Below are 57,671 nucleotides of genomic sequence, written 5' to 3'. Positions count from 1 at the left end.
AGATGGGTTGGTCGATTTTGTGGGTTCGGATGTACATAATAGTAGGCAGCTTGGCTTATTGAAAGAAATTAAACTTTCCAAAAAAGTCCTGAACAACTTGCTTCCGGTAATTGAAAACACGATTCAAACCTTTTATTAATTAAGAAAAGCTCCACCATTTTTTCGTGGACTTTCCATATCCATAGCCATATTTTCCACCATAACCCAAATTGTTTTGCTTTACGTTGTTTACAACGAAAGACAAACCTTTAAGTTTTCCTTCGGCTTTAAGTTTAACGGGGAAGTCAATTACCTTCTTCTCTGTACTATTTGCCTTTACCACATAAAGAATTTGACTGGCATACTCACTAATCAATAGTGTGTCGGTCACAACCATTAATGGTGCTGTATCCACGATTACATAATCATATAGTTCGGATGCTCTTTCAAATAGGTCGCCCATTCTATCCTTCATTAATAACTCTGATGGGTTGGGTGGTATTTTCCCTGAAAAGATAATATCAATCGAATTTTCATTTACCTTGGCTGGAATCGTTATATCTTGAATTTTCAAGTTGGAACTTACTAGATATTCGGTCAATCCATCCTTTGTGCTTCTTCTTGGTTTCGTTTTATCAGTCTTAACCATGTCATCAGTAGTAAAGAAGTCATATAACTTAGGGTTTCTGATATCTGCACCGATAAGCAAGACTTTTTTGCCAGTATTGGCATAAATGGCAGCTAGGTTTGAAGAAAGCAAGGTTTTACCTTCTCCCGGCACACTGGATGTAATGAATATAATATTATTGAAGGTGGATTTATGAGACTTCTGTATGTAGTTCAGATTGGTCCGTAAAATCCTTAAGGATTCGGCTAAAACAGACCTGTCTTCTTTTTTGACCAACTTTGTATCCTTTTTTCCCAATTTGGGAATCTCCACAATTACAGGGATGTCTCCGACAATATGCTCCAAATCCAATTTGTTATGGACTTTGTTGTCCAACAGGTCTTGAGCATAAATTACTGAAAATGGAATCATTAATCCAAGGATCAGCGCCACTAGATAGGTTATCGTCGGTTTGGGTTCCACAGGAAATGGATTTGCCAAATAAGCATTGTCAACAATTTTTGCTTTTGGTGAAGCAGAGGCAAAAGCAATTTGTGCCTCTTCACGTTTTTGCAACAGATAAACATATAATGCCTCTGTAGTTTGCTGTTCTCTGGAAATATTCCTCAATGCCCTTTCAGCACCTGGGGTTGCATAAATTCTAGAGTTAATCTGAGATAATTGCTTGCTCAAACTATTGACCCGCAGATTCAAGTTGTTGGTAACATTGTTTAAGCTTGACTGCATTCCTCGTTTTAAACTTTCCAACTGCTGGTCTAGTTCCACTATCACCGGGTTTCTTTCATTGGAACTTTCCAACAAACGATTTCTTCTTGCGACCAATTCATTATAACGTGTAGCAATATTGTCTATACTGGCATCCGTAAGCCCGGCATTTGGAATAATCTCATAATTGTCCTGTTCACTCAACATATTTTGCATCGAAGAAGCAATATCCAGCTGAATATTTGCACTTTGTAATTCAGATTGACTAGCCGCACTTTGTTGAAAGTTTACACTAGATTGCGATGCCAAATCAGCTATTCCTCTACTTTCTTTAAAGGTTTCAGCCGTTTCCTCAACAGAGGAAAGATCAGAATAAATATCTGCAATTCGATCATTTATGAATTGACTGGTTCTATCTGCAATAGTTTTTTTATCTTGAACCTCGTTCTCATTATTTTGCCGTATCAAGGAGTTAAGGACGTCAATCCCGCGTTGAGGAATGGCATCTTGTAAAGAAATATTTAATATTCTAGAAAATTCGTCTACAGTAGACACCTCTACATTGGTTCTGTATATTTGGGCAACAAAAGGAACAGGTCTGATGGTTACCTGAATATTCTTGTTTAAAAAACCGTTTAAATAATCAATATTAGGTGTAAGTATTATATCTCCTATAACATTTGTTTTTATTTTTGATCCAAAAGGTATCTTTTTCTCGGCGGTATCTTCTTCAACTGCATATGTAAACTCATTTTCATTCAATATTTTAATGAAAAATGAAAATTCACTTTTGTTTTGAACGGAATCTACTGCCAAAAAATTAATAGCTACTGGGTAATTTGGATAAATTTCTGTATTTCGTACGTTACCCAATACTTGGTAAGAGATGTTTAATTTTAATTTCTGAATGACCTTAATAAAATTATCGCGAGATTTTAGTAGTTCTATTTCATCCGTCATTTCGGTACTTCCCTCACCAAAAACATTCAAATCTTGTAAAACACTGAGCTCTGAAACCGAATTACTTTCTTCAATCACTTGAATTTTAGAGTTTATCTGATACTTTGGCGTCGAATATCTTAATTTAAAAAAAGCAAGAGTCAATGCAATTATAGCTGTGATTGCAAACCAATGCCATTTTCTCAAATAGTTATTTAAAAGGGCTTTAAAATCAAATTCAGAATTGTTCATACAAATTGGAGCGTGTTAATTTAACCTGTTGAAATAAGGTATTTGAAATATTAATTTCTAGTTAACAAGATAATGGTAGAAGTAATCAACAATGAAGCTATGGAAAAGGCTAAGTTACTCCTCTGATCTAAAGTAGATTCAGCTTTTCCTGATTTGTTGGGCTCTACATAAACAACGTCGTTTTGCGTTAAATAGTATACTGGTGATCGAAGAGCGTCCTTACTATTGAGATTAATTCGATTATACACTTTCGTACCATCAAAATCCCTGATGACCATTACATTGTCTCGTCTACCTTTAATATTAATATCCCCTGCATAACCCAATGCTTCTAAAATAGTGATTTGCTCGCCATTGATTGGAAAGGTTCCTGGACGATTAACGGCTCCCAAAATTGTAACCGTAAAATTCCGTATTCTAACATTTATAATGGGATCTTTCAAATAATCTGACAATTTTCCCCTCAATAATGCCTTTGTTTCACTTGGGGAAAGACCTTCAATCTTTATTTTTCCGATTACAGGAAAGTCAATTTCACCATTTTCATCCACCAAATAGTTAACTTGTTCCGGACGCATTGACAAACCACCTTCTTCTGCCCCCCTTATAAGATTAAAAGGTGCACTGGCTTCCGGATCTAAGGTAGATATATGAATACTGACCAAGTCATCTACCTTAAATTTTGATGTGAAGGTGTTGTCATCCACCAATGTTTCAAACTGACTCGCATCTTGAAAATAAACAACATCTTTAGATGGTATACAAGAGAAAATTAATAACGGTAAGGCAATAATAAATGCCAATTTAATTTTTGGGTGCATGAAAATGTTCATTTTAGTTGTTGAGTTGCGTATATCCAATTTCAGATGTTTTTTTAACGTCCTTCGTTGGCATTTTTTTGTCCAATTTACAAAAATCAGAATTGTTGGAAATGTATTCTGGAACAATACTTTTCATAAGCTGCACCACATTTCCTTTAAAGAAAAGGTTCGAGATACAAAGCTCATCGATCATGGTCCGAATTTTATTATACTCGATTTCACGAATCTTGCTAATCATTATCTTATCATGATAGGTAGGAAGTGTGTTCTCGCCATTTGCTAAAAGTTCTTCATATAACTTTTCCCCGGGCCGAAGACCTGTGATCTTGATGTCAATATCGTCTGGGTAATGAAGTCCTGAAAGCCTGATCATATTCTTGGCCAAATCCATGATCTTAACGGATTCTCCCATATCGAATATAAAGATTTCGCCTCCTTTCCCCATGGCCCCGGCTTCCAATACTAATTGGGATGCTTCGGGAATGGTCATAAAATATCGCGTGATGTCCTTATGGGTAACCGTGAGCGGACCTCCTTTTTCTATTTGTTTTCTGAACAATGGTATCACTGACCCATTAGATCCAAGTACGTTTCCGAATCGAGTGGTCATAAATTTTGTTTTCCGATCCTGCTGTCTACAGCTTATGTACATTTCGGCAATCCGCTTGGTAGCCCCCATAATGTTGGTTGGGTTGACCGCCTTGTCGGTAGATACAAAAACAAACTTCTCCACTTCATATTCGCAAGCTAAATCTACAATAGTTTTGGTGCCTGCTACGTTAATTTTCACAGCTTCATATGGATTTTGTTCCATTAATGGAACGTGCTTGTAAGCAGCTGCATGAAATATCCTATTAGGTTGGTACTGCTCGAACAAGATACGCATTTTATTCTTGTCCCTGATATCACTGACAATAGGAACAAAATTGAAAAAACCAGCCTGTTTTAGCTCTTGCTGCAAATCATACAGAGCAGACTCTGCTTGATCTATAACAATTAAAGACCGATAATTGTATTTGCAAATTTGTCTTACCAATTCACTACCAATGGACCCTGCACCACCGGTAACCATTATTACCTTGTCCTCAAAGTCCTTCATCACTTTGCTGTTCTTAATCTCAATGGGCGGTCTATCCAATAAATCTTCAATCTGTACTCGTTTAATCTGAGATACTTTAAGTTCCCCATTGATCCAATCTTCCACAGGAGGAACAATTTTAACTTTTACCGGGAGTGCTACAATCTCATTCACCAATGTCCTCAACTGTGTTGGAGTAATTGTCTGAATGGAAAAAATAACCTCTGATATATTATGGAATTTAACGAACTCCTCTGTCAATATGGATTTATCATATACTTTGACCCCATTTATCTGCTTACCTACCTTTTGCAGGTTATTATCCACAAAGCCAACAACTTTTGCTCCCATTTTGGAATGGTTCGTCAAGGTATTGTATGTAATAATACCGGATTCACCTGCACCATAGATAATTAAGTTTTTTGAGGGAGCCTGACCACTTTTCATCAAACTTTCAAAGGCTATTTTAAACACATATCTAGAAACAGCAAGTATAATGAAGGTCAATAAACTATTAATAATGATAATGGACAATGGAATTGTAAACCCTTCTACGATGTCCATGTACCTATTAACCAAAACAACTGCTATAGCACCAATACTAGCTAAACATACAGCATTAAAAATGGCATAAACATCTTTAATACCTGTGTGCCTAACCACACCTTTATAACTTCCTGAGATTAAAAATGCCACTAAAAACAATAAAACAACTATTGGAAGCTGCGTCCATAAGCGTTGTACATCGAAATTAAAGCTTAAGTTAAACCTAATAAAATAAGCTAAAATGAATGAAAGCGAAACTATACAGAGATCGATAAAAAGTACCGTCCATTTTGAAGCATAGCGTTTACCTGTTCTAAAAAAGAATTCTTTGATCATATGAACAAGTTTTTAATGGTTTCACAAATTCTCTCCAAATCCTCAATTGCCAAACTAGATCCGCTAGGCAAGCACAGCCCTCGTTCAAACAAATCTTCACTTACCCCGTTCACAAAAGAAAGATTGTTTTTAAACACTGGTTGTAAGTGCATAGGCTTCCATAACGGTCTTGATTCTATGTTTTCGTTATCAAGAGCCATTCTAATTTTTTCTCGCAATTCAAAAGAAGGTGTCAATACGCAAGTTAGCCATCTGTTGGAATAACTTCCTTCAGGTTCAGTAACGAAGGATATTTCGGATATATTTGATAAATGTTCCTTGTAAAATTCGAAATTACGTCTTCTTGCTTCCACACGATCGTTTAGGACTTCCATTTGTCCACGGCCAATTCCCGCCAATACATTACTCATCCTATAATTATAACCAATACTAGAATGTTGGTAGTGCGGTGCATTATCTCTTGCCTGAGTGGCCAAAAAAATCGCTTTTTCTTTGGTGCTTTTATCTTTACAAAGCAAAGCTCCTCCACCAGAGGTGGTTATAATTTTATTTCCATTAAATGATAAAATCCCCAAGTCACCAAGACTTCCACAATTAAATCCACGATAGGAGCTACCTAAAGCCTCTGCACTATCCTCTATAACCGGAATTTCATATCTACTTGCAATTGCATTTACTTCGTCCACCTTATATGGCATGCCATATAAATGTACGGCAACAATGGCCTTTGGCTTCTTTCCTTGGGCCATTCTGTCCTTTATGGCTTCTTCCAAAAGTACCGGTGAAATATTCCAAGTTTCTTCCTCGCTATCAACAAATATGGGTGATGCTCCCAAGTAAGTAATTGGATTTGCTGATGCTGCAAAAGTGAAACTTTGGCAAATTACCTCGTCACCATGACCAACTCCCAGAATCTGAAGACCCAAATGTATGGCACCTGTTCCTGAACTTAAACAAGCCGCATGTATATCGCTGCCAATAAAATCTTCTATAGCGTGTTCGAATTGTTGGACATTGGGGCCCAAGGGGGCTATCCAGTTGGTATCAAAGGCTTCCTTGACGTAGGCTTCCTCGTTTCCTCCCATATGTGGTGGTGACAACCAAATTTTTTTTAATACGGTAGTTTTCATTATCAGTTTTGGGTTGATATAAGTAGGGTGAGAATTTTATTTCTCAACAGTAAAAGTAATAGGAAAATTCAGCTGTTGAGTCAATTCATTCGACTATTCGCCGAAGACAAAAAATAATCGATTAAGTGTTTGATTTAAACAAAAGTTGAAGGAAAGGGTATGTACATTAACCCATTTACAACGCAAAATATCAATACTTTTACAATGTAAGAATCTCACCCAATTTCTTCCCGTTAAAACAGACAGTTCAAACATAGAGTTATGCTAGCGAATAAGTATCATTCTAAAACGGTAGCTTTTTATGAAGCTATCCTGACAAGGTGACAAAGATTGCCCTCACTATCCTACAAACCGAAGTAAGTATTTTTAAAATTAAAGAATTACTGACCTAAATATTTTAAAGCAGTTTGTTTATGCAAATTTCTAACAAATATTGCAAACAATGTACTCAGAATCAATGTGCTTAAAATCAGTGTAAATTGATACATAATAGCATTCTGCTCCAAAAAACTAACATAATTCGTAATGAAATCCCGAATAAGACCGATAAATAACATATGTGACAAAAATATTCCGAAAGATATTTGACCTACAAAAGCCAAAAATTTTGGAATAGCTTCCTTTTTATTATTAAATAATGTTATTATCAAAAATATTGAATAGATAAAAGAGCTCAACTTTAGTGCCTTTACATTATCCGTCACATTACCATAATTCCAAAATAAAAAAGTATGTTTCCGCAACAGAAAGAAAAAGACCTAAAAATGTAAAAGTCACTAATTTAGCATTACTAATCCTAACTTTATGGTTCCTAATATACATTCCTAAAACAAAAAACACCCAAACAACCCACAAACTAATAATACCTGATAAGATCAATCTTTTTTTATTTGCCAGTTTCTGAATATACGGCAACAATATATAGAATTCCATAATTAGTAAAATGAAGTAAAATGGAGTAGTTGGTCTAAAGATGAATAACCTTTTGACTAACTCCATGATAGAAGCTCCATTACTATACATTATACCAAGATATAAAATGCTCCATATTAAATAAGGTATTAAACCCTAGGAATTTGTTTTTTAATAAAAAAGAAGTATTCATTCAAGGTATCCGTTTTTTGTTCACTAAAAAGAATCCAGAAATGGCAATAAACATAGGAACTGCAAAATTCATCATTTGCCTCCATATTAAGGTAATGTTGAAAAATAAACTTTTATCATCAAATGTATATCCAATAAAATCTGAGTGAATCGCAACTACAGCAGTAATAGCCACTCCCCTAAAAGTGTCATAATACCCTATTCTTTCTTTCATAGTTGGTGAATTTGGCCTGAAAGATACATGTTAGAATAAAATTCGCATTTCTTCTATCAATATTTACAATACAACAAGAAATACACGGTTCACAATGGAAATTTATGTGATAGTTGATTAATCATAAAATTAATATTATATCAATTTCATGCGAATCTATATAAATGTTTATCTGATAAAGTAGGTTTTCTAAGCTAACCCATTTAAACTTCTTATTATACAAACACTTTTGACCTTAATCGAAGTTTTTAGCAAATAAACTTGTCTTCTTGTGCCCCACCTTCCTTTTTACCATCTTTGTTGAAATAATTATACGAAATTTATAATAAGAAAAAAGTTTAAATTTTTTCTTATTATTCTTTTTTGCCAATCAAAGACAAACACTAACTATACACATTAAAATGAAAATTCTGGTCACTGGCGCCGCTGGTTTTATTGGATTCCACGTATCAAAAAAGTTAATCGACCTAGGGCACAATGTAATAGGTTTAGATAATATAAATGATTATTACGACACAAATCTCAAGTATGCTAGATTGGATGTCCTTGGCATTGATAAAGAAGATGCCTCAAAAGACAGATTACTGACCCAAAGTAGCAAGAATCCTAAATTTCATTTTGTCCGTATGGACCTTACTGATCGGGACAATTTATCTGAATTGTTTAAACGGGAAAGATTTGATATTGTTTGTAATCTTGCAGCACAAGCGGGTGTAAGATATAGTCTTGAAAACCCAGAAGCTTATGTGGACAGTAATATTGTAGGTTTTTTAAATATATTGGAAGGATGCCGACACAATAATGTAAAACACTTGGTATATGCCAGTAGTTCTAGTGTTTACGGTCTAAACAAAAAAATACCATTTGAGACCACAGATTCCGTGGACCACCCGGTAAGCCTGTATGCTGCTTCCAAGAAGAGCAACGAGTTAATGGCGCACACATATAGCCATCTTTATGGATTTAGCACCACTGGGCTCCGTTTTTTCACCGTGTATGGACCATGGGGAAGACCAGACATGGCACTGTTCCTATTTACAAAAGCAATTTTGAACGGCGAACCAATCAAGGTGTTCAATCATGGAGCACTGGAAAGGGATTTCACATATATTGACGATATTACCGAAGGTATTGTAAGAATAATTGAAAAAGATAGCTCAGAACGCAAAAAAAACAAAGAACTTTATAAACTGTACAATATTGGGAACAATAAATCAGTTAAGCTTTTGGATTTTATTCAACAAATAGAAAGTAGCCTTGACCTTAAAGCAATTAGGAACAACCTACCTATGCAACCAGGTGATGTAGAAAGAACTTGGGCCAACGTAGATGAGTTGATCAAAGATTACGATTATAGGCCAAATACTCCTATAGATGAAGGAATCGATAAATTTGTGACGTGGTACAAAGAATTTTACAACGTATAAGGATATTATCATAAACCTATGATATGAAAACTTATATCACGCGTTCATACAAAACCTTTAAAAACACTTTTTAAACTAAATTTAAGCATGAATTTAACAGTAATCGGAACCGGATATGTAGGCCTTGTGAGTGGTACCTGTTTTGCCGAAATGGGTAATACCGTCACGTGCATTGATGTTGATGAAAATAAGATAAAGGGACTAAAAAAGGGTGTCATTCCCATTTATGAGCCTGGTTTGGAACCAATGATCAAAAGAAATATTGATAACAGCACCCTTCTTTTCAGCACAAGTCTTAAGGACAATTTGAACCAGTGCGATGTTGCCTTTATAGCAGTGGGCACCCCAATGGGCGAAGACGGATCCGCAGACCTTAAATATGTTTTACAAGTTGCCAAAGAGATTGGTGAGCATATGACCACTCCTCTTATTGTCGTGGATAAATCCACAGTGCCCGTTGGAACGGCGGACAAGGTTCGGGAAACCATCAAAAATGAACTCAAGAAAAGAAATGCTGACATAGAATTCCATGTGGTTTCGAATCCAGAGTTTTTGAAGGAAGGTGATGCTATAAACGATTTTTTGAAACCCGACAGAGTTGTTGTCGGTTCCGATGATGAACATGCCACCAAAATAATGCGTTCCCTGTACTCTCCCTTTTTTAGGAGCAGTATGGATAGATTGATCACTATGGATGTAAGGTCTGCTGAGATGACCAAATATGTGGCCAATGCCATGTTGGCAACAAAGATTTCCTTTATGAACGAAATAGCCAATATCTGTGAACTTGTGGACGCCGATGTAAACAAGGTAAGAATCGGAATCGGTTCAGATAGTCGAATAGGCTATAGCTTTATATATCCCGGTAGCGGTTATGGAGGGTCTTGCTTTCCAAAAGACGTGAAAGCACTTAAAAGAACTGCCGAGGAACACGGATATACACCCGAGCTTATCAAGGCCGTAGAGGATGTAAATGACCGTCAAAAGTTCGTCATTGCAAAAAAGGTTACCGATAGATATGGAGAAGACCTCAAAGGTATGACGTTTGCCGTGTGGGGTCTTTCATTTAAACCTGGAACAGATGATATGCGAGAAGCCCCGGCAATCTATATTATTAAGGAATTAACAAAAAGAGGTGCGAAAATAAATGCCTATGATCCAAAAGCCATGGACGAAGCACAACATTTTTACCTTAAGGATGTACCAAATATCACCTATTTCACCTCAAAATACTCGGCACTTGAAGGCGCAGACACCATGATTTTGCTCACGGAATGGAAAGAGTTTAGGGCTCCCGATTTTGACGAATTAAAAAAATTGTTGAAGTCCCCAGTAATTTTTGATGGAAGAAACCAGTATGATAATGAAAAGTTAGGTTCCATGGGAATCGAATACTTTCAGATTGGAAAAAGAACGTAGTTCTATTCATACAATATAATTTCAGTTTGGGCCAAGATTAATCTTGGCCCATTTTTTTTACAACCAATATTTTATTAAAGGTGCCAATCCTAAATCCGCCAAACCTGAGTCGTTTTTAACTTTCACGTTTTTAAATGAATTCTGATTATGGCATAGTACTGGATTTCCTGAATATATACTACCCTAGGTTTTGCTGAAATACTCCCAATTATTGGCAAGATTTTTCTTTGAGGACACATATTGAATTTCGTATTCTTAAAATTCTTTCGATAATCGATATCTGTTATCAAAAATTCAATATTGTATCAGACTTCATAGTCTTAATAAAATCCGTCTTCCTATGAATTGCATAAAAATCATTTATGCACCTTCTTAGAATGTTAAAAATCAGTGTAGTTCATCGATTAAAAAATCGATTGACATCCAAAAATTAACCTTAGGCGTATGTAAATCTATCAATTACATGTATTTCATCGAAAAAAAACAGTGTTTTACCGATTTTATGAAGAAGAGTAGTATTTTAGTTTCCCAAATCGAAATGAGTATTAACCCCTTTACTTCTTGTTTAATGGCGCCTCACACAACCATTCTACATAAGCTTGTTATGTTATTGTTATATTTAATTCTAGTCCTTTCATGTAGCAAGGACAGTGATTTATTTGCAGAAGCTGTTGAAGAACAGATCATTAATGAAGAAACCGAAGTAAACTCTACTGGATTTCAACTTGTAGATGATGAGTATACCATGAATGCCGTAAATACAGCCTTCCTTCTGGAAGTATTAAAGAACGACAATATTCCCGAGAACGTAGTAGTTGATATTATACAGACCACTGCACCACAAAATGGCGAACTTACAATTAATGAAAACAATGTGCTCTCCTACACTCCCATCTTAGATGAAAATAAGGCTAGTGGAGAAGTTGTTACAGATACGTTTACCTATACGGTTAAAATCACCGGTAATGGACAAACAGAAGAGAAAGTGGCGACCGTTGTTGTGAACACCCAATACTCTGATACTGATTCGGTCAAGGATATAGGAGAATTAAAAGCATTTCCCTCTGCAGAAGGTGGCGGAAAGTATACAACTGGTGGACGTGGAGGCTCTGTTTATTTCGTGACAAACTTGAATGATAGTGGTGTGGGTAGCCTAAGAAAAGGGTTGTCATCAGGAAATAGAACCATTATTTTTAGGGTAGGTGGCACGATAGAATTGAACAGTAATATATATGTTTATTCAAGTAATATTACAATAGCAGGAGAAACAGCTCCCGGTGATGGTATTGCTCTTCATGGCGCAGGTTTTTATCTTATGGGTGAAAATTACATTATCCGTCACATTAGATTTAGAGGAGGTGATAGGCTTGCTGACGATAATGATACCTTTAGAATTCAAAGCCAATCAAACTATGGCTCTTGGGAAAACTATATAATAGACCATTGTTCAATAAGCTGGGGGCAAGATGAAAACTTCGCCATCGAAACAGGAAAAAGCGGAAATGTTTCGGTAAAGAATGTAACTGTTCAGAATTCTATCATCAGTGAAGGCTTCAAAGGTTATAATATGATTCTTTGGGGTCAGAACATCAATAATGTTTCGGTTATTCAAAATTATTTCGCCAATACTCCGGAACGTAGTATTGAATGTACCACAGCGCCCAACGTATCATTTGAAATGTTAAACAATATTGTTTATGGTTATTCCACAGCTGTAAGAGGAGTCGCTGGAGGAAACCAAATGGATATCGCTGGAAATTTGTTTTATGATGGTCATCGAACTCAATATTTAGAAACTATTAGAATGGAGAATTGTTCGTCATCTAATTGCCCTCCTAATGGTATTACAGATCCATCAGGTACACTATTATACCATGATGACAATGTTTGGAATGGAAATGCCGCAACGGTTCATAATAGGTTTAATGGTTACATTTCGAATTCGAAGATTTTAAATAATAGCTATAAAGTATTACCTTCTTCAGATGTAGAAAACATTGTCTTGTACAATGTAGGAGCAAGATCTGGACTTAGTGGGGTCGATAGTTTAGATCAAAATATGATTGAAGACTTTAAAAATGGAAATTCTGGCGGATTTGTATACAACGAAACTGACACCACAGGTTTACCATTCTTATCAAACAGTACTCCTTACACAGATACGGACAATGATGGTATTGAAGATAGTTGGGAATGGAATATTAATGGTACAATAGGTTCTTTAGACCATAATGGCGATCATGATGGAGATGGGTATACTAACCTTGAGGAGTTTCTTCATTATATGGCTAAAGATACAAATTAAAATATCCAGCATTTTTTAGAAAAAGTTAAGGAATAATGGTAATAGGTTGCCGGTTGCCGAAAAACATCACTTATTTTATATTGCCTTAAACACATTTTTCCTGTGAACAGAAAAATCAGTTTTAACAAGTAAGTTTGTGCAATAAGGATTTATTAACTTATTGTAAAGAGTCAAACATTAGATTTCAAGTAAAATTTGAGAAAAGAAGGTTAAAGGAGGTTGGTTAAATAAATTCTACTCATTTAGCCCAATACATAAAATTAATGTCTCACATAACTTCTACGGATAGTATATCGATAATTTAAACCGTTCATATGAAATTTTTGAACACCAATGGTATTTAAGCCATATTGCAGAGTGAAAATAGTATATCCAATAAATGAATAAACCCAAAATCGCTTTTGTTATACCCACCTTAGGCTCGGGTGGTGCCGAAAGAGTAGTGTCAACCTTGTGCAATACTTTAGTAGAGTTCTACTCCGTTCACATTATATGCTTGATTAAAACCACACCTTTTTACAAAATTCATAGTGATGTCAAAATATGCTATTGTATTGATAAAAAAAACAGTAGTGTTAGTACAATAAATGCGATTAAGAATAATTACAAACTGATCAAAAAAATTAAAAAAATAGCTGCGCTAAATGAAATTGATTTATTGATAAGTTTTATAACCTCTGCCAATGTACTTACTATTATTGCTGGAAAATTATTAAACATACCAGTAATAGTAAGCGAAAGGAACAATCCTGAAAAAGACTATTTACCCAAAATGTGGAGAACACTAAGAAACCTGTTGTTCCCATTGGCTAAATTAATTGTGGTTCAAACTGAGGATATTAAAAACTTTTATGAAAAAAAAGTTGATAAAAATAAAGTCGCTATAATACCAAATCCTATTTCATCAGATTTTATCATCTCTCCAAGTTATGAAGAATGCAGTGTCTCAAAAGAGAATATTATTTTAAATGTTGGTAGGCTTAATCCCCAAAAAGCACAACATATACTAATCAAAGCATTCGCCAATTCAGAAAATTTGAACTGGAAGCTTTATATTGTCGGAGCAGGAGTTGAACAAAAGAAATTGGAAGTACTTATTGAAAATTTAAAACTGAAAAAAAAAGTTTTTCTACTGGGAAAGGTAAAGGACATTCAGAAAGTTTATCAAAAGTCAAAAATTTTTGCATTCAGCTCACTTTTTGAAGGATCTCCAAATGCATTGATTGAAGCAATGCATTTTGGATTGGCATGTGTTTCAACAGACTGTCCAACCGGCCCATCAGATTTAATAAATAATGGTAAAAATGGGTTTTTGATAAATGTTAATGACACAAATGCTCTTACGGAAAAACTGAACATTTTAATGTCGGATAAGGATTTGCGGATTTCATTTGGAAAAAATGCCCAAAGTACGGTATCTGAATTTGATGCATCTAATATTTCAAACAAATGGTCGTTTCATATAGACCAATGTTTAAACAATACATAAATTAGTGTATACTTCGATATTGAACAGACTTCGTGAGCTGACAAAGAATAAGATTGTTGGTAATATATTAATAGTAACCGTAATTACCTTATTGATTAAGGGGCTGGGATTTTATAAAGAAACTCTGGTTGCTTCAAATTTTGGTTTATCATTAATTCTAGACACATTTTTTATAGCCTTTCTAATACCTGGTTTTATTCAAAATGTATTTTTGGAATCGTTTAATACTGTTTTTATACCCAATTACATTTCAGAGACAAAAGCGGTTAAAAACAACATAGGGTCATTTCAATCGCTAGGTTTTATTACTTCCATCTCGGCCGCTACTTTATTCGCTTTGATAGCTGTTTTGGGCACGGATTTTTATGTCGAGTCTTTTTTTCCAGGTAAGGAAGCGTTTTTCTATAACTTAGTGAAAAAACAATTCTACATTGTTCTTCCCTGTATCTATTTTTGGAGTTTATCATCGATTTTAAATTCACTTTTAAATATAAACGATGAGTATACATACTCTTCTTTCAGCGGAGTATTTGTTGCACTGGCTATTATTATATCTATACTTTTCTTCAGTGATTATTTAGGGGACATGCTGTTGGCCATAAGCACTTTAATAGGTTCTATATTTGAATTTTGTTATTTGCTTATCCTTTGTTTGAGAAAAGGGTTTATAAAATTATCCCGACCTGATTTTAAAAGTGAAAATGCAAGTGTCATGTTCAAGCAGATTCCTGCAAAAATAACGTCAAGTGCTTTTGCTGGTTTACATGGTGTCGTGGATCAATTTTTTGCTGCGCAATTGGCAATTGGTTCGATTGCTGCTCTTAACTACGCATTGAAAATACCGGCTTTTGCCATCGGCATCATAGTGATTGCAATAAACAAGGTCTTATTGCCGTATTTTTCGAAATCCGTATTGGAAGACAAAAAAAGAGCTTTCAAACAATTGTTTTATATGTTGAAATTCGTATTCTTAGGGAGTTCGGTGATTGCCATTGCGGGAATTGTCACCTCGGATTTCTTTGTCTCTTTGTTTTTTGAACGAAATGAATTCACATCGGAAGACTCAGCTTTGGTCGCTCAATTACAAAAGATAATATTAATTTATATCCCTTTTAAGATTACCGGGATGTTATTGGTTAATTTTTTAACTAGCATCAATAAAAATTCCTATATGGCTATTGTTTCATTTATTAGTATCATACTAAACATAATATTGAACACCATATTTGTAAAACAATTTGGTATTTTTGGAATTGCTATGGCAACTACCATTGTGGTCATATTACGTAATATTATCCTTTTTTATTTTACAAAAATTCAGAAGAACAAAGCTGATTTAACGATATAATAGCCATGTTTATTATCCAAATCATACGTGTTTTCATTCTTATTTTGGTACTTTGGAATATTCCGGCCTATCTGCTCTACTATTTCAGTCCATCACTTGGGTCCCTCTCTAGCTACCTTACTTCCGCCCTATTAATTGGGTATTATATATTGGATAATCGACGTGAAGGCATTTCAAATCCATTTATTTTAATTGGTCTTCTATTTTATACTTTTAGTTCGTTTAACTATGACATCATAGATGTGGATAATTACTTTTTAAAGGAGTTTTTACGATTTATGATAGTAGTGTCTTGTGGTACAATTTTGGCAAGAAGAACCAACTTTAAGGAAATTTATACAATTCTCGCTCTTGGGAGTTTAAGCATAATTGTTAACGCTTTTTTTTATCCGGAAGCTTCTTTGGTTATGGGTAGAGCTGCAGGTTTCTATTTAAACGCAAATGCGGCAGGAGCTATCTGTGTGTTAGGTTATGGGATTTCTTACAGCATCAGCAATAAACAAATGCGCCTTATCGGACAGTTGCTATTTACATTTGCCGGTATTATCACTTTCTCAAGAACATTTATAGTTATTTGGACGATCATAACTATATTTTCAATTATAAGGAATAAAAAGAACATTCTAGTTCCCATAATTGGTGTTTTTGCGTTTGCATTATTGTTTTCTTTTGCAGAGGAGCTTACACTTAGCAAAGAACGCTTTTCAGCAATCCAGAGTATTGTAGATGGTGGGAATAGCAGGAATATCAAGGCCCTTCAAGAAGATAGTAGGCAAGATACTTGGGCTAAGTACTATAATATGATTTTTGATAAACCATTGTTTGGACATGGATTTACGATGTTTCAAAGAAAAACTAATAATCTTCCTGGAGTTCATAATACTTACTTAATGATACTTGGGGAAGCGGGAATTATCCCTTTCCTTTTGTTCATTTTTATATATTCAAAGTTGCTCCTCAAAAGTTGGGGTGTGTTCAAGGACACGCCTTACTTGTTTAATATTACGCTAATACTTGTTATTTATATGATGACAGGGCATACCTATTTTCAAAATTTCTATATGGTTTTGCTGTCCATGTTTGTTTTTGAATCTCTCAAATTAAAAATGCTTTCCAATACTAAATTATAAAAACTCTAGTTATAGAATAACTTATAGTACTGCTATACTTTCAACTATGAATAATTTCAAAAAAAAAATAATTCACCATACTTTATTAGGACAATTAATTATATCCATTTATTCATGGGTGGATACAAGGCTTGTTCCAAAAACAATTCATGTAAAACGACAATATAAAAGGACTTTTGGTGTTGCATTAAATTTAGGAGATCCAAAATCCTTGAATGAGAAAATACAATGGCTCAAATTGAATGAAAAAGATCCTCAACGTACATTATGTTCGGATAAATTTAAAGTAAGGGCTTATGTTGAGGATAAAATTGGAAAGGAATACCTTGTCCCGTTGGTCTTTGATTCAAAAAATATCACCGACTTAAAGCCGAAGAACTTTCCCAATATTCCTGTAATAATTAAAACCAATCACGATAGTTCTGGCGGAATCATTGTAAAAGACAAGAATAATGCGGATTGGGAAGAAATTAGGAAACACTTTAAAAAAAAACTACGCCAAAATTATTACTACAGGTCCAAAGAATGGCAATACAAGCATATTGAAAAAAGACTAATAGTTGAACAACTATTAGTCGGGGATGCAGGGGAGTTACCTTTTGATTACAAAGTGCATTGTTTTGATGGAAAACCAGAGGTAATTCAAGTTGATATTGATAGGTTTACCAATCACAAGAGAAACTTATACCTTCCAAACTGGGACTTAGCTCCATTTACATGGAGCGTTTGGGAAAAGGGAAAAATTCTTTGGGATACTGGAAGACCAATTGAAAAACCTAAAAAATTAAAGCTCATGTTGAAGTTGGCAGAGAATCTTGCATCTAATTTCAACTATGTTCGTGTCGATTTTTATATATGTAACGACAAAATTTACTTCGGAGAACTAACCTTTTATCATGGTGGAGGATTTGAAAAAATCATCCCAAAAGAATGGGATTACAACTTAGGTAAAAAACTAGTTTTAAACCAAAAATTGCTATGAAAATTGATTTTGTAATTGGATCGATGAATGGTGGAGGTGCCGAGAGAGTTGTATCTCTATTGGCAAAATACTTTGCCGAAAACAATCATAAGGTACGTATAATAACATTTTATGGTGAAGACGCATATGAATACCATCCAAAAATACAACGGTTACGTTTTCATAAAAAATCCATAATAAATTATGCTACTTTTCGAGGTTTTTTTTCTTTGATGAAATTCTATTCGAGAAAAGAGAATCGGCCTGATTTTGTAAGTACTCACATCGGCTCGGTGGGCTATGCGACCATTATACCCTCTAAAATTTATGGCATAAAATCAATCGTTTCCGAGCATTTCAACCATACGTACCAGCCCTCAACAATATCAAAATGGTTCTTATGGCATGTGCTTTACAGATTACCTGATGCGTTAACAGTTCTAACAGAATATGATCTTTCTTTCTTTAAGAAGATAAATAAAAATGCCATCGTCATGGAAAACCCCTGCTCCTTTACACTCGCAGATAGGAATCAAAAAATAAGGAAAAAAAAGATTCTTGCAGTCGGGAATTTAGACAGGTATGTCCACAAAGGATTTGATAATTTGTTGGACATCGTGCATGAGGTCTTTAAAACAAATCCCGATTGGAAGCTCCAAATTGTTGGTGGTGGGGATATGGGGCTTAAGTATCTCTTAGATAAGAGCCAAAAATTAGGTTTAGATGATAAAGTTGAGTTTTCCGGGTTTCGCAACGACGTACAGGAAATAATGGCAGAATCGGAAATATACATTCTTACCTCACGCTATGAAGGTTTGCCCATGGTCTTAATAGAAGCTATGTCCCAGGGTATGGCATGTATTGCATTTGACTGTATCTCCGGTCCATCCGAGATTATCAATGATCGTAAAAATGGATTTCTTGTAACCAATCAAGACAAGGAAGAAATGATTCAGAGGTTAGAAGAATTTATAAGGAATGATCAACAAAGAAGGTCCATGATGGACAATGCTGTTAAATCCTTGGACAAGTTCCATTTGAAAAACGTTGGTGCAAAGTGGGAGAAATTAATGTCCAATTTATAATGGAATTCAGGATTAACTTATGCAGGTAGTAACTTCTAATAAACAACAATGAAACAATTTATCAAAAATATTTATCATGATACGATATTGGGTTATTATTTGATCTATCCATTTTATGTTACTTATGAAATAATTCTTAGGATTGTTCCTGACAAGACTTTCGTGAAATTCAATTTCAAGCGACATATGGGCTATTCTTTGAATTTAAAAAATCCCAAAACCTTAAATGAAAAAATTAACTGGTTAAAACTTCATGATAGAACATCGCTACAAACCATTTGCTCAGATAAATTTAAAGTACGTGATTATATAAGGGAAAAAATTGGAGGTCAGTACTTAGTACCCCTATGTTATGAAACTAAAAATCCTAGAGAATTAATACCGGAAAACCTACCCAATTATCCCTTTATCATAAAAACAAATCATAATAGCTCAGGAGGTATTATTGTTAAAGAAAAAAAAGAAGTTGATTGGTGGAAGGTTCAGTTTCATATGAGAAAATTGTTGCGTGAAAATTACTATTACCGTACTCGAGAATGGCAATATAAGAACATTGAGCCTAGAATAGTAGTAGAAAAGTTATTACAGAACAATGCAGGTAAGATACCTTTTGATTATAAATTACATTGTTTTAACGGAAAGGTAGTAACCATACAAGTGGACATGGATCGAGAATCCGAAAATCACTCCAGAAACTGGTATGACACAAATTGGAAAAGAGAACCCTTTAAATGGTCTTCAGTAAAGGGGGATGGAAAAAAAACAGATCCAAGCCAATCAGACGTTGAGAAACCAGTTACGTTAGATAAGATGATAAAACTTTCACAAATATTGGCAGAGCCATTTTCTTACGTTCGAGTTGATTGGTATGATGTTGATAGTATTTTATATTTTGGAGAATTGACTTTCCATCATGATGGAGGAAATAGACCAATAGAACCTAAAGAATGGGATTTAAAATTAGGAGAAAAGCTTATTTTAAATAAACCATCAAATAAAAAGCCTTAGAGCTTTGTGCATTGATAATACAGGTCATGGCTTTAAAAAACATCTATGCCTATTCCGAATTCAACCTATTTAAAGAGTATTAGCAAAATGATCTTCAAGAGAATATTTTACAAATTCATAACTTTTGTCAAAAGTTATAGGGAAACAAGTTTTAAGAATAAAGAGGTGAATAATCTACTCAACACCCATAAAACCACACCGCTTTCACCAAAAACTAAAATTGCAATAAAAAACAAGTTATCTAAATATGGTTTTAAAAACATAAACACCAATTGGCATAGGTACTATAGCAGTTTTCACAACAACCTTGACACAACAACCATTACTAAGTTTATCCCTGAAAATTTATTTTACAACGAGATTGAGCCAGCATTAAATCAATCCATTATGTTTCCGGCATTAGAGGATAAAAATTTACTTGACAAGTTTTTATTTCCCTCACTATTGCCCAACACCATTGTAAAGAACATTAATGGTTTCTTTTATATAAACAACCAACTAACAACCCTTGAAGAAGCTATTGCACATTCTTGTAAATTTAAAGAGTTTGTGATTAAACCTTCAATCGGAACTTATGGGGGAAGAGATGTAAATAAGGTTGAATTAGATAAAATTGAAAACAAAAATGAATCGTTGGCAAAACTATTTCATGAGTATGACTCAGATTTTATTGTTCAAGAAATTATTGCCCAAAACACCTTAATATCTACGTTGAACCCCTCATCTTTGAACACTATCAGGGTAATTTCATATTTGAGAAGTAATCGGCAGGTCGTTCCTTTATCATCAGTGATTCGAATTGGAAGAATGGGTCAGTTCACTGATAATCAAACCTCTAATGGGATTTTAGCAGGTATAGATAGTGAGGGTAAACTTAAAAAGTTTGCATATGATAAAAATGCACATTCGTATGAAACAACAGACAATGGAACGCGTATAGAAGGGTTTCAAGTTCCTTTTTTCAATAAAATATTAACAACCATACAAAATCAACATTTAAACTTACCGCATTTTCGCTTAGTTTCTTGGGATGTAGGGATTGATTGCGATTCAAACATCAAGATAATAGAATTCAATGCGATTGGCCAAGGAATTCAATTCCATCAAACAATTAATGGACCTTTATTTGGAGAGTTCACCGATGAAGTTTTAGAAATTTCCAAAAAGTATTCTTCTTTGGATAGTTATATCAAATTTGGAAAATAATCCCACTTTATTACTCTTAATTTGAGTTATTAAATCTAATAATAAAATAAAACTTCCAATTAACCCAAACAATAGATAAAATTATTTTACTATATAAATCCTAATCGAAACTAATAGTTACCAACCAATAAAATATGGAACAAGAAACCTAAATCCATGAAACCAAAACCTAATTTAAGTATAGTTGATATAAGCCTTACTAGTGGAGGTGCCGAAAAAGTAATCAGTCTATTATTAAAAGAATTGGTCAATGATTATAATGTGACCCTATTCCTTTTTTATAATGTAATTCATTTCGATATCCCTAAAGAGGTAAATACTATTATATTTAACCAAAAGGAACCTGATCAGCCTTTCTACATTAAGTTTTTCCATTCCATATCTTTTTTATTCAAATACAATCGACATCTTAAAAAAGAGAAAATAAATTATGCAGTTTCGTTTTTGGCATTCCCAAATCTTATAAATGGAATCGCAGCAATTTTAAATCCGAAGATCAAAATGTTTGTGAGTGAAAGAGGGTTTCCTTCGGACAACACAACAAGCAAGCTTTCTCTTTATATTTCTAAAATATTTTATCCATTGTTGTACAACAGATGTTACAAGTTGTTTTCCAATTCGGTGTACATTAACCGTGATCTTGAAGATAATTTCAACATAAAGATTCCGATGGAAGTTATTTACAATCCCATTGAACTACCTAAAAACCAAGTAGATTCTTTAAAATACAGAAATCGAAAAGACTCCCTTCAAATTATAAATGTTGGAAGTCTAAATGCCCGAAAAAACCAATCCATGATCATTGAATCATTGTTCAACTTAAAGGATGATTCGAAACTAACCATATTGGGTCAAGGACATTATATGCAGAAACTGGAACAACTGGCCAAAGAAAAAAAAATGGGACACAGGGTTCACTTGAACGGAAAAGTAAAAAATGTGAACGATTATTTAGCAAAAAGCGATTGTTTTGTCCTTTCTTCGAATACTGAAGGTTTTCCCAATGCACTGTTGGAAGCAATGGCTTCGGGACTACCTAGTATATCCACCAATTGTCTTTCTGGGCCTTTGGAGCTACTAAACGACAATGAATATGCGGAAATTCCCAATGGTGGTTTTTTTAAGGGTAAATATGGGATTTTGGTCAATAATAATGATATGATGGGGTTGACCAAGGCTATCGACCATTTTAAGTGTAACCCATCGGTAATGGAACAATACAGCAAATTGAGCATTGAAAGAGCAAAAGAATACAAACTTAAAAGCATTTATTCCAAATTCAATGCGTTTATAACCAACTAACCCAATCCTATGTGCGGAATCAACGGAATTATTACCCAATCAACCGTTTCTAAAAGTGATATCGATACCATCCTTACCAAAATGAACAAACTTATTGTTCACAGGGGGCCGGATGAAGATGGTTTCTTTACTGAAGAAAATACATCATTCTCATTGGGGATGGCCATGAGGCGACTTTCTATTATAGATCTTACCTCTGGAAAACAGCCTATATTTTCTGACGATAAACAAATTGTCATTGTCTTTAATGGCGAGATTTATAATTATCGTGAATTAAAGGCGGACCTCGAGAACAAGGATATAGGTTTCAAAACTACAAGTGACACCGAGGTTATTCTAAAATTATATGAACTGGAAGGTGTTGAAGCTTTCAAGAAGCTAGATGGGATGTTTGCTTTCAGTATCTATGACAAAAGAATCAACAAATTAATCATAGCCAGGGACTATTTTGGTGAAAAACCCCTGTATTACAGCAAAATAGATGATAAATTTGTTTGGGCTTCTGAATTGAAATCGATTGTAAACCAATTGAACTTTAAACCTCAGATATCCAAAAAAGGACTGAACCTTTTTTTTAGGCTCACTTATATTCCAGCACCATATACCATATATGAAGGCATCCATAAATTGGAAGCAAATCATTATATGGATTATGACCTAAACAACCACACCTACACTATTGAACAAATTAATTTGGAGCCAAAACCCGCACCACAAGACATTTCCTTTGATGATGCAAAAACGAAGGTAAAACAAATGGTATATGATAGTGTGGAGAGCCGTTCTGTTTCCGATGTTCCCCTAGGTACCTTTCTATCGGGTGGAGTAGATTCTTCCATTGTATCATTATGCTTATCTCAAGCAACAGGAAAAAAAATTGATACATTCTCGATTGGTTTCAAAAAAGCAAGTTTTGATGAGACTGATAAATCCCAACTAGTGGCCAAACTCATCAACAGCAATCACCATGAATTTATCATTGAGGAAGATGACCTCAAAGACAATATTCATGAGATTCTTATGAATTTTGACGAACCTTTTTCAGATACCGCTTCTCTCCCTACGTATCTTGTCTCTAAAAAAACTAGGCAATTTGTAACAGTGGCCCTAACCGGAGATGGTGGGGATGAAGTTTTTGGTGGCTACAACAAATACTATATTGGTAAAATGAATAGCCAGTACACTAAAATGGTACCTAAGTTTATTCATGAACCGGTACGAAAAATGGCTAATTCTTTACTTACTACTAAAAATGACCGAAGGGGCAGACGGTTCCAAATAAGAAAACTATTGAACAGTATCGATTATGAAGGACAATTCTATTGGGATATTATTTCACTTGCCAATACCAAGAAACTACTTTCGGAAATATTTCTTCCCGAAGTTATGGACAATGACCTCTTCCTAGAATACAAGCAAAAACTCGATATTGACAAGGCTACTAATCTTACAGATTTTAGGCTGATCGACAAAATAGTCAGCCTAGAAGGAGGAATGTTGCCAAAGGTAGATAGAACCAGTATGCTCAACTCACTGGAATGCCGTGCTCCTTTTCTGAATAGGGAACTTTGGGAGTTTGCCAATACCCTTCCCGAAGATTTCCTAATGAAGGGATGGAATAAAAAATATATACTTAAAGAGGCTTTTAAGGACCAGTTTCCCGACCGATTTTTAGAAAAGAGCAAAAGTGGATTTGGCTCGCCTGTTGGGGATTGGCTAAGGTCTGGTTTACGCAAGGAACTGGAATCTTATATTGATGTTACGTTTTTGAAAACTCAAAATATATTCAATATTGAAGCTATAGTTCCCCTTGTAACAAACCACTTGCTAAATAAACAAGATAATACGTTTAGGGTTTGGGCGTTTTTTTGTTTTCAAAAATGGTACACGCACAACTATCTAAAACTATAGAAACAAATGAACAAAAACATATTGATCATTGCGTCCTTGGCAAATTCATTGCCTCATTTTAGAGGTGATTTTATAGTTGAACTTGTTAAGCACGGATATACCGTATTTACCGCGGCCCCTGAAATGACCGCAAAAAATATTGATGAATTAACTCAATTGGGTGCTACACCGATTACTATTGATTTGGACAGAACAGGACTTAATCCAGTAAAGGATTTTAAATCGATTCTACAAATAAAAAATCTTATTAGAAAAAATCAAATTGATTTGGTTTTTCCCTATACCATTAAACCAGTTGTATATGGTTCCATTGCAGCCAATATGTGCAACAGGCCGACAATTTCATTGATTACGGGATTAGGGTTCACCTTTAGCGGAGCATCAACAAAGGCGAATATACTCCAACAAATTACCAAAAGATTATATCGATACGCACTAAGAAAAAACAAGCTGGTCATTTTCCAAAATGAGGATGACAAACAGCTGTTTTTAGAAAAGCGTATTATTTCAAAGAAACAAAAAACAGACATTGTAAACGGTTCAGGAGTAAATTTAAATCGATATCCATTCCGTGAAATCAATGTGAACACTCAAAAAGTAAAATTTGTAATAGTTTCAAGATTGATCAAGGAAAAGGGCATTCAATTGTTCATGGATACTGCCAAAACACTTAAAAAGCAATTTCCGCTATCGGAATTTCATATTATTGGTGGAGTGGCCGATTCTCCTTCAGGAATTAAAATTGAAGCCTTAAACTCCTTAGATGAGTCTGGAATTATTGTTTTTCATGGACTTAAGGACAATGTTCCCAAATTTTTAAAAGATATGCATGTCTTTGTATTGCCCACTTTTTACAGAGAAGGAATCCCTAGGTCTATTTTAGAAGCTCTTTCGATAGGAATGCCTATCATTACAACAAACACTCCTGGCTGTAAAGAAACAGTTGTTGAGAATGAAAACGGTTTTTTAATTCCTCCAAATAGTTTGGACCCCCTCATAGAAGCATGTAAGTTTTTTATTGAAAACCCAAGTAAAATAAATCAAATGGGCAAAAGAAGTAGACAATTCGCTGAGGAAAAATTTGATGTAAATATAATCAACAAGCATTTGGTGAATGATATAAAAACAGTCTTGTACAATTAAAAAAGAGGGGCCCTCCCTCCTACAAAATTTGACCATAATCAGTAAAAAGTCTTGCTATGAAGTAGCTTTTTCAGCCTCCCATTGTTTTTGTCGGTAAATATTGAACCAATCCAAAAATTCGTCCTGATCCACCGCAACTTCTGATTTTGAAAATATTTTCTTTATGGTCCAATAGAGGATTTTAACATCGAATGTAAAACTCAAGTTTTCAACATACTCAACGTCCAAAGCAAAACGGTCTTCCCAAACTAAATTATTACGTCCTTTAACTTGTGCCAACCCCGTTATCCCAGGTCTGACACTATGCCTTTTTCGTTCCGTTTCATTATAATATGGAAGATATAGAACAACAAGTGGCCTAGGACCGATCAAGCTCATATCCCCCTTAATGACATTGAGCAATTGTGGAATCTCATCCAAGGAGTATCGTCGTACGAACATACCAAGTTTTGTGATGCGCTCCCGATTGGACAGCAAATTACCGTCGGCATCCTTTTTATTGTTCATGGACTTGAACTTAATAATCTTAAATATTTTTTCATCCTTTCCCGGACGTTCTTGAAAGAAAAAAGGAGTGCCCTTAAAATCAATCCAAAGAATTATGGTCACTAAAATGAAAATGGGTGACAATAACAAAAAACCAATCACTGAAGCTGTAAAATCGAGGAAGCGTTTTAAATAATTTTTGTATAGATTTTTGGGCATGAGGTAATAAATTTATCAATAAATTGCTATGTTCAACAATCAAAAAAATGCAAATAATTTGGCCGCTGCCAGTTTACACGACAAGTTACCTAATTTATAAGATATACAACATCTGATTAGGCAAACACCTACTTTTTCAAATAATCTGGCCCCCCATGAATCGTTTCTGGTTTAGAAAACACGTGATTTTGTGAAAAAAAAGAGGAAATTGTCGTGCATCCGATAAAGGAGCTGTACATCGAATATGGAATTATGGCACTGAAGATTTTAAAATAATATCTCTAATTTTAAGTTCTTTAGTTTCTTCATGTCACATAGAATCTATAACGCATTTATATAAAACATTAACCGAAATATCAATTTAAAATGAAAGAAGAGTATTTGAAACATGTACAATCTGTGGATGATTTAATCAAGTCGTTTTATGCCTGTTTAGGTGGTGAACCCGGTGAACCAAGAGATTGGGATTTCTTTAGGTTTCTATTTCATCCCCAAGCCAATAAAATCGGTTATGAAAAAGATATAAACGGCAGTTTAAGACCTCAATTTATATCTCCTAATGAATATGTTGAGAGAACGGGGCATTGGTTGCAAACAACGCGCAAAACAGCATTCTATGAAAGAGAAATAGGTAGGATTGAAGAAACCTATGGAAATATTTCCCACGTTTTAAGTACTTGCGAGGCTTTTCACAGTAAGAAAGATATGGCTGACAATAAGCCTTATAAGCAAGATGTAAAAAGTATCCAATTGGCTTATTACAAGGATAGATGGTGGATCATTAATATGATGTGGCATGGTATTTCACCTGAATATCCACTTCCAGAGAGATATTTGAGATATCAATAATATCGATATAGCATCTCAAATCTTGGTCATTTTTTCTTTTCCGTACATACATAAATAAAATTAGGCCTAATGATTGATTTGATATACTTTGACAAGCATATGGTCATCAAAGAAGAAACACAAAACAACGTACTTAAGACGAACAGAAATTTTTATTGTTAGTTATCTAACCTCTTGGATATATATCTATACATTTTTGTAGAGGCTTTTAAAATTACATTTTAAGACTTTAAAAACCAAAATCTTGAATGCTTAATGAGGCGAGATGTTACTAAAATGATTAATTCCTCCATGTACAAAAAGTTTTTAAAAAGAATTTTGGACTTTTCAATATCGCTTGTGTCGCTGATTTTATTTTCTCCACTAATTATTATTTTGATCATTCTTTTGTTGTTTGCGAACAAAGGAAAACCCTTCTACTTTCAAAAAAGGCCTGGAAAGAATTCAAAAATATTCACTATCATCAAATTCAAGACAATGAAAGACCCGAAAAACAATGAAAGTGAATTAATAAATCAAGAGCAGCGTATTACCAAAGTTGGTGCAATCATTAGAAAAACTTCTTTAGATGAACTATTGCAATTGATCAATGTACTAAAAGGGGATATGTCTCTGATTGGCCCTAGGCCCTTATTGATAGAATATCTTCCTTTGTACAATAAAGAACAAGCAAGAAGACATTTGGTGAAGCCAGGTATCACGGGATGGGCGCAGGTGAATGGTCGCACTGCCCTATCATGGAAAGAAAGATTCGCCCATGATGTTTGGTATGTAGATCATTTAAGCTTTAAAACCGACGTTATAATCCTTCTGAAAACCATTCAAAAAATATTTAATCCAGAAGCCATGTCCTCAATAGAACAGGCTTCGTTTGCGCTTTGGGAGGGTAATAATGAATAATTAGATTATTTTTTATTCCTCAAAATACTTCCAAATTGAGGTTTTTCGACGCCACCCTAAATATTTTTGGATTTTAGAATTATCGCCTACCATATTCCAAACTTCGTTGTTACGATAGGGCAAGGCTCCAAATTGTATATTGGATGAGCTTTTCATCTTTGTTTTGGCCTTTTCGGCCAATTCTCGAATGGAAATACCCTCTCCTGAACAAACATTATAAACTTGATTGGTACTTGTAGTAAGCCCTGCCAACAATAAAGCCTCAATAATATCGCTCAAATAAAGATAATCTCGAACTTGCTCACCCAAAGTCATGGAAAAATCTTCATTGCGGCTTAATTTTTCCTTTAACTGGGATGGAAAAAAGTTAGGTGGCATATTCAATCCCAAAAAGTTGAACATGCGGAGTATCGTATACTTTTTTCCCTTTATTTCTGAAAAGGTTTTTAAAGCCATTTCTCCACAGTATTTAGACAATGAGTAGGGTGATGCCGGAACAAAATCATCAGTTTCCTTAAATGGAGGTTTTACGGATTTACCCCCATAAACTTCACTAGTACTGGTATATATAAAATTTTTATAAGACATATCTGATAAGGCGTTCAATAGATTAGTAGTCCCCGTAAAATTTACGTCCATTAACTGTTGAACAATGGAAAAATCTCTAGATCGGTTCAAATTCGCGGCCAGATGGTACACCAATGTCGGTTTGATTTCTTTGACTTTATCAGAAAGAGAAGATGAGTCCAAGAGATTTACTTGATGAAAGGTAATATTTGGATTTTCTTGCTCAGTACGTTCCAAGTCAATAGAATGTATCTCATCACAGCCATATTTGATTAATTGGGATATCAAATTGCTTCCCAAATATCCAACTCCACCGGTTACTAGTATCCTATCTCCTTTAAAGTTTTTCAAAGGGTCCACGCCTTCTTTTTATTTATTGCATCTTGAACATACTTGGCAATATCTTCTTCGGTATTTACCGCTCCTTTTTCATAAAAATCTTTATACCACACAATGGTTTTACGAATTGTTTCGGACCTATCCCATACCGGCGTCCACTTTAAAAGCTTATTGGATTTGGAACAATCCAACATCAAGAGGTTTGCTTCGTGATGATTTTCTTTATTGGTACTGACTACATATTTAATTTTTGACCAAAACGACTTGGCTTCATCTGTAATCTCTTGGACCGACAGATTACTCGAAAGATTGGGGCCAAAATTCCAACCATCGGCAAATTCTTTCTCTCCTCTGAGCAACTTCCATCCTAACATGAGATAACCCGAAAGAGGGTCTAATACATGTTGCCATGGTCTTGTCGCCAAAGGATTTCGTATTTCCGTTTCTCCTTCTATTGCCGCCGCTTTAATAAGATCGGGTATCAACCTGTCTTGAGACCAATCCCCCCCCCCAATAACATTACCTGCTCTACCACTTGCCAATAAAGTTTGGCAAGTAGTTCCATTAAAAAAAGATTTCCGATAAGACTGCGTCAACAATTCTGCACATCCTTTGGAGGAACTGTATGGATCATGTCCGCCCATGGGGTCGTTTTCTCTGTATCCCCATATCCATTCCTTATTTTCATAGCACTTGTCGCTGGTTACGTTGACAATGGCTTTTACCGATTCTGTTTGTCTAGACATCTCAAACACATTCAATGTACCAATTACATTGGTCTGATACGTTTCAATTGGGTTAGCATAGGAATATTTGACAAGAGACTGGGCCGCCAGATGGAAAACAATCTCAGGTTGGAATTCCTCAAAGACCGATTTCAGTGTGTCCAAATCTAAAATATTACCCTCTATCGATTTGTATTTGGTTTTCAAAAGTGTTTTATGGTTTGTTGGAGTGTATGGAGCTAAGGCATATCCTTTCACTTCTGCTCCCATTTGAGTAAGCCAGGCAACCAACCAGGATCCTTTAAAACCGCTATCTCCGGTTACCAAACACCTTCTTCCGTTATATGCTCCACCAAACAATTTATTTATTTCCATATTTTCCAATCAGCTTTTCCGTCCTCCCACATTTCATTAAGTACTTTATTGTCCCTAAGGGTGTCCATTGGTTTCCAGAATCCATAATGCTTGTAAGAAAACAATTCGCCATCTTTGGCCATATTTTCTAGTGGATCTCTTTCAAATATGGTTGAATCACCATCATTTAAATATTCAAAAACTTTAGGCTCACAGACAAAAAAACCTCCGTTGATCCACGACCCATCTCCTTTTGGTTTTTCTTGGAAGGAAGCAATCTGCTCATCTCCGATAAATTTTAAAGATCCAAACCTACCTTCAGGTTGTACCGCAGTCATGGTAATTGCTTTTCCATGTTGCTTATGGCTATGAACCAATTGATCTATATCTACATTGCCAACACCATCACCATAGGTTAGCATAAACCTTTCGTCTCCAATAAGATGTTCTATCCTTTTTAGTCTACCTCCCGTCATAGTATGCAATCCCGTATCCACAAGGGTAACTTTCCATGGTTCCGCTTCATTATTGATTATCTCTGTGCTATTGTTTTGAATATCTATCTTCACATCACATTGATGTAAGAAATAATTTGAAAAATATTCTTTAATTACATATCCTTTGTACCCTAATAATATAATGAAATCATTATATCCATAGGTAGAATAAATCTTCATAATATGCCATAGAATTGGCTTATTTCCTATGGGCACCATCGGTTTAGGTATATTTTGGGTTTCTTCGCTAAGTCTTGTGCCAAAACCTCCTGCCAATAAAACAACTTTCATAATGTATCGAGTTTGTACCAAAGATAAACGCATTAATTGAAAAAATATGCGAATCAAGAATTGAAAATTTTTGAAATGTTGTTCTTAATTCAAAAAAATATCAATCACATATTGGATAAAAGACTGATATTTAATGATCCAAGTCATTTTTCGTTACCTAACTAAAAGAACAAAGTAGAGGCTTGGAAGTAAAAGTTTATTGATATGTTTACATAAAAGAAAAGACTTGATAATGTTAATATTAATACCTTAACAATTAAATCTAAGCAAGCCATATGGTGGTTTTCCTGTTTCTATATAAATGGTATGGAAGATATCTTACCTTCTTTTGTGTGACAAACTATCATATCAATATAAACTCTGATTTAAGGGATAATTGCTTTTTATTGGGTTTTCAATCATTACTTTCACTTAATCCCAAAAACTTAGCTTTGAACTAAATTTTAATAATTCCAATACTTTTCTCCGTAAGTTGGCCTTTTTAAATACAATAACTTTAGCAAAAGTTGAAAAAATAAAGTTAACCGGATTGCGTTACCTATTTATTGTTATTCGACCTGTGTATCGACTAACAGTGTATAGAATTGTAAATTCGTAATGCATTAACTGAAATACGAATCTAAAAAAAATGTAATTTACCATGTACACCGTTATGATTCTTGGTGGGGCCAAAGGGGTCGGGCTGGAAATTTTAAAATCATGCCATAAAAAAGGATACCAAGTTGCATTTTGTGGACGAAGTGAAGAGCATGGCAAAAAAATAGTGGATGAATTAAACACAAGTAAAAACATATATTACCACACTTTAGATTTAAACAACATCAATGGACTTGAGAGCTACCATAAAGAAACCATAAAAAGATTTGGTAAAATTGATGCACTTATAGTATACGCCGGGATATCCCCCATTGCAACTATTTTGGATACCACCGATGAACAATTCGACAATGTATTCAATATAAACCTAAAAGCACCCTATTTTCTTTTGAAGCATGTGTTAAAACATATGAAAGAAAACTTTTCTGGATCTATTGTTTTCTTTGGTTCTCCCCATATGGACTACGGACATGAAGACAGAGCGGCATATGCCCTTACAAAATCAAGTCTTTATACCCTTTCGAACCATATTGCACACCATTACGCAAAATTTAGAATTCGATCCAATTATATAGTGATGGGCTGGACCAATACTGAGGGGGAGCTTGATTTAAGGGAGAAAGAAGGAATGGATGAAACACAACTAATGGATTTGGCTTCCAAACATATTCCCATGGGTCATATATTGCCACCAACCGAGCCGGTCGCAGCAGTCATGTACCTTATTTCAAATGATTCTTCCATGACAACCGGGTCGATAATTAGAATCACAGGAGGACACTTTATTTAATAGAACATGGATTATAAATTGATATTTTATAACGACTCCGAACTCCTGGAAGGACCGGTGTATGACTCAACATACAATTTTCTTTATTTTGTATCGATTCTGGATGGAACGGTCTATTTTTTGGATCTTACCACAAAAGAAATTATTAGTGTCAAATTGGACTCACCCGTAGGATGTGTCTTTATAGTTGGCAAAAAAAAAGTGATGGCGGCCTCAAAAAATGGTTTTTATGAGATTAATTTCAATACTCGTAAAAGCCACTATGCCTTTCAGATGGAAATTTCGAATTTTGTTCGTTACAATGATGGTGCCATGGATCCCAATGGCAGATATATAGTGGGCACAATGGGATATCCCAAGGTACAAGACCATATTGGGAAGGTATTTTCGTATTTTAACGGAACTTATAAAGCCATTATAGAGAAAACTACCATTTCCAATGGATTGGTCTTTTCTAAAAATGGCAAAATATTATACTTTATAGATACACCTACCAAAAAAGTGGCCAAATATAATTATGACACGGTTAAAGGAAGTGCTACTTTTGATTCATTTATTATAGAATTCAATGGAATTGGTAGTCCTGATGGTATGTGTATGGACCAAGATGGCATGCTGTGGATTGCAGAATGGGGAGGTGGTCAGGTTTCCAATTGGAATCCTAAAAACGGAAAGATGATCGGCCAGATAAAACTACCCTGCCTAAATGTGAGTTCTTGTTGTTTGGATGATCTAGGCAACCTTTTTGTAACTACTGCGAAATCGGATAACCCAGATGATGTTTTTGGCGGAGGCCTTTTTTACGTTAATTTGAACAAGAAAATATAAAAATGAAAAAAGTTGAGATAAGTGTAATAGTCCCAATTCACAATATTGAACCTTATTTGCCTCAGTGTATCGATAGCTTGTTGGTGCAATCCTTTACCGATTTTGAGTTGATATTGGTCGACAATGGCAGTCCGGACAATTGCCCCGAAATATGTGACAGATACGCTTCCATTGACGATAGGATTGTAGTAATACACAAAGAAAACCACGGTTTACTAAGTGCTAGAAAAGCTGGTTTGGAAAAGGCAAAAGGTAAATATGTTGCCTACGTGGATGGGGATGATTGGGTGGACATTTTTTATTTGGATACGCTTTATAAAATGGCCGTAGCCAACAATTCAGATTTGGTCGTAACTGGGCATTTTAGAGAATTTGATGGTAAAATAGAAACCATAAAGCCGGTAATTACTGGAAATTATAACGCATTCGAAATTGAATCATCAATTTTACCCAATGCCATTTGCAATGAGCGGTTTTGTGAGCACAATATATCCACATATGTTTGGAACAAACTCTTTAAAAGAGAGTTGTTGCTCCAATATGTACTCGATATTCCCAATGATATCATAATGGGTGAAGATGCCGCCATCACCTATACCTATCTTACCTTATGTAAACATATTACCATTTGTGACATCCCTGTATACTATTATCGGCAAAGACCGGATTCAATTGTGAAATCCATCGAAGACCCTGAGATGGAATACAATCGATTAAGCCATCTGTTGGTATTTTTAAGGAAAAAACTCAGCCCTTTTTTAGGGGAAGAAAATTTAAATTCTCAACTGACTTCTTATCTCTACTCTCTTATATTGGTTCGCTCGGGAGGTTTAATATCTAATGAAGTATACGATGATACTATTTTCAACCCCTTTTTAAAGACTTCAAAAAATTCAAGAATTGTTGTCTATAGCTCCGGTTCCTTTGGACAGCACATTTTAAGTACAAACGCTAAGCTTAAATATTTTCAAATTGTACGTTGGATAGACATCGACCATCACGATATGACAATCGATAGAAATTCAGTACAACCGATAGGTGCAATTGATAACAATGAATTTGATTATTTGATTATTGCCACGACAAACCCCACGAATTATGAGCAAATAAAATCGAACCTTGAACTTGTTGGGATAGATACTGATAAAATCGTACAAATAAATCATGATGAAAACGAAATAACCAACCTATTGAACAGCTTAGGTTTTAACAGTGATTTTTCGAGAAATTTAAAATATTCTTCAAAGAGAACCGAAATTATGTAAATGCATATTATGGCCAAAAAACTGATTATATTGGGCGGTAACCCAGAAACAGGTGTTCTGGTGGACATCGCGGTATCCATGAGAATCCACACTATTGTTGTTGACCCAAATCCTGATGCCCCAGCAAAGAAAAATGCTACAGAGTCTTTTGATATAGATGGCTTTGATATTGATGCTATTGTCAATCTTGCCAAAGAAGAAGAAGTAGATGGCGTCTTGGTCGGAGTCGCCGATATATTGGTAAAACCCTACAGGGAAATTTGTAATAAATTAGGATTTCCCTGCTATGCGACCGAAAAAGCCGTGGAAGCTTTTTGTAGTAAAGATGGTTATAAAAAATATTGTGCAGAACACGGTGTACAAGATATCCCTGGGATTTATTTAACCAAAAATGACAGTATTAGAAAACCAAAAGGTCTGGAACTTCCTTTAATGGTAAAACCTGTTGATAGCGGAGGTGGTGTCGGCATGAAAATATGTCGTGATGAAGATGATTATAACAGTACTGTAGAAAAAGCATTAAAATTTTCTAAAAAAGGGGTAGTTCTCGTCGAGAAATATATGGACGATAATTGTGATGATATGTCTGCCTACTATACCTTTAAAGATGGTATACCATATCTTTCAGCAACATTTGATAGAACCTTAACTAGAATACAAGGCAACTCTAGCCCTATAGCCCTAGGCACCGTATATCCTTCTAAATATACCAAATCCTTCATTGATAAGGTTCATCCCAAATTATCAGAATTGTTTAAAAGTACCGATGTGCAAACAGGGGTTATAAATGTACAGTTCTTTGTGGAGAACAATGAGTTTTACAGTTACGACCCAGGGTTTAGGTTACAGGGGGAAGCTCCTCACATTCATCTAGAACACATAAATGGTTTTGATCACAGGAAAATGCTGATAAATTATGCCTTAACAGGAGTGTTCGGAGAAGATGACTTTGCCGAGAAAAATGATTATATGATGAGGGGTAAGACTGCTTGCTCGGTTTGGGTGCTTCTAAAAGCAGGGAAAATTGATTCGATTGTAGGCTTAGATGATATAAAATCCCATAAGAACGTAAACTTTATTGTTGAACGTTTCCAATTGGGAGATACTGTCCAGAATGACTGGATTGGTACAGAAAGACAGGTTCTTTACAGAATCTATGCCAGTGCAGATTCAATTTATGGCATAAACCAGACCATTGAAGATATCAAAAACACATTAAAAGTCACCGATTCCAATGGTGATGATATGGTTATTGAATGGCTAAGGCCATGGAACGCCGAAGAATATATTTTTTAAACGCTCCGTTACAATTCAAACAGACCTATTTATATAAATTAAAAAATGGAACAAAATATTTTAGAAAAGTTTAGTTTACAGGGCAAAAAGGCCATTGTTACCGGAGGAGCTGGTGACTTAGGAAAAGCCATGGTCGAAGCAATATCGCAAGCGGGGGCCCAAACCGTTGTAATCGATCTTGATGATAGGTTATTTGGTATTTGCGAAGATTTTAAAAATAATGGTTTAAATGTAAGTCCAATCAAAGCGGATGTAAGTAAAGTATTGGAAATCAAAAAATCCTATGAAGATGCTTTGGATATTTTGGGTGGCAACATAGATATTTTGATAAATTCTGCAGGAATTCAGAGGAGGTATCCCAGTGAAGAATTTCCAGATGAAGAGTGGAGAAAGGTTATTTCAATAAATTTGGATGCCACCTTTTATTATTGCAAGCACGCAGGAAATACCATGCTAAAAAATGGAGTTGGAAAAATAATAAATATTGCCTCTATCATAAGCTTTTTGGGAGGCATTACCATACCTGCTTATGCCGCATCCAAGGGAGGTGTCGCACAATTGACAAAAGCCTTGTCCAATGATTGGGCCGCTAAAGGCATTTGTGTCAATGCCATTGCACCTGGTTATATGGACACACAATTGAACACGGCCTTGATCAATGACAAGAAAAGAACAGAAGAAGTATTCAATAGGGTTCCAATGAAAAGATGGGGCACAGGAGAAGATCTAAAAGGCTTGGCCGTCTTTTTATCTTCATCGGCAAGTGATTACATTACAGGAAGCGTAATTCCGGTAGACGGTGGGTATATAGCAAGATAAGGCAACCGAAGACTCTTAACCAACCATCCATATAGTTATAAATCGATTTAATTAACCCGTTATGGTGAAGCGTTTTTTCAATTGGGAAAATTAACGTTTGTATATGAAATACTGTTTCTTATACAGAACAATTTTATTTAACAAACTTTAATTCCTTTTTAGTAGTACTTTATCTATTAAATCTGTTACAAAACTATTTTATTTGTTCATTGCACAGTATCAGATAATTTTACTTCGAACCTAAAATATATGTTCTTAATATTTATCAAGTAAATGTTCCTCTTAATACATTCAATAACCAACCTTATTCAATAAAGTTATGAAATTAAGCATAATTATTCCTCTATATAATAAGGAAGAACATATAGAACATTGCTTGAAGAGTTTGTTCAACCAAGATTTGCCCTCGAATGAGTACGAAATCATAGTTGTCGATGATGGCTCAACGGATGATAGTTTTACTATTGTCCAACGTTTTGCCGAAAAGTATTCAAACATTAAGTTGTTGCGCCAACAAAACATAGGGCCAAGCGCAGCCACAAATAAAGGATTGGAACTGGCAAGTGGCGACTATGTCTATTTTCTGGATGCAGATGATTATCTAGCTTCCAATGTTTTGGGTCGTTTACTAGATCTGGCTGAGACGAACCAACTTGAAGTGTTGGGATTTAGGACCAAACATACCGAAGACCGTATTCTATTTGACTCTTCTCCCGATGATTTAACAATTGAGGTAATGGATGGTCTTACATTTATTGCAGAACACGGCTACAGAAATGAAGCTTGTTGGTATATTATAAAAAAAAGTTTTCTGCTGGATACTGGAATCAAATTTGTTGAAGGTAGATTAATGGAAGATGCCATTTTTACCGCAACACTATTTCTTAAAACCAATAGGATCTCAAGGGTCAATTGGAGTATCCATAGGTTTGTACAAGTAAAAAACTCCATAACTACAAGTAAAGCCCCCTCCCACAATCTAAAATTCATCAATGATTTGGTTTATGCCATTGAAAATTTTGACTTTTTGATAAAAAAATTGGCCCCTTCTCATATGAATTATCACAAAGTTGTAAAAGATTTGAAGTACAAACAACAGTCTTTTGTTTTCACGCTGTTTATAAAAGCTTTTAAAGGGGGAGTGATCACCGATAAGGACCTTCAAAAAATACTGCAAAAATTAAAGACTATAAATGTGTATCCCATAAACCCTAAAATAGGAGGAATTGGTAGTGCCAAAACCAGCTTTTTTTACAAAACTACCTTTGTCCCCGTTTTCAATAATAAAATTTTGCTTTTTTTAGAGTTAAAACTGAACCGACTATTTTATTCCCGTTAAATACCCTGACCTTGATATTTGAAGAGAAATTTTCCACTAAACAACCAGCAAATTAATTTTCAAATAGGTTTTATGTTAAAATATAGAGCCTTAAATATTTAGAAAATATGTGTTTGCAGATAATTACCACGTGCACATGATTGAAATTATTGAAGAAAAAAAATATTGGGATGAATATATCTCAAGTTTTGAAGAATCTGACCTTTATCACACTTTCGATTATCATATGGCGGCAAAAGACAATTCTAGACCAGTTCTTTTGAAATATTCCCATGGTGAAACCCGTATTGCCCTGCCCCTATTATTACGAAAGATTCCAAATTCTTCCCTCAATGATGCCACCTCGGTCTATGGGTATCCGGGCCCCTTATGTAAAGGTATTTCTGTGAATTTTGACCACCAGCACTTCAAAAAAGAGTTGTTTGAATATTTCATGGCAAATAAAATCGTTTCCGTTTTTTCAAGACTCAACCCTTTTCTCCCAATACAACATGATATTCTTGGCAAAATTGGATCAATAGAAAAAAAAGGGCCTGTTGTCTCTATTGATCTTACAAAACCGATTGATATACAACGACAAGGATTTGGTAAAAGGCTTAAAAGTCAACTTAATAAAATAAGGAAGCATTGCACTATAAAAAAGGCGGAAAATGATGAAGAAATACAACAGTTTATAAATATATACCACGAAAATATGGATCGGGTCAATGCCCAATCCATGTACTATTTCAATGATGACTATTTTAAAATTTTGGCCAAGAGCAAGAATTTTAAAACTGAAACACTTTTAGCCATACATAATGAAACTGGTGATATAATGGGGGCCAGCATGTTCTTTTATAGGAATTCCATTTTACACTATCACCTTTCCGGTACAAAAACAGAGTACCTATCGCATATGCCTACTAAATTACTAATAGACGAAATGAGAATTAATGCATCAAAATTCGGGCTTTCTCATTTTAATCTAGGCGGAGGTCTTTCTGCAGCGGATGATTCATTACTTCAATTTAAATCATCATTTTCCAAAAACCTACTGGATTTTTATGTTTGGACACTAATTGTTGATCAAAAACAATATATCAAATTGACCGAAGAATGCAACCATGTGCATAATTCTGATTTTTTTCCACAATATAGGTGCAATAACCATCTTGTTCTGACTACAAAATGATAACAGACAATCCATTCACATCAGCTACGTTTACAAAGTATTGGTCCAAACATTTTTTAAATAACAAGGATAAGTACAGCTTTCCCTTTATTGAAAAGATTTTATTCTACAAATCATCATGGACCGGTCTATACATAAATGCAGGGAAAAACCTCACAAAAGGTGTAGACATAAAATTGAACGATGCGATTAGCTCGGAAGAAAAGGGGAAAACATTTTTAATTTATGATGTTTTAAATAATCCCAAAAATCAGGTAAAGGGCATGGGGTATTACTCAGCGCGCCAATACCCAGGTTATTTAATTGAATTGGAGTCTTATCAAAATTTGGATGACTTTCTTTCTAAAACCTTTAAAAAAAGTAGTCGATATAAACTTAGAAAGTATAAAAAACGTTTAGAGGACAGTTTTAATATATCGTTCAAGGCCCATTGCGATGAAATCGCAAAAGAAGAATATGATTCCATATTTTGGAGTTTCAGAAAATTACTGGAAAAACGTTTTGAGGAAAAACAGATTAGCAACAACAATCTAAATAACGATGAATGGGAATTCTATAAAGATGTAGCATATCCAATGATCTTGGAAAAAAAAGCCGCCTTATTTGTTTTGTACAACGACGATGAGCCCATTAGCATTACTTTGTCCTACCTATCCGAAAACAGAGTATTCGATGCCATCACCGTTTTTGACATCGATTATGCAAAATTCCATCTTGGCAGTATTAAGATTATGTACCTTGTTGATTGGTGCTTGGAACATGGGTGGAACATTCTTGATTTTTCCAAGGGACATTTCGATTACAAAACACGATGGTCCAACAAAAAATTTAATTTCCGCTATTATATTTTCTTCGATAAAAAATCAATTAAGGCAAAATTCATAGCGTACACATTAAAACTGTTCTTTACTTTTAAACAGTATTTAAGGGATAAAAAGATACATGAGAGTTTCCATAAACTCACCTATTTTCTTAAAAACAAGAAACAAAAAAATCTTCATTACAGTTTTACAGAATTGAATGGTGAATCGAGCAAAAATTTAAAATCTATTGAGGTAGAATCTCCTGAATTTTCTTTTTTAAAAGGAATATGTTATGATTTTTTATACCTCAACCAAGAACATTTAAAAGATCTTAAAGTCTATAAGGTGAATGATACCGAGCATAATTTTCTTTTGGTCGGGAAAAAAAATAAGACCGGTCTTAGTATTTATAAGGCAAACTAGTATATATGCGAACTTCGAAAATTGCAAAATATAATTTTTCCCTTGATTTGTGCGAAAACAATAGAATCCATCAATTCTATAAAGCGGTTCATAATCCACGTACAAAACAAGATGTGGTGAATCCATTTTCTGGCAATACAAACAAATCATCTCTTATTACCGAGAAAAAATGTATTCCTGAATTTTTGGTTCCTGTACCGCTTTCATCCGGAAATTCATTGCAGATTCTTAAGATTCATAGAATAAATGGATATTATATTGATTTAACCGGTTATACATCCGTGACCGAATATCTGAATGCCAATCTCGGCAGCTCCAGACGTAAAAACTTCAAAAGACAACTGAAACGACTAGAAAGTTGTTACGACATTACCTATAAAATATATTTTGGCAATATAGATAAAGTGCATTTTGAAGCATTGTTCAACAAGATGTCGCTGTTCTTAAAAAAGCGGTTTGATCAAAAAGGCAAAACTTTTGATCCATCAATCAACTTTAAAGAACTAACCGAAAGATGCTACCCAATGATATTGGAAAAAAAAGCATCGCTACATGTTATCTATAACGGAGACGAACCTATCGATATATGCTTAAACTATCATTACCAAGATATAATGGTCAGTTCAATCAGTTCTTATGATATTGATTACGCGAAACTTGGACTAGGCAATTTGGACATCGTTAAACAGCTGGAATGGGCCATTGAAAACAATTACCGGATTTTTGATCTTATGTGGGGAGATCTTCCTTATAAACAAAACTGGTGCAACCACATTTACAAATATGAACACCATTTATTTTATAATCCAAGGTCTGTCACAGAGTTTACCTTGGTGAAAACCTTGGAGGTATTCTATAAATTGAAGGATTATCTTGATGGCCAAAAAATACAATTCAGAAAAAAAATCGATGAAAAAATATCATCCGAAAAAACAAATGATCAAGATAAAATCAAAATTAAAGAAGTAGATAGCACGGAAATCGAGATCACTAACCTCGATTATGAAGAAATTGATACAAATCTTGAATCCAACCTATGGCTAAAACTACATGTGAACAACTTCCAATATCAATATATCGAACACTCCAAGTTTGTTTCTGTTTACCGTTCAAAAAAAAATCCGGAAACATATATTGTACTTGGTAGGACAAAAGCGGTCAAACTGACCCAAAAAGAAGACTAATTATCAATTTACATGAATTTGAGCAATAAGGAACATTTAAGTCTGCTTACAGATTTTCACCTCAAATCAAGGGTGGTCTCGGATATTTACTCATATTTAAGTTTTTCAGGTTCGTCCCAAAACAATCTAATTGAAAATTCGATAAAAGAACCAGCAGGCAAAAAAATATATTCTTTTGCCAATGTACCCGATTATGTCAAGTCGGAAATCTCCGATCCCACGTTATGGACCGAACGAACTTACCCCTCCATCAGAGGTTATGCCATAAATCTAGCACCATACCAAAGTATAGAAGTTTTTTTAAAAACACACCTAAGTAAACGGCGCAAGAATATCTTTAGATCAATTAGAAGGTTGGAACAGAGCTTTGATATAAAATATCAAATGTACCTGGGAGACATTGATGAGGAAAACTACCGTTTTTTAATGGGAAGGTTAAAAGATATGATCATAAAAAGGTTTGAACAAAAGGGTCATAAAAGTGATAGTCTTGCCCCTTGGGACAAAGTGTTTTCAACTTCAATGGAATTGATCAAAGCCGGAAAGGCCTCTATTTTTGTAGTTTATAACCAAACCGAACCTATAGTCATCTCACTCAATTATAATTATGGGAATGTACTGTTCAGTTATATTTCCTCCTATGATATTGATTATGCCAAGTTTAGCCCGGGCCAAATAGAGCTTTGCAAACAATTGGAATGGTGCATAAACAATGGGTATGAACATTTTGACATGGGGTGGGGCGATATGGAGTACAAGAAATGGTGGTCCAATAAGATCTATAAGCTAAACCATCATATTTTTTATCCAAAAAAATCGTTGAAAGGGTTCTTATATGCCTTGGCATATGGCAATAAATCACGTATAATGGCTGTTCTCATTTCAAAAGGAGTGAACACTCGATTTCATAATTTCAAGAAAAAGTTGAAAAATGAACAGAAAAAGTACAATCACCTTCCAGAATATCAATTAAAGGATTTCGATATTTCATCCACGGTACAATTGGAAAAAATTGAGTTGGATCTGGAAAAATTGCCGATAACCAAACAAATAATAAATGATTTTCTCTTCTTGTCCCAAGAACAGGACGGTAATGTGGAGGTATACCATAATAAAAATGAAGACGTTTATATTTTAAAAGGTAAAAAAGTGGCCAAAATCATCTTGTTCAATCCCGCAAATAATTGATACATGCTATTTAACTCTATAGAATTCTTAATATTCCTACCTATAGTTTTCATACTTTATTGGTTTGTTTTTAAAAACAATACCAAAATTCAGAATGTATTCATAATTTTTGCCAGTTACCTTTTTTACGGTTGGTGGGACTGGCGTTTTTTGTTTTTGATTTTTCTTAGCACCTTGGTCGACTATTTTGTTGGCCAAAAGATATACGAACATCTAGATGATAGGAAGAAAGCAAGATATTGGCTCTGGGCAAGTATGGCCTTTAATATAGGAATGCTAGGTTTTTTCAAGTACAGTAATTTCTTTGTGGATTCTTTTATAGATATGTTTCATGCATTTGGTTATGATATTAAAAGTACATGGACCTTAAGGATTATACTTCCCGTTGGTATTTCTTTTTATACTTTCCAAACCATGTCCTATTCTTTTGATATATATTATAAAAAACTAAAACCCACCAAAGATTTTTTAGCGTTTACAGCATTTGTTTCTTTTTTTCCACAATTGGTTGCAGGGCCTATTGAAAGGGCCTCTAATCTTTTGTCACAAATTACCAACAAACGTAGCTTTAATTACGAACAAGCCACAAACGGTCTAAAGCTTATTTTATGGGGGTTCTTTAAAAAATTGGTCATTGCAGATTCTTTAGCGCCTATTGTCGATGATATTTTCGCAAACTATCATTCTTATCCGGCATCAACCCTTATAATCGGCGTCTGTCTATTTAGTTTTCAAGTGTATGGGGATTTTAGTGGTTATTCCGACATAGCAATCGGTACCGCAAAACTTTTTGGGGTAGAGCTAATGTCCAATTTTAAGTTTCCTAATTTTTCGAGAAATGTGGCTGAGTATTGGCAAAGATGGCACATATCGCTCTCAACATGGTTTAGGCATTATTTATACATTCCAATGGGAGGTTCACGGGTAAGCCAACTAAGGGCCATAAGAAACATTTCGGTAATATTCTTGGTCAGTGGTTTTTGGCATGGTGCAAATTGGACCTTTATTTTTTGGGGAGGATTGCATGCACTGTTCTATATACCAGTATATCTAATGGGACGAAACCGTATGTACGCCGATAATGTGGTTGGAGAAAAAACCCTCCTGCCGACCCCAATTGAAATCCTGCAAGTTCTGTTGACATTTGCTTTGGTCACTTTTTCCCGAATATTCTTTAGGTCACCTTCACTCACTGATTCATTTCAATTTATAAATCAGATTGTAACCAACTTTTCTTATGAACCATATGCACACCCTATGGGTTACAGAATGTTGGATTTTTATGTTTTGCTAGGCCTTTTCATTTTTTATGAGTATTTAATAAGAAAGCATGAACGCGAACCTTTTAGATTCAAATCTAAAGTTGTTAGATTCTTGTTGTATACGAGTGTGATATTGGCCATGCTATTGTTTTATGATGATGGTGTTAACCGTTCATTTATTTATTTCCAATTTTAGAAGAATGAAAAAATTTATAATCAAAACTTGTGTGTATGTACTATTAATCCTGATAGCTCTGGAACTAATGGTAAGAGCCCTACATCTATATACCGAGGACCCTCCTAGATTTATCGATGAATACGGCGTTGAAAAACGTGTGCCAAGTCATACCGGTTATGCTGTGACAGGAAACAGAAACCAGAATTTTTCAAAATTTCATATAAATAATGCAGGATTCAATTCATTTCGTGAATTTAAACCAACTCAAGAAAAATTTGAAATAGCTCTTATCGGTGATTCGTTTATAGAAGGATTTCACCAAGATTATTACGATTCTACAGGAAAGAAAATCGAAAGGGCAATGAATGACACCGTGGAAGTTTATGAATATGGGTATGCGGGTTACGATTTGGCCAACCAAATGCATTTGATTAATGCCTACAAAGACCAATTTGAGCTTATTGATGAAATCATTATTTACTTAAATTATCAAAGTGACCTAGAGCGCGGTGTTTATGAACCAAATACCCAAAGAATTGCCATGTTAAAGTCCACTGTTTTCAGAATAAGGGACAACATAAAACTTTTGGCGTACGGATCAAAAATTGGCATTGTGGATCCTCTCAAAAAATTAGTTACCGGTCAAGCGTTCCAAGAGGAGAATTCTGGTGGTTACGAAACGAACGAAATTGTAGTTCCCCAACATAAAGATCAAGAGTATTTGGATAACTTCAAAAATCTTGTTGAGCTATATGGGTTTGACAAATGTAAGACGACAATTCTATTGGATTCACGAAAAACAAGTGAGTCTTTTCTTGAATATTGTAAACAAAATGATATTAAATATCTGGATTTCGCCCAAGCTTTTGAAAAAACCAAAAAGCCTGTGACCTTAATTTATGATCATCATTGGAACAATCATGGAAGGGATTTAATTGCTCAGGTAATATCTAATTATATCGGTACCATATCCAAAAATAAAAAATGCGAATAATAAGATATTCGCATTTTTTATTGTAATCTTAAATAACCCTTCTATACTACTTTTAGAAAAAATTACTCGGATTGTTTCTGCTATTTCGATTTAAGAAATCAAACCTAAGAAATACTTCAACGGACCCATCGTTAAACTGGGTATTTCCCAAGGTACTGGTTTCCCAATCGTAAGCTAGGCCAACCAGGAATTTTTCAGATAGTTGAAAACCAAATAAAGCACTCACGGCACTATCTAAACGGTATGCAGCCCCAACCGAAAAACGTTCGTTGAATAACATACTGGCCGACAAATCCACTGCTAAAGGTGCTCCTTGTACTGCTTTCACTAAAATTCCCGGCCTAAGCTTTAGATCCCTGTTCAATTCAATGATATATCCGGATATCAAGTAAAGATTCATTCGCTCATTGGCTACATATGATTCTTGGGAATCGTTGTCAAAATGTTTGGTCTCCAATATATGCGGAACAGATAAACCTAGATAAAATTGTTCTGTATTAAAGAAGGCCCCTACCCCAAAATTGGGCGAAAACTTGTTGTCTATGTTCGGTAGATTGGGTTCTGCACCATAATTGACCAATTTGGAAAAATCTACATTTAAAATGTTTGCACTTGCTTGGATTCCAAAAGAAATATTGGCAAAATCTGACACTGGTAAACTATATGAAAAAGAAGCATCAAAAAAAGTTTCCTTACTTGTTCCATTTCCAATATCATCGTTCACTACTGAAAAACCAATCCCCACTTTTTCCGACAATGGCGTATTAAAATGAAGTGTTTGTGTTGTAGGTGCCCCATCCAACCCTAACCACTGCGAACGATATAAGACACCTATGGTAGAAACACCTCGTGAACCGACCAAAGCTGGGTTAATTACTTGTGTGTTGAGCATGTACTGTGTATAATGGGGATCTTGTTGCCCCACCATGGTCATTGTATTGACCATACTCCAGATTAAGATGTTCAAGAAAATTATTCTTTTCATTTTTTATGCTTTGGTTTGTTCTAGCGATTAATGTATAGGTATCCTGATTTTGCAATGACCTTGTTGTCATTATTTGTGTATTTAATGGTATAGAAATATACCCCTGCTGGCAACTGTTCTCCTTGACTCAGTGTTGCCCTACCATCTGAAACTCCAATAAACACGTTTGAACTGTTATCGTAACCTACGGTTTCAAAAACCTTTACCCCCCATCTGTTGTAGATCTGAACAGTGTTGTTGGGAAAGAATTCAATGTTCGTTATGTTAAAGAAATCATTGATACCATCCCCATCGGCAGAGATAATTGAATTCCCAATGGCAATATCGCATACGACATCAACTGGAGGGGTCCCCCCTTCCGAATCACATGGATTCAATGGATCTGTTTTATCGGTCACTTCTTGTCCATCGGAAATATTGTCACCATCGGAATCGGAAATATTGGGATCGGTACCCAATTCCATTTCTTCAGAGTAAGTCAGTCCATCTGAATCACAATCACTTGACGCTAAAGGTGTACCACCAATAGAGTCACATTCATCAAGTGCATTTGTATTGTCAAAAACCTCTTGCCCATCATTAATACCATCACCATCGGAATCGGTAGCATAAGGATCGGTACCTAGCAGGTATTCTTCACCATTTGTCAATTGGTCGGCATCACAATCGGCAGATGCCCACATATTGTTTGTATTATCATAACCTGTATAGCCTGGTGATTGACTAGGATCACATGGGTCGTTCGGATCTGTTCCATTAATAATTTCATCAGAATCATCAATACCATCACCATCAGTATCACCATTGGCTAAATAAGGGTCCGTGCCGTTGCCGAACTCATCACCATTGATTACGCCGTCACCATCACAATCGGCTGCCATCCATATAGGATTGACACTGTCGTAACCGGTGTACCCAGCAACCTGAGCTGGGGAACATGGATCGTTTTCATCTGTTCCATCGTTGATTTCGGTATCATCATCGATACCGTCACCATCCGTGTCAACTGATACAGCATAAGGATCCGTACCGTTGGCATGCTCATTACCATTGATTACGCCATCCCCATCACAATCGGCTGCCATCCATATTGCATTGGCACTGTCGTAACCAGTGTACCCTGCAACCTGAGTAGGGGAACATGGATCGTTTTCATCTGTTCCATCGTTGATTTCGGTGTCATCATCGATACCGTCACCATCCGTGTCAACTGATACAGCATAAGGATCCGTACCGTTGGCATGCTCATTACCATTGATTACGCCGTCTCCATCACAATCGGCTGCCATCCATATTGCATTGGCACTGTCGTAACCAGTGTACCCTGCAACCTGAGTAGGGGAACATGGGTCGTTTTCATCTGTTCCATCGTTGATTTCGGTGTCATCATCGATACCGTCACCATCCGTGTCAACTGATACAGCATAAGGATCCGTACCGTTGGCATGCTCATTACCATTGATTACGCCGTCTCCATCACAATCGGCTGCCATCCATATGGCGTTGGCACTGTCGTAACCAGTGTACCCTGCAACCTGAGTAGGGGAACATGGGTCGTTTTCATCTGTTCCATTTGAAGTTTCCAAATCATCAGGGATTCCATCTCCATCGGTATCGCTATTATTATATGGGTCGGTACCGTTTGTCACTTCATCTCCGTTAATCACACCATCTCCATCACAATCCGCCGCCATCCAAATGGCATTAGTAGCATCATAGCCAGCATAACCCACTGCTTGTGAAGGGTCGCACGGGTCTAAAGGATTATTGATATCGGTTACTTCCTGACCATCTGCCACCCCATCACCATCGGTGTCGGGGTTCAATGGGTCAGTGGTCAAGCTTGTTTCTTGATTATTTGTTAGTCCATCACTATCATCATCACATGCACCACTGGTCACGTTATCATCCGTACTGCTTACATTAGCTTGCCCCCCAGGTGCCACCAATGGCACTCCATTGGCATCGACACCTCCTGTAAGTTGGTTGTTCCCATCAAGGTCTGTAAGGGTAAAATCACCATCCCCTTCAAGGGCATCGGCACAACCATCGCCATCGCTGTCATTGTCCAAATGATCTGGAATACCATCACCGTCAGTGTCAACATAAGCACAAGTCCATGAAAGGTCTGATATCGCAATTGCGGTAAAATCTGGGCTAGATGTTGGTCCAGTGTTTTCAAAAACTATTAATATTTCGTCAACTGGATTAGATATTTTAAAAATAGCATCTCCAGCATTAGTATTAATATCTGTAGTCATTTTTAAGCCTTGAAACACAGCGTTTCCTAAATCAGATACGGCTGTAGGATCCGGTACAGTATAATCACTGCCCGCTGTTAAAGGGATTGGGACTCCATCATTTGAAGCAGTTACTGTAACTTGGTCTTGATACTCACCATATCCATCCCAAGACGGACCAGCTTCAGTATTCACTCCATCACTTAAATCAATGTCGATTACTGAAAAGGAGAGCTCCGATACAGGCCTATCAAAACTTATCTTATAATGAATCTTATTACCATTGCTTATTTCATTAATACGTGTGTTCAGTAAAAGACTGTTTTTTCCATTAAATGTAGTTCCTTCTGTAGCACTATAACTTGTAATTGTTAGGTCTGTATCTGAGTTATCAGTAGTAACCTCTGTCCCATTAATAGTAGTTACAGCATTAGAAGGAGGGTCAGCAGCAGGATTACCGGTCGTCCAAGGCGTGGTACCCCAAATAAGGCTCGAATCTCCTGTACAATCATAGGCGTACTCATCCACATCCAATATACCATCGTTGTCGTCATCAAGGTCTTGGCTGTCCACCACAAAATCGCCATCGTTGTCATCTACCGGTGCCACAGGATCGGGAAGGGTCGCTTCACTATTTATAAAGTAAGATGCCCTAAGACTCATATAGTTGGAAAGCATAATTTCCCCCTCAGGATTTGGGTGGATATCATCATCCGAATAGGTTTCGCTATTGTTTCGGGTAAAGTTGTACAGATCCACGATCGGATTGCCATCCGAATTGATTTGTGCAGGGGTATTGGCCAATATTTTAGGAATCAAAATCTCTTGGTTGTATGGCAAACTTCCCAATTCCTGATTGTTGTACACGTCATCCGTATCATATTCCCTAAAAGTAATGGGCATTATTATCACATCATTTAGTCGAGCTGGATCTATGGCTGCGTACAGATCGTCATATGCTTGGCTAATCGGATCTAATTCCAATACTTGATCTGCAGATGCATAAGGTTTGGTATCACTAACATTGTTACCCCCAATATGGATCATAAAGAGCGTATTGGATGTAAAGGTACTCATGGCTGTTTGTACTTTAGGAATGATCTCATCGATATAATTACCTGTAAAACCATAACCATAAACATCCACATTTACCCCATTGGCTTGCCATTCGGCGGTCCTAGTTGCATTTGGAGTGATCAAATCACTTCCATATACCTGCTCCATTATAGAAGCTCCGATGACCACTACCTTATCATACTGACCATAGGAGAAGGGGGAAATAAAAAGTACCAGTAGCAGCAAGAATTTACCAAAAACCTGCTTTTTCCTGTAAAAGAAACAGTTGAATAAATTATATAGTGTCATTATAAAAAGTTGAGGTTTAATTTCATGTTACTGATTTACAATTGTATTTTTTAATCATAACCAGTTTGTTAATCTATTGCAATTATCCCGACAATTGGGATATTCTCAATCAAAGGCCGTAATAACAAACTCCGACCTCCTATTCTTGGTATGTTGTTCCTCGGTACAACGGACACCATCTTCACATTCGTTCACCAATTGAGTTTCACCAAAAGCTTCGTGACTGATCCTGCCTTCTGAAATTCCTTTGGAAATGATATATTCCACCGTACGTTCAGCTCTTCTTTCTGAAAGCCATTGATTATATGTTTTTGTTCCTCTGGAATCTGTATGTGCCGTTACTTTAACGACCAAATTTGGTTCATCTTCCATAATGGCCACCAGCTGATCCAATAGCTCTTTGTCTTTGGATGTCAGATAAGAAGAGTTCAGTTTAAAGTAAACATTGCCCAAATTGTTGAGCTTGGTTTGAAGTGCGGCCCTTCTGGCATCTTCCGCCTCTCTTTTGGCCTTTTCCGCAGCAGCAAGTTCTGCTGCTTCTTTTTCTTTTTTCAAACGCTCTGCCAATCTTGCCGCTTCTTCTGCCTGCGCAATGGAATCTTGGATACGCTGTTGTTCTTTTTCCATTTCCTCCAACAAGGCGAGCTTCTCCTCCCCTTTTCTGGAAAGTCCCTTTTCTACCTCAAACCTATACGCCACGCCAAGTGCATGCTGAATGTGGTTAGTCGCATTTTCTATATCCATGGCCCATTTCCCCGTAGAGTTGAAATCCAGTCCCCAATGATCGGAGAACCAGGTTCTGAAACCTATAACGGCATTGTATGTCCCCCTACCTTGGTTGTTGGCATCGGTGTAGCCAGCTCCAATTCCTATATAGGGATCAAAAAAACCGGTTTCTCCCAAAATCATGTTCAAATCATAGCTTACCCTAAAATCAAGGCCCCAATAATCTATATCCTCTGTATTGACCACATTATCAATGGTCTTACCTTCTTTATACCGGTTGTAAGTACCAATAGCTTCCAGTCCAAGACCATTTTTAAAATAACGGCCAACACTTGCCCTGGATGGATAAGGAACCATGTTCCAACCGTCACTGAGGTCAAGAAGGTCACCGAATTCATCACCGGAATCATCAACAATATTGGTACCCAAAGTCACCAACCAATAACTCTGTACTATACTGTCCTTTTTGGTCAATTCAACATCTTGGGCAAAGGTCAAAGCAGAAATAATCAAAGCAAAGAACACCATCGAAGGTTTAGAAATATTCATTTTTATCAATTTGAGGTTACTGATTACAAAGCTAGGTCAACTGCTCAAAAAACAGAACTTTGCACTTTTAAGTGCGGTAATTTTCGATAAGAAGTAAAATTAATTTTTAAAGCGCTAATTATCAATATTTTGGAAAGTGATTATTTTATCGACCAATGGCATTTTGTAAAGATAAAATGGAAAATAAACTGCTTGGACACTTTTTTCGCCCTGTTGTTGTTCTTTTACTGTTTCAACTGCAATAACAAACTCATTGTCCGTTTCCTTCAATTTTGACAAAACTGGCTTGTTCTTACCTTTCTGCTCACCCAAGCAGACCAAAAGCACTATTTCTTTGGAAAAATCCACAATGGGAACCGGAAGTCCTGGTTTACGTGTTTTGTTAATTGTAGAATAAAACTTGCGCAATGATTTTTCATCCTTGATAACCAAAGTTTGGTACTCTTCAATATTGCTAAAGCTATCGTTTGCAACCAATTTCATGTTTTCAATCTCTTCACCAACAGGGGAATGCCCCTCCTTTTGGGCCTTACATGAAAGCAAACAGGTTAACGCTATGAGGAAAAAATACTTAATGATCAAAAAGTGTTTTTGAAACGTGATTTAAAAGCTTTCTCGTAAAGCTCTTCATACAAAGGTAATACATGGACTATATCAAACTTGGATGCAACATTAAATGCATTTTCTTTGAATTTTTCCAATGTACAGTGATCCTTTAAAATGTCAATGGACCTTTCTGCCATGGTTTCCACATCCCCAACATCTGCCAAATAACCGGAAACACCATCAATATTTACTTCTGGAATACCACCTGTGTTACTAGATATTACTGCGACTTTATTTATCATAGCTTCCAAAGCGGCCAGTCCAAAACTTTCGGTCTCCGAAGGCAAAAGAAACAAATCGGAAAAACAAAGTATCCTATCAATTTCATTACTGTTGCCCAAGAACAATACTTTATCCTTTATACCCAAAGAATCGCATAATTCTTCCGCCCCCTCCTTTTCCGGACCTTCTCCAACCATAATTAACTTTGCAGGTATCTCGTTCTGTATTCGATGGAATATCTTAATAATGTCTGGAATTCGCTTTACCTTTCTAAAATTACTGATGTGGGTAATGATCCGCTCATCATCATTTGCCATCATGGAACGTTGACAGTCCGTAAAATCTTTACTGTACTTGGTGGTTTCAATGAAATTGGGAATTACCTCGATTTCATTTTCAATGTCAAACAGTTTTAAAGTTTCCTTTTTTAAGGCTTCGGACACAGAGGTCACTACATCGGATTTGTTAATGCTAAAGGTGACCGCAGGTTTGTAAAATGGATGCTTGCCCACCAAAGTGATATCGGTACCGTGCAATGTTGTGATCATGGGTATAAAAATCCCATATTCCTGCAGCATTTTTTTTGCCATATATCCCGCGTAGGCATGTGGTATGGCATAATGGACGTGCAGCAACTCGATTCCGTATAGTTTTATGGTGTCGACCAACTTACTGGAGAGTGCAAGTTCATAGGGTTGGTAATGAAACAAAGGATATTCAGGAACGTGCACCTCGTGAAAATGAATGTTATTTCCCAAAAGTTCCAAACGAACAGGTTGTCGGTATGTGATAAAATGTACTTCGTGCCCCCTTTCAGCAAGGGCAATACCCAATTCTGTGGCAACAACACCACTACCGCCAAACGTTGGGTAACACACAATAGCTATTTTCATAAAACAAATCTAAGGCAATATTTAATACCTAATTGATAATTGAATCATAAATGGCTTGTTGAATACGTGTACGCAAACCAGATTTTATCAGTAAAGTATTTGTCGCAGATGGATAGGTTCTATTGGACAGGAAAACATAAACGATTTCTTCATCCGGGTCGGCCCATGTATATGTTCCGGTAAAACCGCTATGCCCAAAACTTTTTTGGGAAACACAACCACATGTTGGCCCTCCTTCTTTCAACTGAGGTTTATCAAAACCTACACCTCTTCGCACATTCTTGTTGCAAAAGTAGCATGTGTTGAATCTTTTAATCGTCCGTTCATTAAAAAAACGCTCACCGCCATAATATCCACCCTGTAAATACATTTGCATAATTTTAGCCACTTCATTTGCTGTACTAAAAAGTCCGGCATGGCCCCCAACACCTCCTTGCATGGCAGCCCCCATATCGTGAACATACCCTTGCACCGTCTGATATCGATAATAGTCGTCCTCTTCTGAAGGAACTATCACTTGCTTAGGAAATTTTTTTAAGGGATTGAATGTAGTCCGTTGAAGTCCCATAGGTTTATAGAACAACTCATCCACCAATTCATCAATTGATTTGTTATACGTTTTTTCTATATACTCTTTAAATACATAATACCCTACATCGCTATATCGGTATCTATTGGATTTTAGGCTCTGCCTGCCTATCCTATTATAGATAGAATCTTTAAAAGACCGTGTAAGGTATAAATGCTCAGCGACTTTGTATGGAAAAGCCTCGGAAGGGTTTTGTCTATAAAATTCAGAAGAAGGCTTTCGTTCCTTAGTCAATGTATCCAAATAAAAGGCTATCCAAGATGGTAAACGACCATAATGCGATAAAGCTTTTAGAACAGAAACATCCTTTAATTCGGTATCGGCATATTCTGGCAGTAAATCTTTGAATGTGTCGTTTAAAGCAATTTCACCCTCTTCCTCCATTTTCATGATCATGGGCAAAGTAGAAAGTATTTTTGTCAGTGAAGCTAAATCGTATATAGATTCTTCAGTAACGTTCGTATCTGATTGATAGGTAGGTTTCCCAAAATTTTTGTTGTAAATCACTTTTCCCCTTCTCGCAATCAGCACCTGTGCTCCAGGAAACATTAAAGAATCTAATCCATGTTGAACAAGGGTATCCACTTCCGATAACATTTCGGAATCCATACCAACTCTTTCTGGTATACTATAACCCAATCGTTGGATTGGTTTTACATCGGTTCCGGTACCTACTGGAAAATCACCGTGAGCCGACACTGGTAGTTTACCCGTTGCTCCAATAGACCCAAATATTACTTCGGCTACCTTTTCCTGTGCCAGTTCACTGTTCTGATACCCCACCACTATTCCATCCATGGTGCCGAAATCCAGAACATCCAACAAGGCGTACGGTCTTGCAAAAAGGGCTAAAATGGTATTACTAGTCCGTAACCTAGATATTTCACCTAACCAAAACAGCTCGTTCTTCGAAAACTTATAGCCTTTCCACGGACTTTCATTATTCTTGTGAAAACCTATTATGACCAGATTATAATTTGCCAGCTCCTTTTTATATTGAGCAATATCCTTGGCTTTGATGTGGGTTACTTTGTAAAATTTGTTCAATGATTGTAAAAAAGGTACTCCTGAATCATCTCCAAAATGCACATAAGCTATTTTCTTATTGTCCAGCTTCTTTATAGGCATCAAAGAAAAGTTGTTTTTGGCAACGGTAATGGCTGCTTCTATAGCCTTCTCGTAAATTACATGGTTTTCTATACTATTCAAATCATTGTATAGGTTTTCCAAATTCACGGGTTTGTAGTTGTACAAACCTGCTTTGTATTTGGCCATCAATATTTTTTTTACCGATTTGGCCAATCGCTGTTCTTCAATCACACCTTCTTGATAAGCGTTTATGAAGGTTTCTTTTGCTTTTAGTACATTTTCCGGCATTAGGAGCATATCGTTCCCTGCCAAAAAAGCCTCCAATTCAACCTGGCCTTCTGGCGCAAAATTGGAAACAGCTTTCATATTAAGGGCGTCGGTGATTATCAAGCCTTCAAAACCCATTTGGTCTTGTAATACGCCTGTTACTATATTTTTAGATAATGTGGAAGGGTGGCCTTCCCTAGGTTCTAGGCTAGGCACATCTAAATGTGCTACCATGGTAGAGCTCAGTCCACTCTCCATTACTTTTTTGAAGGGATAAAGTTCAATGGTATCCAATCGTTCCTTGGAAGAATTGATTATGGGCAACGCTTTGTGTGAATCGGTGGCCGTGTCCCCATGACCAGGAAAATGCTTTCCGCTGGAAAGTACGCCGGCTTTTTCTAAACCTGTTACAAATGCCCGTCCCTTCCGGGCAACATTTTTAGGGTCCTCACCAAAAGAACGGTTTCCGATAATAGGATTCTTTGGGTTGTTATTCACATCCAAATCCGGGGCAAAGTTGATATGTACACCCAAACGCTTGGCATGCCTACCTATTTGATTACCAACCTTTTCTACAATAGTGCTATCTTGAATAGCCCCCAAAGTCATGTTCCAAGGAAATGCGTAGGTAGAATCCAACCGCATGGCCATGCCCCACTCAGCATCCGAACCAATTAGCAGTGGCACTTTTGATACAGCTTGGTATTCATTGGTCAATTGAGCTTGTTTGACCGGTCCGCCTGCCAAGAAAATAACCCCACCAATATCATGTTCCCTAACAAGTTCTTTTACCTTGTTAGTTGATGTCTTGCTTTGATTTGATGCTACGCTTACCATGAACAATTGTCCAATCCGTTCCTTTAAGGACATATTGTTGTACTGATTTTCCACCCAAGCCATTTGGGCCACAGAATCTTTTACAACCAAAGGGTTAATTTGCCCAAAAGCATGCGAAAAAGTTAGTATAAAAAGGGAAACGAAAAGGTTTGTCCGCATAGATTTCTTGTCTGAGACCTGAACTTATTAGCGATAAAAATATTGCATTTCATCGAAGAAAGCATCAAAAATTATGATAAATTAAACATGTGATTATACAAATCTTGCATGCCAACTTTCACAGGCAGGTACCTCCCAATTTTCCAAATACTCTTGTTTGGTAGCTACTAAATTATTGAAAACTATGGTGTTTGGAGAAACGGATTTGGCCTTGGCAAGCTTTTTAAAGTCCTTTAATGGTTTGTATGCGATATATTCACCTTGTTTAAAAGATACGTTCATCCTGTCCAACAATTCCACATTGTATTTCTTTTCCAAGCTTTGAATAAAATGTACAGAGGCATCAATGGAACAACCAGAAGCACTGGCGGTGGTTTGATCTAGACCAATTACAATAAATCTTTTGTACTTAATTTCAAATCCTGCTTGCAATTGACTGCCGTGAGCAGTCCATTCCTTTAGGAACTCGGTCACACTATCTTTCACCTCATTTATCTCCGTTTCCGTAAAACTTCTATTTGCTTGATAAATCCAAACTCTGGCGTTATCTGGCAATTCATTAAAATCCACTAGCATATCATCAATCTTTATGGCCTTGTCTAAATTCGACCCTCATTCATTCATCAATTTTACAACCCTTGTGAAGTTGCCAATAATTCAGCCACATCCATAACGGTGACACTGTCTTCTTTGTGGTGTGCTTTTATACCATCGGTCATCATGGTATTACAATACGGACAACCAGTAGCAATAATATTTGGATTGGTTTCCAAAGCATCTTTGGTACGCAATACGTTAACCTCCATATCACCCTTTTCCGGTTCTTTGAACATTTGAGCTCCTCCTGCTCCACAACATAAAGCTGTTTTTTTATGACGTTTCATTTCAACCAATTCTGCATTGGTTTTGGAGAGTACTTCTCTTGGAGCATCATAAACAGCGTTGGCGCGCCCCAAGTAACAAGGGTCGTGAAATGTAATTCGTTTTCCTTTGTGCCCCTCCCCTGTTATAGTTAAACGTCCATTGTCCATAAGTTCTTTTAGATACTCCGTATGGTGGATAACATCATAGTTACCACCTAAATCAGGGTATTCATTTTTAAAGGTATTGAAGGAATGGGGGTCACAGGTTACAATTCGTTTTATTTCATATCCATTCAACAACTCAATGTTCATCATGGCCTGCATCTGGAACAAAAATTCGTTTCCGGCCCGTTTTGCTACATCACCTGTAGAGCTCTCTTCGGTACCCAAAACAGCAAAATCAACACCGGCCTTGTTCAATAGCTTAACAAAAGCTCTGGTAATTTTTTTGGCACGATCATCGTAACTACCTGCCGATCCAACCCAAAACAATATTTCTGGTTGCTTACCTTCGGCCATAAAATCCTGCATGGTTTTAACCCTCAATTGTTCGCTCATAGTTTTAGATTTATTCGTTTACCCAATTTAAGCGGTCCATTTGATTGTAGGGCCAAGGAGCCCCGTTATTCTCAATATTGGACATCATGTTGTTCAGCTCCGTTGGTGCTGCCGATTGCTCCATTACCAAATACCTACGCATTTCCACAATAATGGATAATGGATCTATACTTACTGGACAGGCTTGCACACATGCGTTGCAGGTAGTACATGCCCAAAGCTCTTCCCTGCTAATATAATCGTCCAACAATTGTTTACCATCGGACACAAATTCTCCTTTGTTAGCATCAATGTTTTTACCAACTTCTTCCAAACGGTCACGGGTATCCATCATTATTTTTCGTGGTGATAACTTCTTACCTGTTTGATTGGCGGGACATTCCGAAGTACACCGTCCACATTCGGTACAGGTATACGCATTGAGCAGCTGTACCCAATTCAAATCCATAACATCGGAAGCTCCAAACTTTTCGGGTTCTGCCACATCATCTTCCGCAGGTGCGGCAAATGGATCCGCATCTGGATCCATCATCAACTTTACTTCTTTGGTAACAGATTCCAGATTATTGAATTCTCCAAGTGGTTTTACCTTTCCATAGTAAGTGTTCGGAAATGCCAATAAAATGTGTAAATGTTTTGAATAATAGAGATAATTCAAAAAAGCAAGAATGCCCAAAATATGTAACCACCAAGCTGTTCTTTCCACCATAATCAAAGAAGATTCAGGAAGACCTTCCAATAATGGAACAATAAATTGACTTACAGGAAAGGCTCCAGCCTTTACATAGTGTTCCGCTCCCAATTGTTGTAATTGAAAATCCGCTGCGTTCATTGTAAGAAACAAGGTCATCAGCACAAACTCGATATACAGAATCATATTTCCATCGGTT

46 protein-coding genes (2 of these 46 cut by a window edge) are annotated in these 57,671 nt (G+C 35.9%); 28 read left to right on the top strand and 18 right to left on the bottom strand.

Annotated elements, in window-relative coordinates; genetic code table 11:
- Window positions 1-139: the end of a tyrosine-protein phosphatase gene (locus MWU56_RS01610; protein ID WP_247041568.1), read on the top strand. 605 nt of this gene lie to the left of the window's left edge; 139 of the gene's 744 nt are visible here — the last part of the coding sequence; its start codon lies off the left edge, out of view; it ends in the stop codon at window positions 137-139.
- Here MWU56_RS01610 and MWU56_RS01605 read toward each other — a convergent pair whose 3' ends face one another.
- The 5 genes from MWU56_RS01605 to MWU56_RS01585 all read right to left on the bottom strand — a co-directional run bounded on the left by MWU56_RS01605 (window position 140) and on the right by MWU56_RS01585 (window position 7,732).
- Complete coding sequence (locus MWU56_RS01605; protein WP_247041565.1) at window positions 140-2,503, bottom strand: GumC family protein; 2,364 nt, start codon at window positions 2,501-2,503, stop codon at window positions 140-142. It lies immediately after the preceding gene.
- Between the two features lie 50 nt (window positions 2,504-2,553).
- A complete protein-coding gene (locus tag MWU56_RS01600) occupies window positions 2,554-3,324 on the bottom strand; it encodes a polysaccharide biosynthesis/export family protein (RefSeq protein WP_247041563.1) in 771 nt (256 codons plus the stop codon).
- A gap of 13 nt (window positions 3,325-3,337) precedes the next feature.
- Complete coding sequence (locus tag MWU56_RS01595; RefSeq protein ID WP_247041561.1) at window positions 3,338-5,284, bottom strand: polysaccharide biosynthesis protein; 1,947 nt, start codon at window positions 5,282-5,284, stop codon at window positions 3,338-3,340.
- On the bottom strand, window positions 5,281-6,414 hold the full coding sequence (locus MWU56_RS01590) for a DegT/DnrJ/EryC1/StrS family aminotransferase (RefSeq protein ID WP_247041559.1): 1,134 nt from the start codon (window positions 6,412-6,414) through the stop codon (window positions 5,281-5,283). Before MWU56_RS01590 ends, MWU56_RS01595 begins: the two co-directional genes overlap by 4 nt.
- A gap of 1,105 nt (window positions 6,415-7,519) precedes the next feature.
- Complete coding sequence (locus tag MWU56_RS01585) at window positions 7,520-7,732, bottom strand: acyltransferase family protein (RefSeq protein ID WP_247041557.1); 213 nt, start codon at window positions 7,730-7,732, stop codon at window positions 7,520-7,522.
- Window positions 7,733-8,133: 401 nt separating this feature from the next.
- Here MWU56_RS01585 and MWU56_RS01580 point away from each other — a divergent pair, with 401 nt between their 5' ends.
- The 13 genes from MWU56_RS01580 to MWU56_RS01520 all read left to right on the top strand — a co-directional run bounded on the left by MWU56_RS01580 (window position 8,134) and on the right by MWU56_RS01520 (window position 25,466).
- Complete coding sequence (locus tag MWU56_RS01580) at window positions 8,134-9,159, top strand: NAD-dependent epimerase (protein ID WP_262917764.1); 1,026 nt, start codon at window positions 8,134-8,136, stop codon at window positions 9,157-9,159.
- Window positions 9,160-9,246: 87 nt separating this feature from the next.
- Window positions 9,247-10,578, top strand: coding sequence for a UDP-glucose dehydrogenase family protein (locus MWU56_RS01575; protein ID WP_247041555.1), 1,332 nt, complete (start codon window positions 9,247-9,249; stop codon window positions 10,576-10,578).
- 463 nt (window positions 10,579-11,041) lie between these two features.
- A complete protein-coding gene (locus MWU56_RS01570) occupies window positions 11,042-12,883 on the top strand; it encodes an Ig-like domain-containing protein (protein WP_247041553.1) in 1,842 nt (613 codons plus the stop codon).
- 379 nt (window positions 12,884-13,262) lie between these two features.
- Window positions 13,263-14,372: a glycosyltransferase family 4 protein gene (locus tag MWU56_RS01565; protein WP_247041552.1), complete on the top strand. Its 1,110-nt coding sequence runs from the start codon at window positions 13,263-13,265 to the stop codon at window positions 14,370-14,372.
- Window positions 14,373-14,376: 4 nt separating this feature from the next.
- Window positions 14,377-15,720, top strand: coding sequence for a murein biosynthesis integral membrane protein MurJ (gene murJ / locus MWU56_RS01560; RefSeq protein WP_247041551.1), 1,344 nt, complete (start codon window positions 14,377-14,379; stop codon window positions 15,718-15,720).
- Between the two features lie 305 nt (window positions 15,721-16,025).
- Window positions 16,026-16,850 carry an O-antigen ligase family protein gene (locus tag MWU56_RS01555; RefSeq protein ID WP_247041550.1) on the top strand — a complete coding sequence of 275 codons (825 nt, stop codon included), beginning with the start codon at window positions 16,026-16,028 and terminating at the stop codon, window positions 16,848-16,850.
- 46 nt (window positions 16,851-16,896) lie between these two features.
- Window positions 16,897-17,832: an ATP-grasp fold amidoligase family protein gene (locus tag MWU56_RS01550; RefSeq protein WP_247041549.1), complete on the top strand. Its 936-nt coding sequence runs from the start codon at window positions 16,897-16,899 to the stop codon at window positions 17,830-17,832.
- Window positions 17,829-18,896, top strand: coding sequence for a glycosyltransferase family 4 protein (locus MWU56_RS01545; protein ID WP_247041548.1), 1,068 nt, complete (start codon window positions 17,829-17,831; stop codon window positions 18,894-18,896). Before MWU56_RS01550 ends, MWU56_RS01545 begins: the two co-directional genes overlap by 4 nt.
- A 48-nt stretch (window positions 18,897-18,944) precedes the next feature.
- Window positions 18,945-19,904, top strand: a complete 960-nt coding sequence (locus tag MWU56_RS01540; protein ID WP_247041547.1) for an ATP-grasp fold amidoligase family protein — start codon at window positions 18,945-18,947, stop codon at window positions 19,902-19,904.
- Between the two features lie 45 nt (window positions 19,905-19,949).
- A complete protein-coding gene (locus MWU56_RS01535; RefSeq protein ID WP_317236500.1) occupies window positions 19,950-21,110 on the top strand; it encodes a sugar-transfer associated ATP-grasp domain-containing protein in 1,161 nt (386 codons plus the stop codon).
- A 156-nt stretch (window positions 21,111-21,266) separates the two neighbouring features.
- Window positions 21,267-22,412, top strand: a complete 1,146-nt coding sequence (locus MWU56_RS01530; RefSeq protein WP_247041543.1) for a glycosyltransferase — start codon at window positions 21,267-21,269, stop codon at window positions 22,410-22,412.
- Between the two features lie 9 nt (window positions 22,413-22,421).
- Entirely contained in the window at window positions 22,422-24,323 is a 1,902-nt protein-coding gene (gene asnB, locus MWU56_RS01525) for an asparagine synthase (glutamine-hydrolyzing) (protein ID WP_247041541.1), read from the top strand.
- A gap of 6 nt (window positions 24,324-24,329) precedes the next feature.
- Window positions 24,330-25,466: a glycosyltransferase family 4 protein gene (locus MWU56_RS01520; RefSeq protein ID WP_247041539.1), complete on the top strand. Its 1,137-nt coding sequence runs from the start codon at window positions 24,330-24,332 to the stop codon at window positions 25,464-25,466.
- Window positions 25,467-25,520: 54 nt separating this feature from the next.
- Here MWU56_RS01520 and MWU56_RS01515 read toward each other — a convergent pair whose 3' ends face one another.
- Window positions 25,521-26,171: a sugar transferase gene (locus MWU56_RS01515; protein ID WP_247041537.1), complete on the bottom strand. Its 651-nt coding sequence runs from the start codon at window positions 26,169-26,171 to the stop codon at window positions 25,521-25,523.
- Window positions 26,172-26,537: 366 nt separating this feature from the next.
- On the opposite strand from MWU56_RS01515, the gene MWU56_RS01510 reads away from it, so the two are divergent.
- Window positions 26,538-27,020, top strand: a complete 483-nt coding sequence (locus MWU56_RS01510) for a hypothetical protein (protein WP_247041535.1) — start codon at window positions 26,538-26,540, stop codon at window positions 27,018-27,020.
- Window positions 27,021-27,275: 255 nt separating this feature from the next.
- Window positions 27,276-27,920, top strand: coding sequence for a sugar transferase (locus tag MWU56_RS01505; RefSeq protein WP_317236499.1), 645 nt, complete (start codon window positions 27,276-27,278; stop codon window positions 27,918-27,920).
- Window positions 27,921-27,932: 12 nt separating this feature from the next.
- Here MWU56_RS01505 and MWU56_RS01500 read toward each other — a convergent pair whose 3' ends face one another.
- The 3 genes from MWU56_RS01500 to rfbF are packed head-to-tail and all read right to left on the bottom strand — an operon-like array spanning window position 27,933 to window position 30,693.
- A complete protein-coding gene (locus MWU56_RS01500) occupies window positions 27,933-28,847 on the bottom strand; it encodes an NAD-dependent epimerase/dehydratase family protein (protein WP_247041533.1) in 915 nt (304 codons plus the stop codon).
- Entirely contained in the window at window positions 28,835-29,926 is a 1,092-nt protein-coding gene (gene rfbG, locus MWU56_RS01495; RefSeq protein WP_247041531.1) for a CDP-glucose 4,6-dehydratase, read from the bottom strand. The genes MWU56_RS01500 and rfbG overlap by 13 nt, the downstream gene beginning before the upstream one ends.
- Window positions 29,917-30,693, bottom strand: a complete 777-nt coding sequence (rfbF, locus tag MWU56_RS01490; protein ID WP_247041529.1) for a glucose-1-phosphate cytidylyltransferase — start codon at window positions 30,691-30,693, stop codon at window positions 29,917-29,919. Before rfbF ends, rfbG begins: the two co-directional genes overlap by 10 nt.
- A gap of 640 nt (window positions 30,694-31,333) precedes the next feature.
- Between rfbF and MWU56_RS01485 the strand changes: the two genes are divergently transcribed.
- The 12 genes from MWU56_RS01485 to MWU56_RS01430 all read left to right on the top strand — a co-directional run bounded on the left by MWU56_RS01485 (window position 31,334) and on the right by MWU56_RS01430 (window position 44,833).
- A complete protein-coding gene (locus tag MWU56_RS01485; RefSeq protein ID WP_247041526.1) occupies window positions 31,334-32,080 on the top strand; it encodes an SDR family NAD(P)-dependent oxidoreductase in 747 nt (248 codons plus the stop codon).
- Window positions 32,081-32,086: 6 nt separating this feature from the next.
- Window positions 32,087-32,908 (top strand): SMP-30/gluconolactonase/LRE family protein, encoded by an 822-nt coding sequence (locus MWU56_RS01480; RefSeq protein WP_247041524.1) that lies wholly within the window; start codon window positions 32,087-32,089, stop codon window positions 32,906-32,908.
- Between the two features lie 2 nt (window positions 32,909-32,910).
- Complete coding sequence (locus MWU56_RS01475; RefSeq protein WP_247041522.1) at window positions 32,911-34,173, top strand: glycosyltransferase family 2 protein; 1,263 nt, start codon at window positions 32,911-32,913, stop codon at window positions 34,171-34,173.
- 9 nt (window positions 34,174-34,182) lie between these two features.
- A complete protein-coding gene (locus tag MWU56_RS01470) occupies window positions 34,183-35,469 on the top strand; it encodes an acetyl-CoA carboxylase biotin carboxylase subunit family protein (protein WP_247041520.1) in 1,287 nt (428 codons plus the stop codon).
- A 45-nt stretch (window positions 35,470-35,514) separates the two neighbouring features.
- Window positions 35,515-36,288, top strand: coding sequence for an SDR family oxidoreductase (locus MWU56_RS01465; RefSeq protein ID WP_247041518.1), 774 nt, complete (start codon window positions 35,515-35,517; stop codon window positions 36,286-36,288).
- A 319-nt stretch (window positions 36,289-36,607) separates the two neighbouring features.
- Window positions 36,608-37,627, top strand: a complete 1,020-nt coding sequence (locus MWU56_RS01460) for a glycosyltransferase family 2 protein (RefSeq protein ID WP_247041516.1) — start codon at window positions 36,608-36,610, stop codon at window positions 37,625-37,627.
- A gap of 136 nt (window positions 37,628-37,763) precedes the next feature.
- Window positions 37,764-38,801, top strand: a complete 1,038-nt coding sequence (locus tag MWU56_RS01455; RefSeq protein WP_247041514.1) for a peptidoglycan bridge formation glycyltransferase FemA/FemB family protein — start codon at window positions 37,764-37,766, stop codon at window positions 38,799-38,801.
- Window positions 38,798-40,027, top strand: coding sequence for a GNAT family N-acetyltransferase (locus MWU56_RS01450; RefSeq protein ID WP_247041512.1), 1,230 nt, complete (start codon window positions 38,798-38,800; stop codon window positions 40,025-40,027). Before MWU56_RS01455 ends, MWU56_RS01450 begins: the two co-directional genes overlap by 4 nt.
- A gap of 5 nt (window positions 40,028-40,032) precedes the next feature.
- Window positions 40,033-41,211, top strand: a complete 1,179-nt coding sequence (locus tag MWU56_RS01445; RefSeq protein ID WP_247041510.1) for a GNAT family N-acetyltransferase — start codon at window positions 40,033-40,035, stop codon at window positions 41,209-41,211.
- 12 nt (window positions 41,212-41,223) lie between these two features.
- Window positions 41,224-42,399 carry a GNAT family N-acetyltransferase gene (locus MWU56_RS01440; protein ID WP_247041508.1) on the top strand — a complete coding sequence of 392 codons (1,176 nt, stop codon included), beginning with the start codon at window positions 41,224-41,226 and terminating at the stop codon, window positions 42,397-42,399.
- Window positions 42,400-42,402: 3 nt separating this feature from the next.
- On the top strand, window positions 42,403-43,857 hold the full coding sequence (locus MWU56_RS01435; protein WP_247041506.1) for an MBOAT family O-acyltransferase: 1,455 nt from the start codon (window positions 42,403-42,405) through the stop codon (window positions 43,855-43,857).
- Between the two features lie 4 nt (window positions 43,858-43,861).
- On the top strand, window positions 43,862-44,833 hold the full coding sequence (locus tag MWU56_RS01430) for a hypothetical protein (RefSeq protein ID WP_247041504.1): 972 nt from the start codon (window positions 43,862-43,864) through the stop codon (window positions 44,831-44,833).
- 52 nt (window positions 44,834-44,885) lie between these two features.
- Here the strand turns inward: MWU56_RS01430 and MWU56_RS01425 are convergent, their stop codons facing one another.
- The 9 genes from MWU56_RS01425 to MWU56_RS01385 form a co-directional block, all read right to left on the bottom strand.
- The gene (locus tag MWU56_RS01425) at window positions 44,886-45,818 is read right to left on the bottom strand and encodes a type IX secretion system membrane protein PorP/SprF (protein WP_247041502.1); all 933 of its coding nucleotides are present in this window, start codon (window positions 45,816-45,818) and stop codon (window positions 44,886-44,888) included.
- 20 nt (window positions 45,819-45,838) lie between these two features.
- Window positions 45,839-49,423, bottom strand: a complete 3,585-nt coding sequence (locus MWU56_RS01420) for a gliding motility-associated C-terminal domain-containing protein (RefSeq protein ID WP_247041500.1) — start codon at window positions 49,421-49,423, stop codon at window positions 45,839-45,841.
- Window positions 49,424-49,528: 105 nt separating this feature from the next.
- Entirely contained in the window at window positions 49,529-50,698 is a 1,170-nt protein-coding gene (locus tag MWU56_RS01415) for an OmpA family protein (RefSeq protein WP_247041498.1), read from the bottom strand.
- Window positions 50,699-50,812: 114 nt separating this feature from the next.
- On the bottom strand, window positions 50,813-51,181 hold the full coding sequence (locus MWU56_RS01410; RefSeq protein ID WP_247041497.1) for a hypothetical protein: 369 nt from the start codon (window positions 51,179-51,181) through the stop codon (window positions 50,813-50,815).
- A gap of 95 nt (window positions 51,182-51,276) precedes the next feature.
- A complete protein-coding gene (bshA, locus tag MWU56_RS01405) occupies window positions 51,277-52,419 on the bottom strand; it encodes an N-acetyl-alpha-D-glucosaminyl L-malate synthase BshA (RefSeq protein WP_247041496.1) in 1,143 nt (380 codons plus the stop codon).
- A gap of 28 nt (window positions 52,420-52,447) precedes the next feature.
- Complete coding sequence (locus MWU56_RS01400) at window positions 52,448-55,360, bottom strand: glycoside hydrolase family 3 N-terminal domain-containing protein (RefSeq protein ID WP_247041495.1); 2,913 nt, start codon at window positions 55,358-55,360, stop codon at window positions 52,448-52,450.
- A gap of 93 nt (window positions 55,361-55,453) precedes the next feature.
- Entirely contained in the window at window positions 55,454-55,936 is a 483-nt protein-coding gene (locus MWU56_RS01395; RefSeq protein WP_247041491.1) for an ABC transporter ATPase, read from the bottom strand.
- Window positions 55,937-55,989: 53 nt separating this feature from the next.
- Window positions 55,990-56,781: a (Fe-S)-binding protein gene (locus MWU56_RS01390; RefSeq protein ID WP_247041489.1), complete on the bottom strand. Its 792-nt coding sequence runs from the start codon at window positions 56,779-56,781 to the stop codon at window positions 55,990-55,992.
- A gap of 10 nt (window positions 56,782-56,791) precedes the next feature.
- Window positions 56,792-57,671: the 3' portion of a (Fe-S)-binding protein gene (locus MWU56_RS01385; RefSeq protein ID WP_247041487.1), read on the bottom strand. Its footprint extends 446 nt past the window's final position; the window shows 880 of its 1,326 coding nt (coding positions 447-1,326); the start codon falls outside the window, past its right edge; the stop codon is at window positions 56,792-56,794.

The sequence above is a fragment of the Allomuricauda sp. F6463D genome, from assembly GCF_023015965.1.
In the GTDB taxonomy this organism is placed as follows: Bacteria; Bacteroidota; Bacteroidia; order Flavobacteriales; family Flavobacteriaceae; genus Flagellimonas.
The sequence above is the reverse complement of the archived record's forward strand: the minus strand, read 5'-3'. Positions and strand labels throughout refer to the sequence as shown.

Coding starts and splice junctions, on each gene's coding strand:
- rfbG (WP_247041531.1), bottom strand. CDS start 29,926: ATGGAAATAAATAAATTGTTTGGTGGAGCATATAACGGAAGAAGGTGT.
- MWU56_RS01455 (WP_247041514.1), top strand. CDS start 37,764: ATGATTGAAATTATTGAAGAAAAAAAATATTGGGATGAATATATCTCA.
- MWU56_RS01430 (WP_247041504.1), top strand. CDS start 43,862: ATGAAAAAATTTATAATCAAAACTTGTGTGTATGTACTATTAATCCTG.
- MWU56_RS01520 (WP_247041539.1), top strand. CDS start 24,330: ATGAACAAAAACATATTGATCATTGCGTCCTTGGCAAATTCATTGCCT.
- MWU56_RS01540 (WP_247041547.1), top strand. CDS start 18,945: ATGAAACAATTTATCAAAAATATTTATCATGATACGATATTGGGTTAT.
- MWU56_RS01425 (WP_247041502.1), bottom strand. CDS start 45,818: ATGAAAAGAATAATTTTCTTGAACATCTTAATCTGGAGTATGGTCAAT.
- MWU56_RS01600 (WP_247041563.1), bottom strand. CDS start 3,324: ATGCACCCAAAAATTAAATTGGCATTTATTATTGCCTTACCGTTATTA.
- MWU56_RS01460 (WP_247041516.1), top strand. CDS start 36,608: ATGAAATTAAGCATAATTATTCCTCTATATAATAAGGAAGAACATATA.
- MWU56_RS01465 (WP_247041518.1), top strand. CDS start 35,515: ATGGAACAAAATATTTTAGAAAAGTTTAGTTTACAGGGCAAAAAGGCC.
- MWU56_RS01480 (WP_247041524.1), top strand. CDS start 32,087: ATGGATTATAAATTGATATTTTATAACGACTCCGAACTCCTGGAAGGA.
- MWU56_RS01575 (WP_247041555.1), top strand. CDS start 9,247: ATGAATTTAACAGTAATCGGAACCGGATATGTAGGCCTTGTGAGTGGT.
- MWU56_RS01535 (WP_317236500.1), top strand. CDS start 19,950: ATGCCTATTCCGAATTCAACCTATTTAAAGAGTATTAGCAAAATGATC.
- MWU56_RS01550 (WP_247041549.1), top strand. CDS start 16,897: ATGAATAATTTCAAAAAAAAAATAATTCACCATACTTTATTAGGACAA.
- MWU56_RS01530 (WP_247041543.1), top strand. CDS start 21,267: ATGAAACCAAAACCTAATTTAAGTATAGTTGATATAAGCCTTACTAGT.
- MWU56_RS01470 (WP_247041520.1), top strand. CDS start 34,183: ATGGCCAAAAAACTGATTATATTGGGCGGTAACCCAGAAACAGGTGTT.
- MWU56_RS01585 (WP_247041557.1), bottom strand. CDS start 7,732: ATGAAAGAAAGAATAGGGTATTATGACACTTTTAGGGGAGTGGCTATT.
- MWU56_RS01485 (WP_247041526.1), top strand. CDS start 31,334: ATGTACACCGTTATGATTCTTGGTGGGGCCAAAGGGGTCGGGCTGGAA.
- MWU56_RS01605 (WP_247041565.1), bottom strand. CDS start 2,503: ATGAACAATTCTGAATTTGATTTTAAAGCCCTTTTAAATAACTATTTG.
- MWU56_RS01475 (WP_247041522.1), top strand. CDS start 32,911: ATGAAAAAAGTTGAGATAAGTGTAATAGTCCCAATTCACAATATTGAA.
- MWU56_RS01410 (WP_247041497.1), bottom strand. CDS start 51,181: ATGAAATTGGTTGCAAACGATAGCTTTAGCAATATTGAAGAGTACCAA.
- asnB (WP_247041541.1), top strand. CDS start 22,422: ATGTGCGGAATCAACGGAATTATTACCCAATCAACCGTTTCTAAAAGT.
- rfbF (WP_247041529.1), bottom strand. CDS start 30,693: ATGAAAGTTGTTTTATTGGCAGGAGGTTTTGGCACAAGACTTAGCGAA.
- MWU56_RS01390 (WP_247041489.1), bottom strand. CDS start 56,781: ATGAGCGAACAATTGAGGGTTAAAACCATGCAGGATTTTATGGCCGAA.
- MWU56_RS01510 (WP_247041535.1), top strand. CDS start 26,538: ATGAAAGAAGAGTATTTGAAACATGTACAATCTGTGGATGATTTAATC.
- MWU56_RS01515 (WP_247041537.1), bottom strand. CDS start 26,171: ATGCCCAAAAATCTATACAAAAATTATTTAAAACGCTTCCTCGATTTT.
- MWU56_RS01415 (WP_247041498.1), bottom strand. CDS start 50,698: ATGAATATTTCTAAACCTTCGATGGTGTTCTTTGCTTTGATTATTTCT.
- MWU56_RS01565 (WP_247041552.1), top strand. CDS start 13,263: ATGAATAAACCCAAAATCGCTTTTGTTATACCCACCTTAGGCTCGGGT.
- MWU56_RS01580 (WP_262917764.1), top strand. CDS start 8,134: ATGAAAATTCTGGTCACTGGCGCCGCTGGTTTTATTGGATTCCACGTA.
- MWU56_RS01570 (WP_247041553.1), top strand. CDS start 11,042: ATGTATTTCATCGAAAAAAAACAGTGTTTTACCGATTTTATGAAGAAG.
- bshA (WP_247041496.1), bottom strand. CDS start 52,419: ATGAAAATAGCTATTGTGTGTTACCCAACGTTTGGCGGTAGTGGTGTT.
- MWU56_RS01395 (WP_247041491.1), bottom strand. CDS start 55,936: ATGCTAGTGGATTTTAATGAATTGCCAGATAACGCCAGAGTTTGGATT.
- MWU56_RS01440 (WP_247041508.1), top strand. CDS start 41,224: ATGAATTTGAGCAATAAGGAACATTTAAGTCTGCTTACAGATTTTCAC.
- MWU56_RS01445 (WP_247041510.1), top strand. CDS start 40,033: ATGCGAACTTCGAAAATTGCAAAATATAATTTTTCCCTTGATTTGTGC.
- MWU56_RS01420 (WP_247041500.1), bottom strand. CDS start 49,423: ATGACACTATATAATTTATTCAACTGTTTCTTTTACAGGAAAAAGCAG.
- MWU56_RS01590 (WP_247041559.1), bottom strand. CDS start 6,414: ATGAAAACTACCGTATTAAAAAAAATTTGGTTGTCACCACCACATATG.
- MWU56_RS01545 (WP_247041548.1), top strand. CDS start 17,829: ATGAAAATTGATTTTGTAATTGGATCGATGAATGGTGGAGGTGCCGAG.
- MWU56_RS01400 (WP_247041495.1), bottom strand. CDS start 55,360: ATGCGGACAAACCTTTTCGTTTCCCTTTTTATACTAACTTTTTCGCAT.
- MWU56_RS01595 (WP_247041561.1), bottom strand. CDS start 5,284: ATGATCAAAGAATTCTTTTTTAGAACAGGTAAACGCTATGCTTCAAAA.
- MWU56_RS01435 (WP_247041506.1), top strand. CDS start 42,403: ATGCTATTTAACTCTATAGAATTCTTAATATTCCTACCTATAGTTTTC.
- MWU56_RS01450 (WP_247041512.1), top strand. CDS start 38,798: ATGATAACAGACAATCCATTCACATCAGCTACGTTTACAAAGTATTGG.
- MWU56_RS01505 (WP_317236499.1), top strand. CDS start 27,276: ATGAGGCGAGATGTTACTAAAATGATTAATTCCTCCATGTACAAAAAG.